This is a genomic window from Ruegeria sp. R13_0, assembly GCF_017743995.1.
GTDB lineage: Bacteria > Pseudomonadota > Alphaproteobacteria > Rhodobacterales > Rhodobacteraceae > Ruegeria.
The window spans coordinates 172,531-230,201 of the sequence record NZ_JAGHRB010000008.1 but is presented as its reverse complement, the minus strand read 5'-3'; the positions used below and the strand labels follow the sequence as shown (position 1 = coordinate 230,201).

General features: G+C 58.0%; 44 protein-coding genes (2 of these 44 only partly in view). 20 read left to right on the top strand and 24 right to left on the bottom strand.

Going from position 1 to position 57,671, the window contains the following annotated elements:
- The 4 genes from J7394_RS12635 to J7394_RS12620 form a co-directional block, all read right to left on the bottom strand.
- Window positions 1–794, bottom strand: partial view of an aromatic ring-hydroxylating dioxygenase subunit alpha gene (locus J7394_RS12635; RefSeq protein ID WP_209253480.1) — the 5' portion only. Its footprint begins 358 nt before the window's first position; 794 of the gene's 1,152 nt are visible here — the first part of the coding sequence; its start codon is at window positions 792–794; its stop codon lies off the left edge, out of view.
- A gap of 9 nt (window positions 795–803) precedes the next feature.
- The gene (locus tag J7394_RS12630) at window positions 804–1,067 is read right to left on the bottom strand and encodes a hypothetical protein (RefSeq protein ID WP_209253479.1); all 264 of its coding nucleotides are present in this window, start codon (window positions 1,065–1,067) and stop codon (window positions 804–806) included.
- The gene (locus J7394_RS12625) at window positions 1,064–1,654 is read right to left on the bottom strand and encodes a TetR/AcrR family transcriptional regulator (RefSeq protein ID WP_209253478.1); all 591 of its coding nucleotides are present in this window, start codon (window positions 1,652–1,654) and stop codon (window positions 1,064–1,066) included. Before J7394_RS12625 ends, J7394_RS12630 begins: the two co-directional genes overlap by 4 nt.
- A 237-nt stretch (window positions 1,655–1,891) precedes the next feature.
- Entirely contained in the window at window positions 1,892–3,940 is a 2,049-nt protein-coding gene (locus J7394_RS12620; RefSeq protein WP_247748195.1) for a dockerin type I domain-containing protein, read from the bottom strand.
- 228 nt (window positions 3,941–4,168) lie between these two features.
- On the opposite strand from J7394_RS12620, the gene J7394_RS12615 reads away from it, so the two are divergent.
- The 4 genes from J7394_RS12615 to J7394_RS12600 all read left to right on the top strand — a co-directional run bounded on the left by J7394_RS12615 (window position 4,169) and on the right by J7394_RS12600 (window position 12,398).
- Window positions 4,169–7,978 (top strand): Ig-like domain-containing protein, encoded by a 3,810-nt coding sequence (locus tag J7394_RS12615; protein WP_247748194.1) that lies wholly within the window; start codon window positions 4,169–4,171, stop codon window positions 7,976–7,978.
- A 38-nt stretch (window positions 7,979–8,016) separates the two neighbouring features.
- On the top strand, window positions 8,017–8,856 hold the full coding sequence (locus tag J7394_RS12610; RefSeq protein ID WP_209253475.1) for a SapC family protein: 840 nt from the start codon (window positions 8,017–8,019) through the stop codon (window positions 8,854–8,856).
- A gap of 100 nt (window positions 8,857–8,956) precedes the next feature.
- The gene (locus tag J7394_RS12605; protein ID WP_209253474.1) at window positions 8,957–11,104 is read left to right on the top strand and encodes a type I secretion system permease/ATPase; all 2,148 of its coding nucleotides are present in this window, start codon (window positions 8,957–8,959) and stop codon (window positions 11,102–11,104) included.
- The gene (locus tag J7394_RS12600) at window positions 11,088–12,398 is read left to right on the top strand and encodes an HlyD family type I secretion periplasmic adaptor subunit (protein ID WP_209253473.1); all 1,311 of its coding nucleotides are present in this window, start codon (window positions 11,088–11,090) and stop codon (window positions 12,396–12,398) included. Before J7394_RS12605 ends, J7394_RS12600 begins: the two co-directional genes overlap by 17 nt.
- Window positions 12,399–12,458: 60 nt before the next feature.
- Here the strand turns inward: J7394_RS12600 and J7394_RS12595 are convergent, their stop codons facing one another.
- The 3 genes from J7394_RS12595 to J7394_RS12585 form a co-directional block, all read right to left on the bottom strand.
- A complete protein-coding gene (locus tag J7394_RS12595) occupies window positions 12,459–14,273 on the bottom strand; it encodes an ABC transporter ATP-binding protein (RefSeq protein ID WP_371812005.1) in 1,815 nt (604 codons plus the stop codon).
- A 133-nt stretch (window positions 14,274–14,406) separates the two neighbouring features.
- Entirely contained in the window at window positions 14,407–15,108 is a 702-nt protein-coding gene (locus J7394_RS12590; RefSeq protein WP_209253471.1) for a response regulator transcription factor, read from the bottom strand.
- On the bottom strand, window positions 15,108–16,973 hold the full coding sequence (locus tag J7394_RS12585) for a PAS-domain containing protein (RefSeq protein WP_209253532.1): 1,866 nt from the start codon (window positions 16,971–16,973) through the stop codon (window positions 15,108–15,110). The genes J7394_RS12590 and J7394_RS12585 overlap by 1 nt, the downstream gene beginning before the upstream one ends.
- Before the next feature lie 252 nt (window positions 16,974–17,225).
- On the opposite strand from J7394_RS12585, the gene J7394_RS12580 reads away from it, so the two are divergent.
- The 4 genes from J7394_RS12580 to J7394_RS12565 are packed head-to-tail and all read left to right on the top strand — an operon-like array spanning window position 17,226 to window position 21,141.
- On the top strand, window positions 17,226–18,350 hold the full coding sequence (locus tag J7394_RS12580) for an MlaE family lipid ABC transporter permease subunit (RefSeq protein WP_209253469.1): 1,125 nt from the start codon (window positions 17,226–17,228) through the stop codon (window positions 18,348–18,350).
- 1 nt (window position 18,351) lies between these two features.
- Window positions 18,352–19,158 (top strand): ABC transporter ATP-binding protein, encoded by an 807-nt coding sequence (locus J7394_RS12575; RefSeq protein WP_209253467.1) that lies wholly within the window; start codon window positions 18,352–18,354, stop codon window positions 19,156–19,158.
- A gap of 13 nt (window positions 19,159–19,171) precedes the next feature.
- Window positions 19,172–20,488, top strand: a complete 1,317-nt coding sequence (locus J7394_RS12570) for an MlaD family protein (RefSeq protein ID WP_209253465.1) — start codon at window positions 19,172–19,174, stop codon at window positions 20,486–20,488.
- Entirely contained in the window at window positions 20,485–21,141 is a 657-nt protein-coding gene (locus J7394_RS12565) for an ABC-type transport auxiliary lipoprotein family protein (protein WP_209253463.1), read from the top strand. The genes J7394_RS12570 and J7394_RS12565 overlap by 4 nt, the downstream gene beginning before the upstream one ends.
- A 3-nt stretch (window positions 21,142–21,144) precedes the next feature.
- On the opposite strand, the gene J7394_RS12560 is transcribed toward J7394_RS12565, so the two are convergent.
- On the bottom strand, window positions 21,145–22,725 hold the full coding sequence (locus tag J7394_RS12560; RefSeq protein WP_209253461.1) for an FMN-binding glutamate synthase family protein: 1,581 nt from the start codon (window positions 22,723–22,725) through the stop codon (window positions 21,145–21,147).
- 222 nt (window positions 22,726–22,947) lie between these two features.
- On the opposite strand from J7394_RS12560, the gene J7394_RS12555 reads away from it, so the two are divergent.
- Together J7394_RS12555 and crcB are read left to right on the top strand one after the other, a co-directional pair.
- Window positions 22,948–23,361, top strand: coding sequence for a CrcB family protein (locus J7394_RS12555; protein ID WP_371812004.1), 414 nt, complete (start codon window positions 22,948–22,950; stop codon window positions 23,359–23,361).
- Window positions 23,358–23,720, top strand: coding sequence for a fluoride efflux transporter CrcB (gene crcB / locus J7394_RS12550; protein WP_170378334.1), 363 nt, complete (start codon window positions 23,358–23,360; stop codon window positions 23,718–23,720). Before J7394_RS12555 ends, crcB begins: the two co-directional genes overlap by 4 nt.
- Window positions 23,721–23,728: 8 nt before the next feature.
- Here crcB and J7394_RS12545 read toward each other — a convergent pair whose 3' ends face one another.
- The 4 genes from J7394_RS12545 to J7394_RS12530 are packed head-to-tail and all read right to left on the bottom strand — an operon-like array spanning window position 23,729 to window position 27,720.
- Window positions 23,729–24,055 carry a cytochrome o ubiquinol/quinol oxidase subunit IV gene (locus J7394_RS12545; RefSeq protein ID WP_247748193.1) on the bottom strand — a complete coding sequence of 109 codons (327 nt, stop codon included), beginning with the start codon at window positions 24,053–24,055 and terminating at the stop codon, window positions 23,729–23,731.
- On the bottom strand, window positions 24,048–24,680 hold the full coding sequence (locus J7394_RS12540; protein ID WP_209253459.1) for a cytochrome c oxidase subunit 3: 633 nt from the start codon (window positions 24,678–24,680) through the stop codon (window positions 24,048–24,050). Before J7394_RS12540 ends, J7394_RS12545 begins: the two co-directional genes overlap by 8 nt.
- Window positions 24,677–26,764 (bottom strand): cbb3-type cytochrome c oxidase subunit I, encoded by a 2,088-nt coding sequence (locus J7394_RS12535; protein ID WP_209253457.1) that lies wholly within the window; start codon window positions 26,762–26,764, stop codon window positions 24,677–24,679. The genes J7394_RS12540 and J7394_RS12535 overlap by 4 nt, the downstream gene beginning before the upstream one ends.
- Window positions 26,761–27,720: a cytochrome ubiquinol oxidase subunit II gene (locus J7394_RS12530; RefSeq protein WP_209253454.1), complete on the bottom strand. Its 960-nt coding sequence runs from the start codon at window positions 27,718–27,720 to the stop codon at window positions 26,761–26,763. The genes J7394_RS12535 and J7394_RS12530 overlap by 4 nt, the downstream gene beginning before the upstream one ends.
- 152 nt (window positions 27,721–27,872) lie before the next feature.
- Between J7394_RS12530 and J7394_RS12525 the strand changes: the two genes are divergently transcribed.
- The 4 genes from J7394_RS12525 to J7394_RS12510 all read left to right on the top strand — a co-directional run bounded on the left by J7394_RS12525 (window position 27,873) and on the right by J7394_RS12510 (window position 33,099).
- Window positions 27,873–29,108 carry a lytic murein transglycosylase gene (locus J7394_RS12525; RefSeq protein WP_209253452.1) on the top strand — a complete coding sequence of 412 codons (1,236 nt, stop codon included), beginning with the start codon at window positions 27,873–27,875 and terminating at the stop codon, window positions 29,106–29,108.
- A 404-nt stretch (window positions 29,109–29,512) separates the two neighbouring features.
- On the top strand, window positions 29,513–30,406 hold the full coding sequence (gene galU / locus J7394_RS12520) for a UTP--glucose-1-phosphate uridylyltransferase GalU (protein WP_170639686.1): 894 nt from the start codon (window positions 29,513–29,515) through the stop codon (window positions 30,404–30,406).
- Window positions 30,407–30,446: 40 nt separating this feature from the next.
- Complete coding sequence (locus J7394_RS12515; RefSeq protein WP_209253450.1) at window positions 30,447–31,877, top strand: mannose-1-phosphate guanylyltransferase/mannose-6-phosphate isomerase; 1,431 nt, start codon at window positions 30,447–30,449, stop codon at window positions 31,875–31,877.
- 151 nt (window positions 31,878–32,028) lie between these two features.
- The gene (locus J7394_RS12510) at window positions 32,029–33,099 is read left to right on the top strand and encodes a DUF2793 domain-containing protein (RefSeq protein ID WP_209253448.1); all 1,071 of its coding nucleotides are present in this window, start codon (window positions 32,029–32,031) and stop codon (window positions 33,097–33,099) included.
- 32 nt (window positions 33,100–33,131) lie between these two features.
- On the opposite strand, the gene J7394_RS12505 is transcribed toward J7394_RS12510, so the two are convergent.
- Both J7394_RS12505 and gmd read right to left on the bottom strand, forming a co-directional pair.
- Entirely contained in the window at window positions 33,132–34,109 is a 978-nt protein-coding gene (locus tag J7394_RS12505) for a GDP-L-fucose synthase (protein ID WP_209253446.1), read from the bottom strand.
- A 10-nt stretch (window positions 34,110–34,119) separates the two neighbouring features.
- Window positions 34,120–35,244 (bottom strand): GDP-mannose 4,6-dehydratase, encoded by a 1,125-nt coding sequence (gene gmd / locus J7394_RS12500; protein WP_209253444.1) that lies wholly within the window; start codon window positions 35,242–35,244, stop codon window positions 34,120–34,122.
- A gap of 159 nt (window positions 35,245–35,403) precedes the next feature.
- On the opposite strand from gmd, the gene J7394_RS12495 reads away from it, so the two are divergent.
- A complete protein-coding gene (locus J7394_RS12495) occupies window positions 35,404–36,708 on the top strand; it encodes a UDP-glucose/GDP-mannose dehydrogenase family protein (RefSeq protein WP_209253442.1) in 1,305 nt (434 codons plus the stop codon).
- A 9-nt stretch (window positions 36,709–36,717) separates the two neighbouring features.
- Here the strand turns inward: J7394_RS12495 and J7394_RS12490 are convergent, their stop codons facing one another.
- A complete protein-coding gene (locus J7394_RS12490; protein WP_209253441.1) occupies window positions 36,718–37,578 on the bottom strand; it encodes a phytanoyl-CoA dioxygenase family protein in 861 nt (286 codons plus the stop codon).
- 103 nt (window positions 37,579–37,681) lie between these two features.
- Here J7394_RS12490 and J7394_RS12485 point away from each other — a divergent pair, with 103 nt between their 5' ends.
- Window positions 37,682–38,572, top strand: coding sequence for a LysR family transcriptional regulator (locus J7394_RS12485; protein WP_209253440.1), 891 nt, complete (start codon window positions 37,682–37,684; stop codon window positions 38,570–38,572).
- Here the strand turns inward: J7394_RS12485 and J7394_RS12480 are convergent.
- Entirely contained in the window at window positions 38,545–39,624 is a 1,080-nt protein-coding gene (locus tag J7394_RS12480) for a helix-turn-helix domain-containing protein (protein WP_209253439.1), read from the bottom strand. The genes J7394_RS12485 and J7394_RS12480 overlap by 28 nt on opposite strands.
- Before the next feature lie 130 nt (window positions 39,625–39,754).
- Window positions 39,755–41,260: a caspase domain-containing protein gene (locus J7394_RS12475; protein WP_247748192.1), complete on the bottom strand. Its 1,506-nt coding sequence runs from the start codon at window positions 41,258–41,260 to the stop codon at window positions 39,755–39,757.
- Window positions 41,261–41,381: 121 nt separating this feature from the next.
- Here J7394_RS12475 and J7394_RS12470 point away from each other — a divergent pair, with 121 nt between their 5' ends.
- Window positions 41,382–42,437 (top strand): OmpA family protein, encoded by a 1,056-nt coding sequence (locus tag J7394_RS12470; protein ID WP_209253438.1) that lies wholly within the window; start codon window positions 41,382–41,384, stop codon window positions 42,435–42,437.
- A gap of 2 nt (window positions 42,438–42,439) precedes the next feature.
- Here the strand turns inward: J7394_RS12470 and J7394_RS12465 are convergent, their stop codons facing one another.
- The 4 genes from J7394_RS12465 to J7394_RS12450 all read right to left on the bottom strand — a co-directional run bounded on the left by J7394_RS12465 (window position 42,440) and on the right by J7394_RS12450 (window position 50,729).
- The gene (locus tag J7394_RS12465; RefSeq protein ID WP_209253437.1) at window positions 42,440–44,371 is read right to left on the bottom strand and encodes a caspase family protein; all 1,932 of its coding nucleotides are present in this window, start codon (window positions 44,369–44,371) and stop codon (window positions 42,440–42,442) included.
- 21 nt (window positions 44,372–44,392) lie between these two features.
- Complete coding sequence (locus J7394_RS12460) at window positions 44,393–48,037, bottom strand: filamentous hemagglutinin N-terminal domain-containing protein (RefSeq protein WP_209253436.1); 3,645 nt, start codon at window positions 48,035–48,037, stop codon at window positions 44,393–44,395.
- Window positions 47,982–49,697 (bottom strand): ShlB/FhaC/HecB family hemolysin secretion/activation protein, encoded by a 1,716-nt coding sequence (locus J7394_RS12455; protein ID WP_209253434.1) that lies wholly within the window; start codon window positions 49,695–49,697, stop codon window positions 47,982–47,984. Before J7394_RS12455 ends, J7394_RS12460 begins: the two co-directional genes overlap by 56 nt.
- Before the next feature lie 192 nt (window positions 49,698–49,889).
- Entirely contained in the window at window positions 49,890–50,729 is an 840-nt protein-coding gene (locus tag J7394_RS12450; RefSeq protein ID WP_209253432.1) for a M15 family metallopeptidase, read from the bottom strand.
- A gap of 168 nt (window positions 50,730–50,897) precedes the next feature.
- Here J7394_RS12450 and J7394_RS12445 point away from each other — a divergent pair, with 168 nt between their 5' ends.
- From J7394_RS12445 to J7394_RS12435, 3 genes are all read left to right on the top strand, one after another.
- Window positions 50,898–51,470 (top strand): OmpA family protein, encoded by a 573-nt coding sequence (locus tag J7394_RS12445; protein ID WP_170549474.1) that lies wholly within the window; start codon window positions 50,898–50,900, stop codon window positions 51,468–51,470.
- Window positions 51,471–51,503: 33 nt separating this feature from the next.
- Window positions 51,504–53,696 carry a serine/threonine-protein kinase gene (locus J7394_RS12440; RefSeq protein ID WP_209253430.1) on the top strand — a complete coding sequence of 731 codons (2,193 nt, stop codon included), beginning with the start codon at window positions 51,504–51,506 and terminating at the stop codon, window positions 53,694–53,696.
- A 107-nt stretch (window positions 53,697–53,803) separates the two neighbouring features.
- Window positions 53,804–54,952, top strand: a complete 1,149-nt coding sequence (locus tag J7394_RS12435) for a hypothetical protein (protein ID WP_209253428.1) — start codon at window positions 53,804–53,806, stop codon at window positions 54,950–54,952.
- Between the two features lie 2 nt (window positions 54,953–54,954).
- Here J7394_RS12435 and J7394_RS12430 read toward each other — a convergent pair whose 3' ends face one another.
- The 3 genes in view from J7394_RS12430 to tssM are tightly spaced (each overlapping or abutting the next) and all read right to left on the bottom strand, a layout consistent with a single transcriptional unit that may run on beyond the window.
- Window positions 54,955–55,677: a PP2C family serine/threonine-protein phosphatase gene (locus tag J7394_RS12430; RefSeq protein WP_209253426.1), complete on the bottom strand. Its 723-nt coding sequence runs from the start codon at window positions 55,675–55,677 to the stop codon at window positions 54,955–54,957.
- The gene (gene tagF / locus J7394_RS12425) at window positions 55,674–56,360 is read right to left on the bottom strand and encodes a type VI secretion system-associated protein TagF (protein ID WP_209253424.1); all 687 of its coding nucleotides are present in this window, start codon (window positions 56,358–56,360) and stop codon (window positions 55,674–55,676) included. Before tagF ends, J7394_RS12430 begins: the two co-directional genes overlap by 4 nt.
- A protein-coding gene (gene tssM / locus J7394_RS12420; RefSeq protein ID WP_209253422.1) for a type VI secretion system membrane subunit TssM crosses the window boundary here: on the bottom strand, window positions 56,360–57,671 show its 3' portion. It continues 2,258 nt past the right edge of the window; 1,312 of the gene's 3,570 nt are visible here — the last part of the coding sequence; its start codon lies off the right edge, out of view; it ends in the stop codon at window positions 56,360–56,362. Before tssM ends, tagF begins: the two co-directional genes overlap by 1 nt.

Sequence of the window (57,671 nt, the reverse complement as noted above, 5' to 3'; positions counted from 1 at the left end):
ATACCAATCCCGGGAAAGAGCATCGGAACCCAGGCGCCGACATGCGGTTTTGGGATCGCGCGCGGCATCGGCAGGTTCCCCTCGTGGTCCTTGGCATACTCCGCTGAAGGGGGCTCCCAAAAGTGATAGTGCGGCCCCTTCCACCCGTATTCTGCCTTGGCATGGTCATACATGTGCAGGGTGTTGGAATGCAGGTGGCTCAGGTGATAGACGTCGATGTAGTTCTCGACAACGATCTTCCAATTTGCCTTGATCTCATAGGTGTTCCGGCCTTCAGCGTACTCTACCAATTCCTCAGGTTTGTGCGGACCAAGGAATGGATCGACCTCGCCAAGCCACTCAGCAAGCGTGAGCGCGTTCGGATCAGGATGGACGAACAACATACCGCGCCAGACGTCTACGCTGGCCGGTTTGAGGCCAAGACAGGATTTATCGATACCACCGGGAAACTCCGACGCCTCATCGGGGACGGAGATCAGATTGCCTTCCAGATCATAGGTCCAGTCATGGTAGGGACATGTCAGCGCCTTTTGCGTCTTTCCGACCGCGCGGATTAGCTGCGTACCGCGATGGCGGCAAATATTGTGAAAGGCCCGCAGCCGGTGATCGCGCCCCATGGCGACAAACAGGTTGTTCAAACCTGCCTGCACCGACAGATAGTGCCCAGGGCCTTCGATATCCTCAACCAGTCCCGCAAAACGCCAGGTGCGTGAGAAGATTTGTTGTTGTTCACGGTCGAACCAATCCTGCGCGGTGTAGGCTTCGACCGGTAGGTGATGATACATTTTGGACATCTTTTTCCCTCAGGTCATCAGATGGGCGTGTTGCGGAAAAAGGCTGGCGGCGAGCATCATCAGTCCCGACAAAGCCCAAAGGCAGACAATGGCCCAGAATAGAACTGGATCGTCGTCTCGGTTGATCTCGAACACCAGAAAGGCCTGACCATTCAGGATGGTCGGAATGGTCCACCACAGGAAGAGCAGCCCCCAGACCCAGTAGTAACCCAGGACAGCAGCAGCCAACAGGACAGGCAGAGCTATATAGTTCGCGGTTCTAGCGTGGCTCATCGCTCGGCCTCCAGCGTAGAGGCCAGCAAAGACGCCGCCAGCTTCAATTCCGCGCGCCAGACTTTGGGCGGCTCGAGTGGCGACAGGGCATCCATGCTGACAAAGATCGCCGAAATACCCTGAGTCACGGCACGAATGCTTGCATCCGGCGCGTCAGGGGCAGCGCGCCTCAGGACATCCTCAACCAAGTCAAAAAAGGCACTTAGGCTGTCCATAAGATCCTGCCGCAATTCCGGGCGCTCCGGAACTACAGTCACCAGCGCCTGATACGCCAACATCAACCGCGGATCAGTTCCGCTGTTTTCGGCAAAAAGAGCGTCCACAAGATCGGTTGGCGTTGCTCTGTCTGGCAGGGCGTGTCGCAGGCCGTCCAGTGACATCGCAAAGCCTTCAAGGGTGTACTCGGCAAGTGCAGCAATCATTTCGTCCTTGTTGCCAAGATAGTGGCGCAGCAGGGGGCGCTTGACGCCAGCTTCCTCTGCAATCCGTTCCTGGGTCGCGCCATCAAGGCCGAACCGCGCCACACATGTGAGGTACGCATCCAGGATTTCCTGAGATCGTTGGTCTTTCAGAGATGGTCTTGGCATTGCGGCCTCATAAATTGTCATGGTTGACAAATAATGATCGAAGATTGTTTGTCAACCATGACAATTTATTTTGGGGCCAGCGAATAAAAAATTTACTTCGGAGTGGCTAAAGCGAGGAGCAAGCCACCATCCTCTGCGTTCGCGAGTGCGACAGTCCGCCCTTCAACTTTTTCAACAGGATCGCAAACCGGTTTGGGAAAGAGTGTTCAGTCCGGGCAAAATGCCCGCAAAACACCGTCAAAACGACTCGATGTTACCCAAAAGAATAGAGGTCATATCCATCGCAAACGAACCATCTTGAACAGTGATATCCAACTGCGTGTCATAGTTCACCGCATCTCGCGTTATCCCCGAGAGGTCGGCTTCCGCGTCCAGAAAAACCCATTTCGCGGGATATGGAGAGGTTTGCCCAACCGCTGCCTGCAAGATGGAGAGCGCGTCCAGTGCGTTGACTGCTCCATCCTGGGTGATATCAGCGGCAATCAGGTTTTCCGGGGCCGCCGGGCCCCATGTCGGATCCAATCCAACTGAGATACGCAGAACCTGCAACGCATCCAAGGCGTTAACTCGTCCGCTCGCTGTTGAATAGGTTTTGACGACCTCCAGCTCTCCGACCAACGTCCCGTTCGGAACGTTCAGATCGAAGCGTCCGGTCTCATCCGTGGTTGCGGTGACGGTGCCGCCTCCGGTCGGAGTGAACTTGATCTCAGCATCTGCAAGGCCCGGATTGTTGGTCTCGGAATCGATGCTTACGCGGCCCTGAATGCCGTCCGAGCTTGAGGGCTCCAACCCGCCGAACGTACCGAAATCCACAGGAATGTGATCCGGCCCGCCAAACCCGGAGCCAAAGACCTCTTCTTTCGTCAACGGCGTGCCGGTTGAGGAAATCACGTGGACGACCTCATTCAGATACTGGATATCGGCCCCTTGGGATGTGGCGGTAAAGGTCAATTGATCGGGGGTGCGCAGCAGAAGATAGTCGAACATGTCCAAGCGGTCGGTGCCGGCTTCGAAATCCGCGACCGTCGTGGGGTCGCTGCCATATTGCATGACGAAAATATCGGCCCCTGCCCCGCCTGTCAGCGTCGTCTCACCGCTACCAGCAATGAGGATGTCATCTCCGTCTCCGCCGGACAGTTGGGCATCAAGCACCCCCGCGCTGAGCATGTCGTCGTGCGCCGTGCCCGTAACCGGCCCGCTACCGTCAAGGACGACACCAAGGTTTGCCAAAGAAACGCTCAGCTGCGTCAGCCCGGGATCCTGCTGTGAGGTTGCAAGCACCTGAAGCTCATCACCGATATGGGCGAGGTTTAGAGTCTGAACGTTCCCCAATCCGCTATCCAACGTGTCCGCAAAGCTGTCCAGATAGACCAGCTTTCCATTCGGGGTCAGCGTGAAAAGGCTGACCCCATCGTCGGACCCACCCGCAACGATGAACACACGGCCATTCACCTCGATCACCGACAGGTCCTGCACGGATTCAAACCGGGTATTCAACGTATCAAGAACATGATCCTTGGGGATCAACCGACCATCGCTGCGCAATCCCATCACGCTGAGGGAATTGCTGCCCGACCCCGCTACGATGACCCAGGATTGCCCATAGGCCTCGACCACCTCAATCGCCGTGGGCGTAGAGATTCCCATCGTTGAAACAGCGGCACTGTTGTCCAGAGCGCTGAGGCTGCCATCGCTTGCGGAAACATCAAACACGGCGATTTCACTATTTGCAGCGTTCGCGGTGATCACGAATTGCTCAGACCCGACCGTCGCAGCACGCATCGAATCGGCTTGGCCAGAGACCAGCGAAACGACGGAAAGCGTGCCGTCTGGGTTGATCTCATAGCTGCCGATCTGATCGGTATCTTCATGCGCAAGGGTCAGATAGCTTTGCCCTCCGACGTCCAGTTGCGCCATCGCCGAGATGTCTCCGCCACCGACGAGCGTTCCGGTTTCCTGCAAGTCGCCAAAGGTGCCGTCCGCATTGAGCGTATATCCAACCAAACCCGTTGCATTGTTGATATCAAGGGCCAGCTGGTCCTCAGCGCCCAAGGTGATCGGCACACCTGTCCGCCCCACCTGATACAGGATCGGACCGCTATGATAGACCGTATCCACCAGCTTCGGCCCAGCCCCTTCAGTGAGGCGCCAGGCGGCAACGCCACCGAACGGACCGGTGACGGAATAGAGATACGTATCCCCGTTAAACGTTTTTAAAGCCGTATCGCCGATACCTGAATCGAGCGCCGGGCTTCCCGTTGCAACCACAGTTTCGAATTGAAGCATCACCTTGATCACCCCCGATGCCACCCCTGGCAATGACCTGAGGATGATCTGATGCCCAGACCGAAACAAAAGCGGGAATGTGGTGAAAACGAGGAGTTCGGCTTCAGTTTAACTCAATTTTTCCAGGTTCGCCCGCGGTGGTAACCGGAAGGCAAGACAGATGAACAAAGCGTCATGTCGGGGACGGCCTTCCCAGGATCGCGGACACCAAATCTGAGGGGCAAGACGATGAAGACACCTGAGCGCAATACTGATACGCCAGCCGATCTTTCAGGGGCAGACCGTGATCGACACAAACGCTCGTGGATCGAACGCAATCTGCGCAAACTATCCGGGCGCGGCATTGCGGGCGGATTGGTGTCGGCCGTGCTGGCCCTACCAGCTTTTGCGCAGGCGACGGTTGAGGAACTCTATGCGTTCCAATTCGCGGATACGATCCCGGGTGTGAAATCCGCCAAGCTGATGGACAATGGGGATGTCCTTCTGAAAATGCTCGATGGGCGCACCATGGTTGTTGCGGCTGAACATGTTCAGGTCCTTGAAAGCGGCTCGATCATGATCGCCGAGGCGATGGTTTCGCAGATCGTCGAATTCAGCGCCGTCGCCGAGGCCGGAGCTGCCTCAGCGGCAGGCGGTCTGGGCGGAATGGGTGCTGCGGCGGCGGGTCTTGGTCTCGCCGGTGCTGCGGCGGCCGGTGGCGGTGGCGGAGGCGGCGGGGACGATCCAGCCCCTGCGCCAAACTTCCCGACGCTGAATTTGGCAGAGCTGCAGGCCACCTCCCTCAACAACACTCTGACCAACGCAACTGCGCCGGACGATGCGACTTCGGTCGAGGTTACGATCGGCTCCGTGACCAAGACCGTGACACCAGATTCCGAAGGGAACTGGACCGTTACCCTCACAGCGCCCGAGGCGAGCGCCCTGGCCCAAGGCCAGTCCACCGTGACCGTTCGTATGCTTGATACCTTGGGGGACGAGATCTCCGTATCGACGGCAACCGTGGTGGTAGACACCATCCCACCAACACTCAGCATTGACAGTTTCTCGGATGGGGCCGTCATGAACGCCGCCGAGCAGGGAACAGATCTTGTCGTAAGTGGCGCGACAGACGCGGAAAACGGGCAGTCGGTGAGCGTCACTTTGAATGGCCAGACTTACACCGGCACGGTGTCCAACGGCCAATGGTCGGCAACCGTTCCAGCCGCCGATCTGGCAGCCTTGTCGGATGCGGCAACCATCAGCGTGACAGCGGATGTTTCGGATCGCGCTGGCAACCCGGCCGTTCAAGCCAGCAACAGCTTCGATACAGACTTCACGGCTCCAACCCTCACGCTCGATCCGGTCGGCGGAGGGTCCATTGACCTTATTGACATAACCGGCGATCTGACCGTGACAGGGGCGACCTCGGCTGAGGACAACCAAACTGTAACGCTTGTATTGGATGGGCAGTCCTTTACCGGCACGACGCTGGGCGGCAGTTGGTCTGTCACTATTCCCAACGCGGATCTTGCCGGGTTGACGACGGGCACCCCGGCAGAGATCAGTGTTTCGCTCGCGGATGCGGCTGGCAACCCGGCAACCACCGTAACGGCTACGGTACCCGTCGACCTCTCTGGTCCATCTATTGCCATTTCGCCCTTGTCCGTAGGTGATGTCCTGAACGCTTCCGAAGCCGGTTCAGATTTGAACATTTCAGGCACAACCGGAAATGTTGGCGACAACCAGCAGGTTTCCGTCATGCTGAACGGCCAGACCTATACGGACCTCGTTTCGAGTGGCACCTGGAGCATAACCGTCCCGACAGCCGATCTAGCATCTCTGTCCGATGGCGGCGATTTTACGATAACGGCCAATGTGTCTGACGCGGACGGGCTGGCAGCGCCTCAAGCAACGGCGCAATTGGCCAAGGATGTCAGCGCGCCGGCGGTGACCATCGACAGCTTCTCGGACGGTGCTGTCATGAATGCGGCAGAGCGCGGAACCGATCTGACCATTTCGGGTTCCACCACAGCTGAAGACGATCAAACCGTGACCGTTGGCATGAATGGGCAAACCTACACCGCCGAGGCTTCGGGCGGGTCGTGGACCGTTACCGTGCCAGCCGCTGATCTGGCACTCTTGGCAGACGGAACAACAATTGCGGTAACAGCAGATGTCTCGGATATCGCCGAAAACCCGGCCGTTCAGGCGACAGGCAGCTTCGATACGGATTTCACTGATCCGACCATCGCGATCACGAGTGTTTCGGACGGCTCAATCATGAACGCCGCCGAGCGGACGACGGACCTTACCATTTCAGGCACTAGCGATGCAGGCGTAGGGGCGGTTGTATCTATCACAATCGCACGCGCCGACGGCACGGTTGACATCAGCGAGACGACGACCGTCACTGGTGGCAATTGGACATTGGTGACAAGTGCGTCTGATCTTTTGGGACTTCAGGATCAGGAAAGCTATACTATCACCGCGACTGTGGCTGATGCAGCTGGGAACACGTCCCAGACCACAATGGGTTTCACAACAGATTTTGCGGCACCCAGCCTTACCCTCGATCCACTGTCCATCGGAGCAGTTCTTGATGTTGTAGAGCGTGGGCAGGACCTGACGGTTTCGGGCACAACAACGGCGGACAACGGAGACACCGTGACCATCACCTTGGACGGGGAGACTTATACAGCCACCGCAATGAACGGAAGTTGGAGTGCGGATATTCCAACCAGCGATCTCGCGGTCTTGGCCGACAGCACAAGCTTTCAGGTCTCGGCATCAGTTGACGACGCTGCTGGCAATACCTCCAACGCGGCAACAGGTTCCTTCTCAACCGATTTCCGGCCCACCCTGAGCCTCGATTCGATTGGAACAAATGGGGCGATCTCTCTTGCCGATGCGCAAAGTTCCGGGATTACAGTCAGCGGCTCTTCGGTCGGCTTGGCTGCTGGGCAAACAGTGGATATCCTGTTGGGCAGTACATCCGTTGGCACCGCAACCGTCGCCGCAAATGGCACATGGTCTGCGCCCATCGCAGCCTCTGCTTTTGCCGCCACGACAGCCGGTACAGATCTGAACTTTTCAGCCGAAGCAACAGTATCAGGAGGGCCTGATCCCCTTCCGGCGAGTGCTGACGCCACGGCTCATACGCCAGCAGCCTATGTCATCTCGGAAGTCGGAAGAAGTGGCTCAACCGTCCAGTTCGCAGTCTATTCGGAAGCGGATCGGGATCTGTCGAGCGGGTTGTTTGTAGACATGCGATTGGAGTTCGACTCCGCTCAGGTCACCTTTGACAACGGCTCCATCATATTCAACGGACAATTGCCTCTTGCCGTAAACGCAGCCAACCCCAGTTTCGTCAATTTTGCCGGAGCAACGCTGAGTTTCTCCGACATTTCGTCGCCTCTGGTGCAGTTTTCCGTCGACATTCAAGACATCAATCAACCCTTTGAGCTGAAGATCGTCACGCCAAACGGAGGCGACTCCGTTTACCAATCAGGGACGACTACGGATGACACCATAGGCGCAAGCAATGTGGACACGATCATCAGGGGTGGTGATGGCGACGACACAATTGACCTAACGGCGGTTGGCCGAGATATCGTTGTGTTCGAAGCGGACCCTGCGGCCAATGGCACGGATATTATTACGGGGTTCAACATCGGAACTGCTATGGAAGTCGCAGATGCCTTGATGTTCCAGGGCCTCGACGTTGCCACGTTGCGCGGCACGGGAACGGACTTGGAATTCCTGAGCCAAGGCGACAATCTGGGAACAAATACAGGCTTCATCGGTCTTACAACCATCCTCGGCGATCTCACGGCCAACACCATAGAGTTGGCATTGGAGAGCTTGGTCGGCGCGCAGTCCGGAGACGAGATATATGCCCTGACGACCGACGGCACCGACGCCAAGCTCGTCAAGGCCAGCTATTCGACATCAGACGACGTCACTGTCGATACGCTTGCAGTGTTTGATGGTCTGAATGATCTGAGCAGCCTGAGCGCAGACAATATCCTGCACACCGATCCCACAGGTGCCACCGCCTGATCCTTTTCGAAGATTAGCCGAGAGTTTGGAAGACGGTCATGTTAAAAACCCACCTCAAACCGCTCACATTCCAAAGATATGGGAATAGGTTCTGGAAACGCTTCACCTCCTTCGACCATACAAGGTACGTGACTGAGTGTTCAATTGTTGAAGCTGAAGCTTTCCCCGTCGCAGCTGCTTTCCCGCTAGTGTTCCGTAAAACGGAGGGCGGGGTAGAACCGGTCGCATTGTTTTCCCTAACAGAAGCGCGCGTAAACCCATTTGTGTCTGAAACGGGTGTGTGGTTGGCGCCCTATTTGCCCTCGGCAATGAGGTGCCCGCCTTTCGATGCCGAACCAATACCAAGAAGTGGGCGGGCCAAGGACACTCAATTCCAGTTGCTGGTCGACGAGACCCTTGGCCTGATCAGTGATGACCCCCGGGATGAGGCTTTTTATCGTGAAACAGGAGCGCTTTCTTCCAATCTTGAAGCCGTGGTGACGTTCTTCCAAGGTCGAATGTCGTCCGCACAAACCACAAAGACCATTTGTGACGTGCTTGCGGATATGGAAATGTTGGAGCCACTCACCCAACACGAAGGCTGCATGATACCAACAGGCTGTTGGGGTATCTCGCCCGATCGGTTGAATAGTTTGACTAGCAAGCAGATGGCCACACTAACAGCTTGTGGCGCTCTGCGGCTAGTCCACGCGCATCAAATCTCGCTGTCTCACATAGCTTGGTTGACCCAAGCACAATCACGAATGACACATAATCCGGGCTCAAAGGATGTTGAGCGGAAGGCCAATGCCGAAGGCTTCTTATCTGCATTGGCCGATGCGCAAACGAGCGAAACCTCTTGGGGCCAGAATTCGGAGAAACACGCTTGTGCCCGATAACCCCTGGTCGCCATGCGACACAACAAAACCGAAAACAGATCCGATCAGCGGACGCATTCCATTTTTTCGCTGCCCTAATTTGCTAGAGAGGAACTGATTCATGACGCGGCACAAAACCCAACCGGACACATCACGTTTGACAGAACTCGAAACGTGTATTCTGCATGTGGGTGAGACACTTGAACGCCCAATAACAAAAGCGTCTCTCTTTGCCGCGCAGTCAGACTTGGAAAATGGCCTCTCGATAAGTGATGCACTGGCGCTTGCACGACAAAGCGGTCTTCACGCAGGGTATGGCACGCGCTTGCTGAGCAAACTGGATGACGACTTGTCACCAGCCATACTGTTCCTGGAGGGGGGGCGATCCGTTGTCTATCATGGGCGCAGCGACAACGGCATGCTGTTGGTGTATGACCCTTGCATCGGGTCAGGAATCGGGACAATTCCCGAGAAACAGTTGGAAAAAGCGTATACCGGCTATGCAATCCTGTTTCGCCGAGACCATCAAGGTATCTTGAAGAATAACGAGACCCAAAGGTCTGGACATTGGTTCTGGTCTGCTTTGGCGGCCAGTCGGTGGTCTTATTTCCAGGTTATTCTCGCAGCAGCGCTCGCCAATCTTCTAGGGCTTTCAACTTCTATCTTCATTATGGTCGTCTATGACCGAGTTCTTCCCAACGAAGCAACAGAGTCTCTGATTGCACTCACCATTGGCGTGGGCCTCGCACTTGGTTTCGATTTCCTACTCAAGATCCTAAGAGCTGGATTCATTGATCAGGCCGGCCAAAAGGCTGATCGGCTGATGGGACGGCGCATTTTTGACAAGTTACTCGATATTCAAATGAAATCTCGCACCGGATCGACCGGCGCGATGGCAAACACAGTTCGCGAGTTCGAGACTTTGCGCGAGTTTTTCACGTCCGCAACACTGGTCGCGATCGTCGATCTACCCTTCATCGCTCTGTTTGTCTTCGTGATCTACCTGGTGGGCGGCCCGCTGGCCATCGTTCCCGCGATGGCGGTACCTATCGTTCTGCTGACCGGCTTGCTCGCCCAACCTATGCTATCGCGGTTGGCCGAAAGGCAATTCAAGGATGGTCAATCCAAACAATCGGTTCTTGTTGAGGCGGTCTCAGGCCTTGAAACCATAAAGACCACCTCTGCTGATCGTCAGATGCGTGCCCGTTGGGAAAGCGCGATAGAGCGACAATCGAACCACGGCGTTCGCAGTCGCGCGATTACACAATTCGCCCTGAACCTGACCGGCCTCACGCAACAGGTGGCGCAGGTCCTGATCGTTTTCTACGGCGTATTCCTCGTCACTGACGGTCAAGCCAGCATGGGCGCCCTGATCGCCGCTGTCATGTTGACGGGTCGTGCCTTGGCTCCATTGGGGCAATTGGCGCAAACTTTGACGCGATACAATCAGGCGCGTAGCGCTTTTCGAAACCTCAACCAGATTATGCGGGCAGACAGTGAGCGACCGGAGGGCAGAACCTGGATCGGTCGTTCACGCTTCAAGGGTGCAATCTCGTTTAGCAACGTTCATTTCACATACCCGGATCAATCCGAAGATATGTTGAAAGGTGTTTCCTTCACTATCAACCCGGGTGAGAAAGTCGCAATCCTTGGCCAAATTGGCTCGGGTAAAAGCACGATAGCGCGACTGTTGCTGGGCCTCTATACGCCTCGGGTAGGGTCGGTAATGCTGGACGGATTGGACATTCGGCAAATTGACCCTGGTGATTTAAGGCGAGGTGTGGGCTCTGTTTTACAGGATGTTTGGCTGTTTTCCGGCTCGATCCGCGAAAACATCGCCAGTGGCACCATCAGACCGAGCGACGAAGACGTGATTGAGGCCGGGCAGATTGCTGGCGTTGAGGATTTTGTAGCGCGCCATCCAGCAGGTTATGATCAACAGCTTGCAGAGAAGGGCGAAGGGCTTTCTGGTGGACAAAGACAAGCGATTGCTTTGGCGCGAGCGTTGATTGGCAAACCATCGGTTTTACTGCTGGACGAGCCCACAAGCGCCATGGATGTGCAAACCGAAGCGCGCGTTCTTTCGCGCCTTAAGCAAGCCACCCCGGACACGACGATGCTGATCGTCACGCACCGTCCTAGCCTCTTGGAACTGGTGGACCGCGTTATCGTCATTGACGACGGTCAAATCGCGAAAGACGGGCCAAAGAGCCTTCTGTCCCAACATGCACGCCAAAACAGGAGGCACCTGAATGTCGCAGCATCATGATCTTGCCTCGTTGGCACGCGCCACGCGCGGAGCGTCGCCTTTGCGAAACTCTCTTCTGCTTGTGGCAATTCTCGCATGCCTCCTCACAGCCGGGCTTTGGGCCTATCTGACCGAGTTGGACGACGTAACCCGCGTAGATGGCCGGATCGTGCCATCTGGAGACATCCAGATCATCGAAGCTACAGAGCCAGGCGTTTTGAAGGCACTCCACGTGCGAGAAGGCCAAGTGGTTCAAGCCGGCACCTTGTTGATGGAATTCGACACGACCCAAATCGACAGTCAGTTAAGTCAGGAACAACAACGTGCTTTTGGCCTGATGGCTCGGATCCAGCGGCTAAAGTCCGAGATCGAGGGGCGTGACCTTCAATTTGACGCTGCACTCGTCACAGGCGCCCCGGATGTCGTTCAATCTGAAAGAGCTTTGTATCAGGGTCGGCAAGCCGAACTGCAGGCTGAAATTGATATCTTGCTGCGACAGCAACAACAACGCCATAGGGAATACGAAGAAGGATTGGTAGATCAGGTCACCGCCGAAGAGACACTGAATGTTCTGGCTGAGGAAAGGGCGATGATGGCGCCTCTGGTCGCCAGCAAAATGGAACCCGCGACCACACTTTTGGCGCTTAGGCGCAGCGAGGCGGAATGGAAGGGTCGCCGGGTCAGAGCCGAGGCTGCAACCAGTCGACTAAAAACCGGTCTGGAAGAGATTGACGACCGAATCCAAGCGGCGCGCAGCAGATTTCGGAGCAATGCTCTAACCGACCTTGCACTTGCGACAGCGGAGCTGTCCGCCCTGAAACCAATGCTGCCAGCTTTGCAGGATCGGGCCTCCCGCGCAAACGTTCAATCTCCGGCGCGCGGCATCGTAAACCGCATCCACCGTACCACGATTGGTGGCCTTGCCCGCACCGGAGAGGAGTTGGTCGAGATCGTTCCACTGGATGACAGTTTACTGGTCGAAGCCTATGTTCGCCCGCAAGATATCGCGTTTCTTCATGCTGGACAGCCCGTCAAAGTTAAAATCACCGCCTATGATTTCGCCCGCTACGGCGGGCTGGACGGGGAAATTGTGCGTATTGGTGCAGACACTATCACCCGGTCTGAACGCAATGATGAAGAGGTCTTTGTCATTGAGATCCGGACGAATGGTACGATGCTCGACGCCTCGGGGCTTGCTGTTGAAATCATTCCCGGCATGGTTGCCGAGGTCGATATTCTGGCTGGGCGAAAAACCGTTCTGGACTATTTGATCCAACCGGTTGTGAAGATTAAGGATCAAGCGCTGCGGGAATAGCGCAGGCTTGATCATTTCATCACTTTCGACTCATTGAAGTCGCGGAAGATCGATATGCGATCAGGAGGTAGGCTTTTTGAATTGCTGATCAAACAGGCGTTTGAATGAACCATTTTCTTCCAACAACCCATTCAAGGTCCCCTGCTCAACGATTTGACCATCCTGAACGACCATGATGTTGTCCGCTTCCAGAACCGTCGATAGCCGGTGGGCGATTACGATTGTCGTGACCCCCTCCGTCAGTTTGTCCAATGCCTCTTTGACCAAAGTTTCAGATTCTGCGTCGAGCGCACTTGTGGCTTCGTCCAGCAGAAGGATTTCCGCTTTGCGCAGAATTGCCCGGGCAATTGCGATCCGCTGTTTCTGACCTCCGGACAGGAAAGCTCCGTTTTCTCCAACCTGAGTGTCATAGCCCTCTGGAAGTTGACTGATGAAATCATGGGCATGTGCCGCGCGTGCTGCAGCAACAATTTCCTCATCGGTCGCGTCAGGCGCGACATAGCGCAAATTGTCCATGACGGTGGTTGAAAACAGGAATGTGTCCTGCCCGACATAGGATATCTTACGGCGCAGCGATGCAAAACTGACCTCGGTCAGATCCTGACCGTCAATCTCAACGTAGCCTTCATTTGGGTCATAAAACCGCATGATCAGGCCAAAAATCGTGGATTTTCCTCCGCCGGATTGGCCCACGAGAGCAGTGGTTTTTCCAGCTTCGAATGTTACATCCATATCTTTGATAACGGGCAGTGTCCCCTGATACCCGAAGGTCACATCCCGCAAGCGGATTTCGCCCGGACCTCTAACCATCTCTTTGGGCTCTGAGTGCTCCTGCATCGTGTCCTCTTCATCCAGAAGCTCGAACATCATACCTATCGGCACCATGCAGGTTTCGATCGACACCCGCATTTTCGACAAGCGTTTGGCGGGTTCATAGGCCATCAGAAGGGCCGTGATAAACGACATCAGCTGACCCGCTGTAGGAGGCTCAGACCCACCGATTCCCAATGTGCTGACAACCAGGATGCCGGCAATTGCCAGACCCGCCAGAAACTCCATCAACGGACTGGCGATGGCCTGCAAAGAGGCAATGTCGTTCGAACGTTTCTCGACGCGTTTGATCGCAATGTTCATCCGATCGGTCATGCGGCCTTCAAGGCTGAACACCTTAATGACTTTGATCCCGTTCGATGTTTCCTGCAGAACCTGGATGATCTCGGAAAGGTATTTCAACTCGGCCTGCATTATTCGCCGTACGTTCTTCAACAGATAGCGCACGCTTATCAAAGCAACCGGACCAACGACAAAAAACAGCACGGAAAGCAGCGGTTGCTGATAGATCATGACAATAATAAGACCCACAAGCGTTAGCGCGTCGCGCACGAAACTGGTTACGATGATATTTACCAGGTTCCGGGCGGCCCCCGCCCCTGCGGTGACCCTCATCAAAAGGTTGGACGATTCAATCTCGGCAAAATACCCAATACCGCGCTGCAGTAGTCGATTGTACAGCCGCTCTTGTTGGACCGCGATAATTCGGTTCCCCGCGCGCGCCAAAAAAATCGACTGAATATAGGAAGCGAATGCCTTAGCGCCGAACAGCCCGACGACAACAAGCGCGATCCAATGTGCTTGTGACCTCATTTCTGGGGTGGTCATGGCATCGACGATGTTTTCCATCATCCACGCCGTACCAGCGGTCGTGGCGGCAACGACTACCATCGCACCCATCGCGATGCCGTACATCCACCCTTGTTTGCGCAGGCTTTCCACGACAAGCCTACCGATATAGCCCGATCGCCATTTTGCCCAGGCCTTGCCGATCATTTCACACTCCAGATCGTCGGTGTCGCCGCCCTTATCGGGCAACCGCACGGTTAAACAGCGGTTTCTTATACCTCTGCCCCTCGGTCGTCGAGGTCGTTTTAGTTAATCAGGACAAGCCCGAGTTTCCAGCCCACCCGTGCAGATATCCTTGAAGCAGGGTCAAATGCGCGCATCGGGACCTTCAGTGCCAGACCACATCGCCCAGGAAAATATAGCCTGCGCCATAGATCGTTTTGATCAAGCGCGGGTTTTTGGGATCTTCACCCAGCTTGGTTCTGAGGCGGGAAATACGCACATCCATCGCACGATCAAAGCTCTCACCAGCTGCGCCGCCCAGCGTTTCCTGCATCTGGGTGCGGCTAATCAGACGTTTGGGACTTTCGAGAAACAGACGCAGTACTTCACCTTCTGCATGGCTGAACGCCGTTTCTGCGCCGCTTTGATCCTCAAGAACATAGCGGTCAAAATGCGCGACCCAACCGTTGAAAGCGGCCGTCTCTGAATGCGCCACCTGCCCTTTCGGCGCCCGCAACCGCGCCCGCACGCGCGCAACGACCTCGGCGGGGTCGAACGGTTTGGTGATATAGTCGTCAGCCCCAAGCTCTAGCCCGGTGACCCGGTCCTGCACCTGCGCGCGGCCTGAAATGATGATGACGGCAGCACCCTGTTCCAAGGCTAGGCGATGCACCAACGCCAATCCATCCGTATCCGGAAGGGACAGATCGACCAGGCAGACATCGGGCGTCACACGGTTCAACGCGGCCTCGAATTCTCGGGCTCGTGAAAAGCTCTGAGTTCGAAAACCTGCATCTTGCAAGGTCTCCGTCAGAATATGGCGGATCTCGGGCTCATCATCGAGAATGGTCACCAACGGTTGGGTCATCACGCAGCCTCGGTTCGGATCAAAGCCGAAAGTTGTTTGGGAGTGAATGGTTTATGCAAGACGGGCACCCGTCCGATTGCGCGTTTAAGCACAGGATCAGTCGATGGCAGCGACGTCATCAAAATACAGGGCAGCCGGGGTTTGAGACGTTCCATCAGGTCCAGCCCGGTTGCCTCCCCTTCCAACCGGATATCGGACAGGACCAGAACAATGTCTTCCAGTTCGCTCACCAGCGTCAATGCTTCGTCAACCGAGGTCGCCTCGATGACCGAAAACCCAAAGTCGATCAGCATGTCGCGAAACTGTAGGCGCAAGTCCTGATTGTCTTCGACCAGAAGAACCAATCCGCCGCGCATGGGGGGCGCAGGGCGGTACGGAAGCCGCAATACAACCGACGCGCCCGAGGGTGTGTTCTTCAGGCTCAGGTCCCCTCCGGCCAGTTTCACCGTGTCATAGACCATTGGCAAACCAAGGCCGGATCCGTCACTGCCCTTGGTGGTGAAAAACGGATTGAGGGCTTTGTCCAGCGCTTCGGGCGAGAACCCCGGTCCGGTATCAGAGACAGTAATCTCAACCCAAATCGCGCCAATAGCATGGGCGCTAATGGTGATCTGACCGTTGTTGCCGCAAGCATCGCGCGCATTCAGCACCAAATTCAGCAAGGCATCCTGCACCATGCCCGGATCCAGCATCAGGGCCTGATCCGGCAGAGTGTTGACCACCGACAGCCCCACGCCCCGTGGCAGAGAAGGTGAGGCGAGAATGCGGAGGTCCTCAAGCAATTGAAGCATATCCGTCGCTTTGGGCTGCGGCGTCCGGTTCCCCGTCATATCCGCGATCCGGTTCAAAAGCTGCCCGCCGCGCTGCGCGGTTTGACGGGTCGCCGCAATTAGCTCATGCGCTTCATCGGGCAGGTTCATCTTATCTAGCCGCCCCTGCATCCCCAGAATGATGGTCAACAAGTTCGAAAAATCATGCGCCAACCCGCTGGTCATCTGCGCGGCCATCTCGCGGCGGCGGGTTTGTTGCAACGCGACGCGGGTTTGGGTTTCCTCGGTGATGTCTACGGACATGATATATACGCCACCTTCCCCATCAGGGGTAAAAGACACGCGAATGCGGCGAGAATCCTGTTCTTCCGTGAACTCGAAAACGGACGTTTCGCCGCCATAGGCTTTTGCCAGATGCGGCTCGACCCGTGAAAAGGCGTGTCGGCCAAGGGCGTCGGAGATATGCAGCCCCAGAATGTCCGACGGGCGACCCGGCAGCACCGAGCTGAGCCGCCGGTTTGAGTAGTCGTAGCGCCCATCGACATCGAGATGCGCGATATGGGCGGGCATCATCTCGGTCGTCATGCGCGTGCGGGCTTCGATCTCGGTCAGTTCGCGCTTGGCCTCTTCCAACGCAGCAATGGTGGCAGCAAGCTTGCGGTTGGTTGCTGAAAGTTCCTCGGTATGGCTGAGCAGCTGGTCCGAAAGCTCCTCGGATCGGGCGCGCAGCAGGTTTTCCGCACGTTTCGTGCCTGTGATATCGGTGTAAACCGCCACCCAACCACCCTGCGGCAGAGGCGATCCCTCAACAGCTACAACCTGCCCGTTTGGGCGGACACGCTCCATATAGTGCGGCTCAAACGCCATGGCTTGCTCGACGCGCTGCTGCACCATTTCATCAACATCGCCCTCGAGCCCGTATTCTCCGCGAGTGACCAGGAAATGGATCGTGTCACGAAACAACGCGCCGGGTTGCACGAGGTCGTCGGGAAGACCGAACATCTCTTGAAAGCGTCGATTGCTTAGAACCAGACGCAGCTTATTATCATAGATCGACAGTGCCTGACCGATCAAATTCAGCCCGGCAGTCGTCATCGCTTTGATGCGCTTTTCACTAACGGTCAAGATCGCCCTCCCTGCGGCCTATCCGTAGCATCAGATTTGGACTTGGTGTAGAGGCGAACGCCCAGCCGGTTATTTTGTCCCACAATCGGCAAGCAGGTCCGCGCCAAACAACCGTGGCGTGCAAGCTGCACGTGTCGCAGCCGCGCAATCCCAGATTTGTAAATCCGCCGACAAAGGCATACAACCATTGCAGATTCAGACTTTTTTGCATCACATACACCTATGAGCAGCCCAACCATTTCCGCCGAACGCGAAAGCGATGGCACCCGGATCCGTATTGCAGGCGAAATGCTGACGCAATCGCTTGCCCCGGTCGAGGGGCCTTTTGCAGGCGTTCAGCCAGAAGGCGGGCATGTTACGCTGGATCTGTCCGATGTCGAAGCATTGGATACAAGCGGCGCGTGGCTGGTTGCGGATCTTGCCAAGCGGTTCACGACGGCTGGCGCTCAGCTGGAATTCCGGGGTGTGCAACCAGCCCATGCCGCACTGATCGAGACCGTGTCGCAGAACATCCCCGACCATCCCGGAAAGCTTGCCCCGCCTCGCAATGCCGTGGATTGGGTTGCCAGCGTGGGTCAGAAAACAGTTGGCGCTTGGAACGACACGCTTTCGATCCTTGGGTTCCTGGGACTGACGCTGCATCGGCTTGGGCGCACGCTGGTGATGCCCTGGCGTTTGCGCCGGGCCGCCCTGTTTACACATATGGAGGAAACCGGGTTCAAGGCCCTGCCCATCGTGGCGTTAATGGGGTTTCTGATCGGCGTCGTTCTGGCCTTTCAGGGGGCGACGCAGCTGAAACAGTTCGGAGCCGAGATTTTCGTGGTCGAGTTGATCTCGATCTCTGTACTGCGAGAGCTTGGTATCCTTCTGACCGCTATCATTGTTGCCGGTCGATCGGGGTCGGCCTTTACTGCCTCAATCGGGTCGATGAAGGTGCAGGAGGAAATAGACGCCATGCGCACGCTGGGTCTGGATCCGATCGAGGTGCTGGTAGTACCGCGTGTTCTGGCCCTTTTGATCATGCTCCCAATCCTGGGCTTTGTCGCCGATATGGCAGGCCTGTTCGGTGGCGGGTTGATGAGCTGGATCGACCTTGGCATCAGCCCCGGCATGTTCGTCACCCGTTTGAACGAAAGCACAAGTGTCTGGCAATTGGCGGTTGGGTTGATCAAAGCGCCCTTCTTCGCGTTGGTCATCGGCGTGATCGCCTGCTGGCAGGCTATGCAGGTCAAAGGCTCGGCCCAGAGCGTGGGTCAGCGCACCACGGCCTCGGTCGTGCAGTCGATTTTCATGGTGATCGCCATCGACGCCCTGTTTTCGATCTTCTTCTCCGAGATTGGGGTCTGACATGGACGGCACGGTGCAACCACAGACCACTCAGGCAGATGCGCAACGCGAGGCGGTGATCCGCGTGCGCGGGCTGCGCAATCAGTTCGGGCCGCAGGTTGTTCATGACAATCTGGATCTTGATGTCTGGCGGGGTGAGGTCCTGGGCATCGTCGGCGGCTCGGGCACCGGTAAATCGGTCCTGCTGCGCACGATTGTGGGGCTAAACGCGCCCGCCGCTGGCAGTATCGAGGTTCTGGGCGTGGACGTTCTGAACGGTCCACAGGAAGACCGTCGCCGCATCGAACGCCATTGGGGCGTGGCGTTTCAGGATGGTGCGCTGTTTTCCTCGCTCACCGTTTTGCAGAATGTCATGGCCCCGCTGCGCGAACATACGGGCCTGAGCGAAAAGCTGATGGAGTCGTTGGGCGCGTTGAAGATCAGCCTTGTAGGTTTACCACAGCTGAGTTGCGGCAAGTTTCCATCCGAACTTTCGGGCGGGATGCGCAAACGGGCCGCGCTGGCGCGGGCCTTGGCGATGGACCCCGAGATCGTGTTTCTAGATGAGCCCACCGCCGGTTTGGACCCAATCGGGGCCGCCGCCTATGATGAGTTGATCCGAGAGCTGCAGCAGGCATTGGGCCTGACGGTTTTCATGGTCACCCATGATCTGGACAGTCTCTATGCGATCTGCGACCGCATCGCGGTACTTGCAGAAAAACGCGTACTGGTTGAAGGTCCGATAGAAGAGATGACCAAGGTCGACCATCCTTGGGTTCAGGAATACTTCACAGGCCCCCGCGCCCGCGCGGCACAGCAGAAGGGGTAAGGCAGGTAAGGCGATGGAAACCCGAGCGAATTACATCCTGATCGGCGCATTCACCCTTGCAGGGTTATTGGGGGCTTTTGGCTTTTTCCTATGGCTCGCCAAGTTCGAGGTAACCCGCCAATACGCCTACTATGACGTGTTGTTCGACAACGTTTCTGGCCTGTCGGCCGCTGGCGGGGTCAGTTTCAACGGCCTTCCTGTGGGTCAGGTGATCTCGTTGAATCTGGACGATGACGACCCCTCGAAAGTACGGGTGAGGATTGAGGTCGATGCAGATATCCCCGTCACCGAAGACACGATCGCCCAATTGCAGTCGCTTGGTGTCACCGGCGTCGGCTATGTCGAACTGACCGGGGGATCGAGCACCGCAACCCGCCTGCCGGAAGACAGCGTGATCAAGAGCAAGCGCAGTACGATTCAGTCTCTGTTCGAGGGCGCGCCGAAGGTGCTGGATGAAGCGATCACCTTGTTGCAGGATCTGAACTCGGTCGTCGATGAAAAGAACCGCAAAGCCGTCTCGGATATTCTCGAAAACCTCGCCTCGGCCACCGGGCGTCTGGACAAGACGATGTCGGATATTGAAACGGTTTCCAGTAATATCGGCGATGCGGCCAAGAATATCGGTGCATTCACCAAGCGTCTCGACCCGCTGATCGCCAAAGCCGAAACCACGCTGGAGACCGGAACCGAGACTTTGAAATCGGTCAAAACGGCGGCGGATTCGGCGAAAGGGGCTTTGGATCAGGCCAATACAACCCTGACGACGGCAAACAGCGTCATTGCCGAAGACATAAAACCGTTTATCCAGCGCGGATCTAACCTGGCTGAAAACCTGATGCAGCTGTCGAATGAGGCCAGTGTTTCGCTGGGCGTGATCACAGAAACTGTTGCGAATGCCAATACCACGCTGGCGTCGATCACCACCGCGATGGACTCGACCAAAGGCGTATTGGCCTCGGCCGAGCGTGCGTTTGACACCGCCAACCGGGTGATAGACGAAGACGTGGCTCCTGTGGCCGAAGACATCCGCAGGGCGGCCAACCAGGTGACCGAGACCGTGTCGAACATCACCAATAAAATCGACCAGATCTCGGACGATGTCCTCAGCGCCTCCAACTCGGCGAAAGAGCTGCTGGGAACTGTCGACAAGATCGTGCAAGACAACAGCCGTCAGGTCTCGAATTTCCTGCGTGTCGGCTTGCCTCAATTTGTTCGCTTCGTGGAGGAATCCCAGCGGCTCGTGATCAGCCTGGACCGGCTGGTCGACAAGGTAGAACGCGACCCGGCACGATTCCTGCTGGGCACCCAAGCATCGGAGTTCCGTCAATGATTAGGATCCTGTTTCTGACCCTGTCTTTGGCGTTGCTGGGGGCCTGTACCGGGTTGGACACTCTGCGACAGGCGTCAAAGCCCAACAACCTTTATCTTCTGACACCCAAAAGCACGTTTTCTTCCTCGCTGCCTCGGGTCCAAAAGCAGATCGTTGTGCAAGAGCCAACGGCGACGGCCGCCGTCAACACCGACCAGATCGCCATTCAGCCTACCCCGCTGCAGGTTCAGTACCTGCCGCAAGCGCGTTGGGTCGATCGCGCGCCGTTGATCGTGCAAGCGCTGATGGTCGAAAGCTTTGAGAACTCGGGTAAGGTTGCTGCGGTGGGTCGATCCACGGTGGGTCTGCGCGCGGATTACGTCATTCAACCGGACCTGCGCGAATTTCAGGGTCTTGTGGTGTCGGAAACCGAGGATTCTACTTCGATCCGCGTCGAAGTGCGGATGAACATCAAGATTATCGACGAGTTCGAAGACAAAATCATCGCCTCAAGCTCATTCCGCGAATATGTCGTCTCGGCCAGCGATCAGACCCCTGACCTGGTTGAGGCCTTCGACATCGCGCTCGGCAAAACCATGCGCGATGCCGTTGAGTGGAGCGTGCGCAAAATCCACACGCACTCGGCCAACAACCCCCGACCGTCTTTGCAATAGACCCTAGAAATGCTGGGCTGACGCGCGGTTCCAATCATCGGCGAATTCCGCGGGAATCTCCGCGGACAGCAGCGCGCCCTCTTCTAGGATCGTGTGCATTTGCGCGTAGGAATGCTCGCGCTCGTCGGCGGTTCGGCGCAGGATGTCTCGGGGATGAAGCTCGGCCACCGTTGATTTACCCATCGCGCCCAGCAGTTCGCGAAAGCTCTCCAAGGTGGCATCGTGGTAGCGATGAACACGCTTACGCTTTTGCGGCACGTTTACCGCTCTCCCCCTGATCGGGTCTTGGGTCGCCACACCAGACGGGCAGCGGTTGGTGTTGCAATGCAGCGCCTGGATACAGCCGACCGCAAACATCATGGCACGCGCGGCATTGCACATATCAGCCCCCAGCGCGAATTTTTCGACCAGATCGTAGCCTGTGGCCACCTTGCCCGAACAGATGATGCGGATTTTGTCACGCAGGCCCACGCCCTTCAGGCAGTTGTTCACAAAGATTAACGCCTCATTCAGCGGCATTCCAAGGCGGTTCGTGAATTCGACCGGAGCAGCCCCCGTGCCCCCTTCGGAACCATCAATGGTGATGAAATCGGGCAGGATCCCAGTCTCCAACATTGCCTTGCAGATTGCCATGAATTCGGATGGGTTGCCGATGCAAAGCTTGAAGCCGACCGGTTTTCCGCCCGACATCTCGCGCAGATGCTGGACGAATTCCAGCAGCTCAGTTGGGCCGTCGAAGGCCGAATGAACCGGAGGGGAAATGACGTCCTGATGCTCCGGCACGCCCCGGATCTCAGCAATCTCTTTGTCGACCTTGGCCGCGGGCAGTACCCCGCCATGCGAGGGTTTAGCCCCCTGAGACAGCTTGATCTCGATCGCTTTGACCACGTCCTTAGTGGCCTTTTCTGCGAACTTGTCTTTGTCGAACCCTCCGTCGGGGGTACGACAACCGAAATAGCCCGTGCCAATCTGCCAGATAATGTCACCGCCTTCGGCCAAATGATGCGGAGACAACCCGCCCTCACCGGTATTATGGGCAAAACCACCATCTTTCGCCCCACCATTCAAAGCCCGAATGGCGTTGGCGCTCAGCGCTCCGAAGCTCATGGCTGAGACATTCAGACGCGACGCGCTGTATGGCTTTTCACATTGTGGCCCGCCCAACATAATACGTTCTTCGCTTTCATCCACGTGTTTGGGGGCCAGCGAGTGATTGGCGCGGTGATAGCCTACGGTCGTGATGTCGTATTGCGTACCAAAGGCCTGCGTATCAACCTGACCCTTGGCACGGGAATAGATCAGGCTGCGCACGATCCGGTTGTAGGGACGACCGCTTTCGTTGGTTTCCACGAAATACTGTCGGATTTCAGGGCTGACGAACTCCAGCATGTACCGGAAATGGCCCAGCACGGGATAGTTGTTCAGCACGTTATGCTTGGTGGTCAGAATATCGTACATTCCGATAACCGCGTAAGGGATTAGAAGAAACAGCAGCCAATGCGCCGGGTGCCAGACAAAGCCCAAAAGCAGAACCAGAGGCAAACAGACAAAGCTGAGGAAATAATAGAGCCTGCGTACAACCATTCCTGATCTCCTTGGGTGGGTCGTTTTTGGAGTGCGGCGTAAAATCCATTCAGATCAAAACCGAAAATGCTAAATCAAAGTGAAACAGCTTGGCTTTTGATTGCAAGCCCTCAGACAGTTTGCAATCAAAGGAGACGCGTTTGTGAAATCGCGTTACGGGTTTGATCGATCTGGTGTTTTTGGGGCGCGACGCCTGACAGATCGGCGAAAAGGACAGGCAGAGTGAGCACGCGGGACACTCAATCAGGTACACAAGTCAGCGTCTTGATGTTTCTAGCCGTCTTTGTCGGCGGTGCATTGGGTTCTGTGGTCCGAGAGTTTTTCTCGATGGAAATCCCGGGCGCGTCCATCCTGACGGCGACGTTCGGGATCAATATTCTCGCCTGTTTCGTTCTTGGCTGGCTGTATTCCATTCGCCATCGGGTTCACGCGCATGTTTTGCACCTCGGAGCCGTCGGATTTTGTGGTGGCCTGTCTACGTTCTCTTCATTCGTGGCCGAACTTGAACGGTTGGCTGCAAACACGCTTGGGGCGGCAGTGACGGCGGCGGGGTTGGAAATTGCAGTTGGCCTGGGTGCCGCAATCGCCGGTGAGGCCCTCGGGCGGCGTTTTCATGCAGGTCGGGGGTCCGCATGACGAATCTGTACCTGCATGCTCTGTTTGGCCTAGGCGGTGGTTTGGGTGCTGTGCTTCGACATTGGGTGGCGCTGCGGATCACGCATGACCTCCCTCTCTCAACCTTGATAGTGAATGTGCTTGGCAGCCTGTTGCTTGGGCTGTGGCTGGGCTATCTGGGAGGCCCCGTCGACATGGGCGAGGAGGAAAAGCGATTGGTATTCGGCTTTTGCGGCGGGTTTACCACTTTTTCCAGCTTCGCCTATCAATCGCTAGAATTGCGGCGCAAGCAAACACTGGCTCTGGCGGCAGGCAATATCGTCGTCAGCCTTGTGATGTGTTGGGGCGCGTTGTGGTTGGGTCTCGTCATAACACGCTGACGTGCCGGCTACATTGCGTGCATGTGCATTCGGACCGCAAGGTTGCCCAAGATCCAGACCGTTCCGAGAATGATAATCAACAGAACAAGGGTCGAAAACAGGATCAGATCCAGATCCTCGCGGCTGCTGCGCCGTCGGTCAATGTGCAGGAAATAGACCAGTTGAAAGATCAGCTGCGCCAGACCCAACAGACCGATGGTCAGATACACGCCGGTCGTTTCAATGCCGAACACCTGTGCAACGCCGAACATCACAAGCGTCAAAAGCAGCGAGCCTCCGTAGCCAATGACATAGCGCCGCTGCTCGCGCCGGTGCATCTCGGAGCGTTTATCCATAGGTCAGACCTCCGAAATAGACGATTGTGATGATGCCGATCCAGATCAGGTCGAGAAAGTGCCAGAACAACGCAAGGCGCACGACGCGTGAGATGACCAGATCGGTCATGCCCATGACGCGCAGTTGAATGCCTAAAACAATCAACCACACACAGCCCGCTGCCACATGCAGCCCGTGCAACGGCACCAGCCCATAGAAAACCGACAGGAAGCCGCTGCGTTGCGGAATACCGCCCTTCTCCACCATCGCCATGAAGTCTCGGATCTCTAAAACAAGGAAGCTGAGGCCCAAGAACAGCGTTACTCCGAACCACAGAATGATCTTTGACCTTGGCAGGTTGTATTTCAGAGCCAGCATGGCCAACCCGACTGTCAGGCTGCTGGTCAACAGAATCATGGTTTGCGCGAAGATACTTTTGAGGTCGAACAGTTCATGCGGGCCGGGACCGCCCGCCTGCGCGTCGATCATCGTGATGTAGATCGCGAACATCAGGCCGAAATAGACCAGATCGCTCATCAGGAAGACCCAGAAGCCGAAGGTGACGACTTCGGACGCTTTATGAGCGCTAGCGTGGCGTTCACCGAGGTTGATGCCGGGATAGCTATGGGTCGGGGCACGTTTCATGTCACCACCTCCATATCGGGCCGGGCAAGGCCTCGGTTTTCCGTCGCCGTCTCGTGGTCTCGATCCACGGCGGTTTCGCGGTGAACCAGTGCAAGCCAGGCCTCGTGTTCCTTGCGGACCTCCTCGGCGGGGATGGTGATTTCGGTGCTGGTGCCGAAAGTCCAGATGATAAAGGCAAGGATCATAGCAACCGTCATAAGCGCTGCCAGCCACCAGATCCACCAGACCAGCGCAAACATCCAGATACCGCTGGTCACGCAGAGGATGAACCCGATCCCGGTATTGCGCGGCATCTCGATATCCTCATAGGCGTCAGGGGTGGGATAGGCCGTGCCGCGCTCTTTGGCGGTGGCGAAGTCATCCCGCGCGGTTACTTGCGGGATGATAGCAAAGTTGTAGGGCGGTGGCGGTGCCGGGATCGACCATTCCAACGAGCGGCCATCCCATGGGTCGCCCACAGGAACGCGGGTTTTGTCGCGGTCGCGGATGCTGACCCAAAGCTGGACCAGAACCGATAGCAGCGCGGCTGTGATGATCAATGCTCCGACCACCGCGACGATCATATAAGGGTGAAAGCTCGGGTCCTCCCAACTGAAGGACCGGCGCGGCATGCCCATCAGGCCGACAAAGTAGAGCGGCAGGAAGGTCAGCATGAACCCAATAGTCCAGAGCGCAACCGTCACCCTGCCCCACCCTTCATGCAGACGAAACCCAAACGCCTTGGGGAACCAGTAGTTATAGGCCGCGAGCAAGCCAAACAGCACGCCGGGCAGCAGAACATTGTGGAAATGCGCCACCAGAAACAGGGTGTTATGGACCTGATAGTCAACGGTTGGATTGGCCAGGATCACTCCGCTCAGGCCGCCGATCACGAACAACATCAGGAAGGCCAGCCCATAGAGCATTGGGACCGAAAACCGGATACGGCCCCGCCAGAGTGTTGCCATCCAGTCATAGACTTTCACTCCGGTGGGAATGGCAATCAGCATGGTCGCGATGCCGAACACAGCGTTGATCAGCGCGCTTTGACCCATGGTGAAGAAGTGGTGCAGCCAAACGGTGAAGGAAAGGACTGCGATGGACATGGTGGCAATCACCAGCGAGGTATAGCCATAGATGCGCTTGGCCGAGAAGGTCGCAAAGACCTCGGAATATATGCCATAGGCGGGCAGGACCAGCAGGTAGACCTCAGGGTGGCCGAACAGCCAGAACAGGTTGGCGTAATTCATCATGTTGCCGCCGAGGTCATTGGTGAAGAAATGAAAATCCAGATAGCGATCAGCTGCCAGCAACAAGGCCGCGACCCCGAGCGGCGGCATCGCAAAGACGATCAGGATTGAGCTGCAGATGATCGTCCAGCAATACATCGGCAGCCGCATGAACGTCATGCCCGGCGCCCGTAACTTGTAGATCGTGACGGCAAAATTGATCCCGGTCAGAGTCGTTCCGATCCCCGACACGACTATGGCCCAGATCCAGTAATCGGGCCCTACACCAGGGTTGAACGCGGCCCCGGTATAGGGCGGATAAGCGGTCCATCCCCCGGTCGAGAACTCTCCGACCACCAGCGACACCATCAGCATCATGCCCGCCGAAACGGTCAGCCCCAGGCTGATCTGGTTCATCACAGGAAAGGCGACGTCCCGCGCGCCGATCATCAGTGGAATGACGTAGTTCGCGATGCCAAAGACAAAGGGCACAGCAACAAAGAAAATCATGATCGTGCCGTGCGTGCTGAAGAGTTCGGCGAAATGCTCGGCCTCAAGGAAACCGTCGCCCGGCCCGGCCGCCTGTTGGGCGCGCATGACAACGCCTTCCAGCACACCGCGGGCCAGCATGACGATGGCAAAGACGATGTACATGATGCCGATTTTCTTGTGGTCGGCGCTAGTCAGCCAGTCGCGCCACAGCGGCCCCCACAGCCGAAACCATGACAGGAGGAAGACAACGGCGGCGGCTCCGACTATGACCACGGCAGCGGCGGCATTGGCGACGATCTCATTTGCGTTGGGGTTCTGGATCAGTCCGGCAATGGGAAACGCGTCCCAACTGAGGCGGCCGAAAAAACCAGTGTCTGACGTCATTGGCCGCCCCCCTGCCCGTATGAGGCTGTTCCCGGTTGCTGATCGTGCGGCAAGGCTTGGCCAGAGTGATAGCGATGCAGAATGGAATGAAACAAATCACCGTCATCCAAACGGAAATACAAGGCGCTTTCAGGCATATCTGAGGTTCCGAGGGCCTGCTGCACCTCATCCCGGTCCGAGCGCATGGCGACAGTCTTATACGTCGCAGCATCCAACACGATACCGTTCTGGCGCACAGTTTCGACCCAAGCGTCAAAATCATCCGCCGACAGGGCAAGCGTTTCGAACTTTTGTTTTGTGAAACCGCGCCCGTTATATTGCGTATTCTCGCCTTGCATCTGTTCGGGTTGATCTGCGACCAAATGCAGCTGAGTGGTCATGCCCGGCATTGCGTAAATCTGCCCGGCCAAGGCAGGGATCATGAAAGACTGCATGACTGTGTCCGTTGTCAGGGTCAGAGCGATCTGTTGTTTGACGGGAATGCCCATCTCACCCACGGTCGCGATCCCGAGATCGGGATAGATGAACAACCATTTCCAATCGAGACCCACGACGTGAACCTGTACTGCAGGTTCATCCCCAAAGGGAGCCGCGTAAGGGTCCAGACGATGGGTCGCTTTCCACAAGTAGATCGACAAAATCGTGACGATCACCACTGGAACGCCCCACATCACCATCTCGAGCCGGGGCGAGAAGTCCCAGTCTGGCCTGTAAGCAGCTGTACCGCCCTTCTGGCGGCGATATCGCAGCGCAATCAGCGGAACCAGAACAAGAACAGGCACAACAGCGATCAAAATCAACCACGTTGCCCGCAAAAGATGTGCCTTCTGCACCGCCGCGATTGGTCCCTGAGGATCCATGAAGCTGTCACTGGCGCCTGCTGTCCCGGTCGATAACACCACCAGAAGGACCATCAGCGTCGTCACCGATATGAGGGCCGTTCTGACCTTGGTCATAGGCGACTGTCCTCTTTCGCATCCGTTTCAGTGCAACTATCGGCAAAGGAAGGACATTTCTCAAGGCTTTTGATTGCCGCGCTCATGCTGGCACCAATGATGCTCTGGTTTCGGTTGACTTGCAGGCATCGTCGGGACACAGCTTGGCTACGATGCGTATTCTCATTTTGATTTTTTGCCTTGCCATCCAGCCCCTGGCAGCCAACGCGCAAGATCGCGCCAAGGTTGAGCGTCAGTTTCAAAACTGGTTGCAGGAAACGGTGTGGCCGCAAGCCCGCGCCAAAGGTGTTTCGCGCCAGACCATGACACGAGCGCTGTCCGGCGTGACATTGAAATGGGATCTTCCCGATCTGGTGCCGCCGGGAAGCCCTCCACAGTCTTCAAAGCCACAATCGCAGGCCGAATTCGGAGCGCCTGCGCGTTATTTCAAAGCCGGCTCTTTGCAGGGCGCGACTGCTCAGGGGCGCAAAATGGCCAAACGGCACGCGGCGGTACTTGCCCGTGTCGAGGCCGAAACTGGCGTTCCGTCCCGTATCATCCTCGCCATCTGGGGACGTGAAAGCGGCTATGGCCAAGTGGCGATCCCACACAACGCGTTCCAGGTCCTCGCGACAAAAGGGTTCATGAGCACCCGCTCGCAGTATTTCACGGCCGAGTTGCTGGCTGCCTTGCAAATCGCAGAAGCAGGGCATTTGAACGGCCGCGAGATGAAAAGCAGTTGGGCCGGAGCGCTGGGGCAGCCGCAGTTCATGCCCTCGAGTTTTCTGACTTACGCCGTGGACGGAGACGGCGATGCCAGCGCAGATATCTGGCAATCCGAAGAGGACACGATCGCCTCGATCGCTAACTACCTGGCTCAACACGGATGGATTTCGGGCCGTGATTGGGGGTTTGAGGTTGTTGTGCCTGATACAGTCAGCTGCGCGCTGGAGGGGCCTGATCAGGGGCGCGCAATCGAGGAATGGGCCTCTATGGGGATCACGCGAACATCGGGCCGCCCGTTTCCAGCCCATGAATTGCCCGCCCAGGGGTTCCTGATGATGCCCGCAGGTCGAACCGGACCTGCGTTTTTGGTGACGCAGAATTTCTATGTCCTGAAAAAATACAACAAGAGCGATCTATACGCCCTGTTCGTGGGTCATGTCGGGGATCGGATTGCATTCGGCGTCGGAGACTTCACGGCGCGCTGGGGTGAAGTTGACCCGCTATACCGATCAGAAATTGCAGCGATGCAAAGAGAGTTGGAACGCCTTGGCCATGATGTCGGCGGTGCAGATGGGCTGCCAGGTTTCAAAACGCGACGCTCAATCGGACGCTGGCAGAAAACGCAAGGTCGGGCCGAGACGTGTTTCCCTGACAATTCGCTTGTCTCTGAACTTGGGCAGTAACCACGCCTAGCCTAAGTCAACAATGTTTGTTTTTCACGACTATCGTTGCTTATTTTGGCCCAATTGGCAGGCTTGCCCAAATTGGCTTGATGCACGGCCTCTCTATTGACCGGAGATGTCGCACAGGCTTGGCGCGGCTGTTTAGAATCAACCCGTTATGGATACATCGCCCAGAACTCGATACTGGAGTGCTTCAACTAAGCGGCCTCCAGGCTTGAGGTAACAGCCCCAGAAACCAGAAACTGGCAACATAACTGTCTTTTGACTTGCTGTTCCCGCCATGGCACGATCTGACCGATTTAAGCTCAGGCCCTTCGGGTAATATTGAATGATCCGGCCCCAAAGCCTAAGAGGAATAACCCGACCGGTTTCGACCATAAGGGGCAACTAGATTGAGAGGCACTATGACACGCAAGGTCACCAAGGCGATTTTCCCCGTAGCAGGACTTGGAACACGCTTTTTGCCCGCGACGAAATCCGTCCCGAAAGAGATCATGACGCTGGTTGACCGCCCTCTGGTCCAGTACGCCATCGACGAAGCCCGCGCTGCTGGGATCACCGAGTTCATATTTGTCACGTCCCGCGGGAAATCCGCGCTTGAGGATTATTTCGACCATAACCTCGTTCTGGAACAAGAGCTGAAAGCCAAAGGCAAAGACAAACTGCTGGATACGCTCAATGCGACAAACATGGAAAGCGGCGCCATCGCTTATATCCGCCAGCACAAGGCGCTTGGGCTTGGCCACGCGGTCTGGTGCGCGCGCCGTCTGATCGGGGATGAGCCTTTCGCCGTCATGCTGCCCGATGACGTCATCGCCGCCGACAAGCCCTGTTTGCAGCAGATGATCGAAGCTTATGAAGAAACCGGCGGCAATATGGTTGCCGCGATGGAGGTTCCGCCAGAAAAAACCAGCTCTTACGGGGTGTTGGATGTGGGTGACAATGTGGGCACGGTCGTGCGTACGCGCGGCATGGTCGAAAAGCCCAAGCCTGAGGATGCGCCCTCAAACCTCGCAGTCATCGGCCGTTATGTGCTTGGGCCGTCAGTTCTGTACAATTTGAACCAAAAGAAGAAAGGCAGCGGTGGAGAGATCCAGCTGACCGACGCCATCGCCGAAGATATCCGCAACGGTGTTCCTGTCTTTGGATACAAATTTGACGGTCAACGCTTCGACTGCGGATCGAAAGCTGGATTCCTGCAGGCGACGGTTGCATTTGCCTTGGCCCGTGATGATCTGCGCGACGACCTGAGCGCGTATCTGCACGACCTTGTCTCGGCTGAGAAAGCTGCCCAGTAAACGGGCGATAAGACACAGAAATGAAAGACGCTGCGCGATCATGACAACCGTATACCCAGTAATTCTATGCGGGGGGTCTGGAACCCGTTTGTGGCCGCTCTCGCGGAAAAGCTATCCCAAGCAGTTTGTGCCTTTGCTGGGCGAAAACAGCCTGTTGCAGGATTGCGCCCTCAGAATGCGTGGGCCAGAAGCTGCGCCTTACGCCAAACCTGTAGTCCTCACGAATGAGGCCTTTCGGTTCGTCGTGCCGGAGCAATTGACCGAGATTGGCATAGACCCCGGCCCGGTTCTGATCGAACCCGAAGGACGCAACACTGCACCCGCCGTTCTGGCCGCAGCCTTGTTCCTGAATGAAATCGACCCGGATGCGGTTATGTTGGTGGCTCCATCTGACCACGTGGTCCCCGATTCCAGCGCCTTTCACGACGCGGTCTCTGAGGGTTTGCGCGCGATTGCCGAGCGTGGTGATCTGCTGACCTTCGGCATCACTCCGGATCGGCCGGAAACCGGCTATGGCTACCTGAAATTGAGCCAAACGCCCGAAACCTGCGCGGTGCCTCTGGATCGGTTCGTTGAAAAGCCCGATCTTGAAACCGCCGAATCCATGCTGGCCGATGGCAGCTATCTGTGGAACTCGGGCATCTTCCTGTTCGCCGTTCGCGACATCATCACCGCATTCGAACAACACGCCCCTGCCCTGATGAGCCCTGTCAAAAACGCTGTCGAAAACGCCAAAAGTGACCTTGGCTTCCTCAGACTGGATGCCGAGGCGTGGTCTGAGGTCGAAGATATCTCGATCGACTATGCAGTGATGGAAAAAGCGAACAACCTGAGCGTTGTGCCCTATGCGGCTGGTTGGTCGGATGTCGGCAGTTGGTCCGCGGTGCAAGAGTTGACCCATCCCGACTCAGATAGCGTCGCGACATCCGGCGAAGTCACGGCGATTGACTGTCAAAACGTGCTAGTCCGCTCGGAATCTCCGGCGCAGGAGGTTGTAGCGCTGGGTTTGCAGGACGTGATCGCCGTCGCCATGCCCGACGCGGTTCTGGTCGCCAGCATGGACAAGGCGCAGGATGTCAAAAAGGCCGTGACCGCGCTGAAGGCCAAAGGTGCGAAACAGGCCGAATCCCTGCCCGTGGATCACCGCCCTTGGGGCTGGTTCGAAAGCCTGGTGATCGGCGACCGGTTTCAGGTCAAGCGCATCCACGTCCATCCCGGCGCGGCGCTTAGCCTGCAGTCGCATCACCATCGGTCCGAACACTGGATCGTGGTGGAGGGCACCGCCAAGGTCACAATCGACGAGGAAGAGCGTCTGGTTTCCGAAAATCAGTCTGTCTACATTCCTTTGGGTGCGGTCCATCGGATGGAAAACCCCGGCAAGGTGCCCATGGTGCTGATCGAGGTCCAGACAGGCACGTATCTGGGTGAGGATGACATCATCCGCTATGAAGACATTTACTCACGCAGTTAAACTGTTTGAATTCAGCTTCTTGCACGAGATTCAGGTGAAAAGGTAAACAGAAACACCTCCGGGCGTTCGCTTCGGTCAGACAGAATTCACGCGTCCTGCGGCAGGGTGGCGCGCAACGAAATGTCGGACCGACAGCCTAAGGAGGACGCCCGTGTCTCAGACCTCACCCCGATTGAACCTGCCGTTTCTGCAGCCGTCTCAGGCTCAGAAACATGTCACCCATAACGAGGCCCTGCGCCAGTTGGACCTCGTGGTGCAGCTGAGCGTTGTGTCGACCAGCAGCACAAATCCACCCACCACACCGGAACAGGGTGAGATTCATGGGCTGGGCGCGAACCCGATCGGGGATTGGGACGGTCATGCGGGTGAATTGGCTGCCTGGATTGATACCGCTTGGCATTTCCTGACCCCGCAGACAGGCTGGCGCGCCTGGGATCAGGCCGACGGACATATGAAACTGTGGGATGGCAGCGGGTGGGTCAACCCTCCGGTTGAGACGTCGAACTTGCCCGGTTTAGGCGTTGCCACAGGCTATGACAGCACCAACCGCCTATCCGTTCGTGGCCCTGCAACCTTGCTGAGCCATGAGGGTGGAGGCCACCAGCTGAAGATCAACAAGTCCGGCTCTGGCGAAACTGCGTCGCTGCTGTTTCAATCCAACTGGACGGGTCACGCCGAGATGGGCCTTTCCGGCAGCACCGGGTTCTCGATCAAAGTGTCACCGGATGGTGGCAGTTGGACAGACGCCCTGCGGCTTGATCCCGCCACGGGTATCGCCAGCGGCGCCGCCGTTCAAAACAGCCCGACGGATACCACGGCTGGGCGCTTGATGCGGGCCGACTATGGGTACGGACCCGGCAATCTGCTGGGGTCGGTGTCGGAAAACGCGGGCGCTCCGACGGGTGCAGTGATCGAACGCGGCAGCACCGCAACGGGCGACTATGTCCGCTTCGCAGACGGCACTCAGATTTGTACCGCAACCCTGACCGCCACAGGTTGTACCATTGCTGAAGGCGCGCTTTTCGCTAGCAACACGGAGACGTGGACCTTCCCGGTCGTTTTCGCGGCGACCCCGTCTGTCAGCGGCAGCGGTGGCAGCGCGGGCCGGTTCGTTGGGGCCGACGAACCTTCGACCAGTCAGGTCGTTTGCAAGGTTCTTTCCACCACATCAGATGCCACAGCCCGCGCGCCGTCTCTGACCGCGATTGGACGTTGGTTCTGAGGGAATTGGCCCGGACCTTGGGGTTCGGGCCTCTATTTCGCGCGAAGATCGCCCTGAGACTGTTCAAGAAACCAAGCGTAGGTTTCGCGAATACCGTCCTCAAGCCCGATCGAGGCCGTCCATCCCATATCCGCCAGACGTGACACATCCATCAACTTGCGAAGGGTCCCGTCGGGCTTTGAGGTATCCTGCGTGATCCGCCCCTTGAAGCCCGTGACCTGCGCCACCAGCGCCGCAAGTTCGCCAATCGAGATGTCAGACCCGCACCCGACGTTGATATGGCTGAGCATCGGCTGCGTGTTAGCCTCGTAGACGTCACGCGGAAGGTCCAGCACGAACAGAGACGCCTCGGCCATGTCATCCACGTGCAGGAATTCACGGCGGGGTTTGCCGGTACCCCAGATCACCACCTCATCCAAACCGTCCCGCTGCGCTTCGTGGAAACGGCGGATCAGGGCGGGCAGCACATGGCTGTTTTCGGGGTGGAAATTGTCGCCCGGCCCATAGAGATTGGTCGGCATGACCGAGCGATAATCCACCCCGTGCTGCCGGTTGTAGCTTTCGCACAACTTGATCCCAGCGATCTTGGCCACCGCGTAGGGTTCGTTGGTGGGTTCCAGAATACCCGTCAGCAGGGCGTCTTCGCGCATCGGCTGTGCCGCCTCACGCGGGTAGATGCAAGAGCTGCCAAGCTGGAGTAGGTGTTTGACTCCGGCCTCAAATGCCTGATGGATCACGTTGCATTCGATCATCAGGTTTTTGTAAATAAAATCAGCTGGGTAGGTATTGTTGGCATGAATACCACCCACCTTGGCCGCAGCCAGCACAACCACATCGGGTTTCTCAGCCTGCATGAAGGCGCGTACCGCAGCTTGATCGGTCAAATCCAGTTCGGAATGCGTGCGGGTGATCAGGGTCAGGGCCTCTCCAGCCGCCTGCCGATCCTGCAATTTGCGCAGGATGGCTCCGCCAACCATGCCACGGTGCCCTGCTACGTAGATTTTGCGCATGGTTGAGTCCTCAGCCGTTTTCCAAGCTCACGGGCATCTCATATCCGTGTTGCTTCAACAGAGCGTGGCGCTGGGCTGTCTTGAGGTCTTCGCGCACCATCTCTTCGCACATGTCCTGTACCGTCAACTCGGGCACCCAGCCCAGTTTCTGCTTGGCTTTGGACGGATCACCCAACAGAGTCTCCACCTCAGCCGGACGGAAGTAGCGGGGGTTGATCCGCATCACGACATCCCCAGGCTTCAGCGCCGGAGCCTTGTCGCCCTCTACAGCTTTGACGGTTGCAATTTCATCAACGCCTTCGCCGGTGAATTCCAGCGTCACGCCCAGCTCGGCGGCGGACCATTCGATGAACTGACGCACGGAATATTGCACCCCGGTCGCGATCACGAAATCCTCGGGCGTGTCCTGCTGCAGCATCAGCCACTGCATGCGGACATAGTCCTTTGCATGGCCCCAGTCCCGCAGGCTGTCGATATTGCCCATATGCAAGCAATCTTCGAGACCCTGCGCAATATTCGCCAGGCCGCGCGTGATTTTACGGGTCACGAAGGTCTCACCCCGGCGCGGGCTTTCGTGGTTGAACAGGATGCCGTTGCAGGCATACATCCCGTAGGCCTCACGATAATTCACGGTAATCCAGTAGGAATAAAGCTTGGCCACAGCATAGGGCGAGCGCGGGTGGAACGGCGTGGTCTCGCGTTGAGGTGTTTCCTGCACCAGCCCATAAAGCTCGGAAGTGGAGGCCTGATAGAAGCGGCACTTCTCCTCCAGTCCCAGAAACCGGATCGCTTCGAGAAGACGCAGCGTCCCAATCGCATCCACGTCAGCCGTGTACTCGGGGGACTCGAAGCTGACCGCCACATGCGATTGGGCCCCGAGGTTGTAGACCTCATCAGGCTGCACCTGCTGGATGATCCGTGTCAGGTTGGACGTGTCGCTCAGATCGCCATAGTGCAGATGCAGTTTGGGGTTCGGCTCGTGCGGGTCCTGATAGATATGGTCGATCCGCTGCGTGTTGAACGAGGAAGCACGCCGCTTGATCCCATGCACCTCATAACCTTTTTCAAGCAGAAACTCGGCCAGATACGATCCGTCCTGACCGGTAATGCCGGTGATCAATGCCGTTTTGGTCATAACTGTGCCTCGTTTCCACAAATGCGTCTGTTTGACGTCTCAAAAACAGCAAGAGCGTATGGAATGCAACCCAAGGCGACAATCTGGCATTGCACCTGACCACGTTTTCTTTGATTGTGCAGGCGCATTTCGGCCGAGACAAAAAAAAGGAATTCGAGCTTGCGTATTGCGATGATCGGCACCGGCTATGTGGGTTTGGTGTCAGGGGTGTGTTTTTCGGATTTCGGCCATGATGTCATCTGTGTCGACAAGTCCGAGCAGAAAATCCAGATGCTGCAAGCCGGTGAGGTTCCGATTTATGAGCCGGGGCTGGACACCCTCATGGCCAAGAATGTGGCCGCCGGGCGGCTTAGTTTTACGACCAACCTGCAAGACGCCGTTGACGAAGCGGATGCGGTTTTCATCGCCGTCGGCACACCGACGCGACGCGGTGACGGTCACGCCGATCTAACCTATGTGATGGCTGCAGCTGAAGAGATCGCCAATGCGCTGACCGACTATGCTGTGATTGTGACAAAATCCACCGTGCCCGTCGGCACCAACCGGAAGGTGCAGCAGGTCGTCTCCGCCGCCAACCCGAATGCGCAGTTCGATGTTGCCTCGAACCCGGAATTCCTGCGCGAAGGGGCTGCGATCGACGACTTCATGCGTCCTGACCGGGTTGTGGTCGGCGTGGAAAACGACCGCGCTGCCGAGGTCATGGCCGAGATCTATCGCCCGCTCTATCTGAGAGATTTCCCGATTCTGACCACCGATCTGGAAAGCGCCGAGATGATCAAATACGCCGCCAACGCCTTCCTCGCGACGAAGATCACCTTCATCAACGAGATCGCTGGCCTGTGCGAGAAGGTGGGCGCCGACGTCAAAGAGGTGTCGCGCGGAATCGGGCTGGATGGTCGGATCGGCAATAAATTCCTGCATGCGGGGCCCGGCTATGGCGGATCGTGTTTTCCGAAAGATACCGCCGCTCTGGCCCGGATCGGACAGGAACACGCTCATCCGATGCAGATCACCGAGGCCGTGATCCGCGTTAATGACGCCGTGAAAAAGCGAATGATCGACAAGATCCGCGACGCTTGCGACGACAGTTTCAACCGCAAGACCGTGACGGTGCTGGGGGTGACGTTCAAACCCAACACCGACGATATGCGCGATGCCCCGTCCCTGACCATCATTCCGGCCTTGATCGGCGGCGGGGCCAAAGTGCGCGTGGTCGACCCGCAAGGCCGTGCCGAGGGCGAGGCGCTGCTGCCCGGCGTGGATTGGTGTGATGACCCATACGCGGCGGCCAAAGATGCCGACGTCGTTGTTCTTCTGACCGAATGGAACGAGTTCCGCGCCTTGAACCTAAGCGAACTTGGCGGAGCGATGAAGACGCCGCGCATGGTGGATCTGCGCAACGTCTATTCTCAGGACAGTGTCGAAAAAGCGGGTTTTGAAACATATGTGGGGGTCGGGCGTTAACCGCCCACCTCAACCTGCATAGAGCGGAACCGACGCGTCTGCCCCTTCGGCCAGTGCTTTGCTCTGATCCCGCCGTACTTGCTCATACGTTGTTAATGCATCGGATGAGAACAATTCTGTAGGTGCTTGAACCGGCACGAAATTGCTGTGTTTGTCCGAGCCTCTCGCCAGCAGCGCATAGTCCCGGTCCGCCACCAGCTGTTGTGCTCCGGGACTGAGATAGCGGATAGCCAACCCAATCCGCCGGTCCTCGGACTGGTTCGGCCCTGACCCGTGGATCGTCAGCCCGTGATGCAGCGACATCTGGCCGGGCGCGAGTTCGATATGGGTCTTGTCGATCTCGGCGACTTCGACGGCCACCTCTTGCCCGCGGGACAACAGGTTCGTTTCCGAATATGTATCGGTATGCGGCAAGATCGGGTTCTTGTGGCTGGCGCGCACGAAATCCATACACCCGCTACTTACCGTCGCCGGGGACAGAGCAATCCAGGCCGTGACCTGATCCGGCGTTTCCCCCATGCCCCAATAGGTCAGGTCTTGATGCATACCTACCGTTTGCACGGTGTTGGCTTCCTTGATGAAAAACTCGGCCGACCAGATCATGATATCAGGGCCCAGAACGCCCTCGACCACATCCAGAACACGAGGATCCTGCGCGATGCGCGCTGCCAACGGCATGACCAGATGCGCATTGACCCGCTTATAGGTGTTCAAAGGCAAGGGCAGATCAGCCTCCAGCCAGTCACTCTCAATCTGTTCCAGCTCGGTTCGGAAACCGGTGGCCTCGGCTTCGGAAAAGACGGAGAGAGGAAAGAGATAGCCATCCTCCCAATACTGGTCGGATTGTTGCTGCGTTAGAGTCGTCGCCATGGGGTCACCTATTCGCTGTATGTGCAAAGGGTATCCGCGAGTGGGCACGGGTCAAAACCAAACCTCTTGCCTGTCAGGGTAAGTCTAACTTAGCCTGTGCTACATGTTGCCTCGCATCCCATCCCTCAACTGGCTACGCGTGTTCGAAGCAGCCGCCCGTACAGAGAGCTTTTCCCGCGCAGCATCGCAGCTGAACATGTCGCCCGCTGCTGTCAGCCAACAGGTCAAGGCGCTTGAGACCCGTTTGGGCACGCCGCTATTTCACCGCCATGCCCATGCAGTCACGCTGACGGAAGCCGGACGTGCCTATCTGCCCTCGGTCCAGCAATCGCTACTGATGCTGGAAACGGCCACCACCGGGCTGTTCGGTGAGACCCGGGAACAGAGGTTATACGTTCAGTCAGTTCTGTTGTTTGCCTATGGTGTCCTGGCCAAAGGCCTTCCCGCGTTTCAGGCCACGCACCCTCAGATCAACCTTTCGCTGACCACTGGCAATGCGAATTCGGATTTCTCCAACCAGTTCACCGATCTACAAATCGTGTTTGGCAATCCCGCGCTGTTTGGCACAGAAGGAGATGAGTTGCTGCGCGAGGTTCTGTTTCCCGTCGCCTCGCCCGAGACTGCCTCCCAGATCCACACCCCGCAGGACCTGCTGCAATTCACCCTGATCGAAGTATCGACCCACCGCGCCAGCTGGCTCTATTGGTTCGAAGCGCTGCGTTTGCCGACAGGGCAGTCCCGGTTCTTCTTTGCCGACAACTCGATCATGGCGGCTGAGTTATCCGCCAGCGGGCTTGGGATCGCATTGGCCCGCGCGCCCGCATCTGACCGTATCATGGAGGGCTCAGGACTGGTGCCTTGCCTGCCCGACCTTCAGGTCAGCGGGCAAGAGGCCTATCACCTGATCTATCCCTCTCGTACAGACTTGCGCCGGCCGGCCCGCCTGTTTCGCGACTGGCTGCTGGACTACAGCGCCGCCGTCCAAACGCGGTAACGCCCCTGACCGGTGACTTCGCGGACCAAACCGCGGCGGGTAAAACGGTCGATGTTACGCTGTACTGCAGCCCGCGAGGCCTGAGTCAACTCTTCGGCCAGAGGAGCCGACACCATGGGCCAGGCCCGTAAGGCGTCGATTAGCAAAGGTGGCGTCCGACCGCTGAGGTCGGCTGTTGCCTCCTTCGCCCGCGCCTCCCACGCATTGATCCGGTCCAGATGCAACAAGGCTGCGAGCGCCGCCTGTCCGGCCCCGCGAATCCAGGCGGACAGTTTTTCCTCAGGCGATCCGACTCCACGCAGCGCGCCCGGCCCGGACAGGGCCAGCGGCATGAAAAGCGCCCCGCCCCGCCCCATCGAGGCCGCATGCCGCGCGGCAATGACGGCCGCTTCCGTATCCTGACCGGGGCCTTGAGAGACTGCGCGCCATGCATGAAAGGCGATCGCGGCCTGAGTGACGGGGTGCAGCGCCTCGACACTGCGCATCACGTCCGACAGGTCTGCAATGGCCTCCGGCACCTCTTCGATCCCTTGCGCCATCCGGTCAAGGAAGGCGGTTAGCCCGGCCTCCCACCCGTCATGAGAAGGGGCCGCGCCGGACGACAGGCGGCGCACCGCCCACCCTGCCCGGAACAAGGCTTGCACATCATCACCCGTTGCTCCGATCCGCAGACTTGTCCAGAGCGCCAGACGTTCGACACTGATCCGGTCACCCGTCCACCAACCCAGGTCGGAGACATCCATCAAGGCCAGACGGTGGGTCCACCCTTCGGGCCCCGCCCGCAGCCGCTCATCCAGCGCGCCAAAGGTCACCGCCAGATCGGCAAGCTCAGACGATAGCTCGGATTGCGCGGCTTGCCACTCTCTGGGATCGAACAATTGCCGCTGATCTGCCCGAGGGCCAGGGGTCAGGAAGTCATCCTGTGGCGCGTCTTCCTCGGGCGGGAGAAACCAAAGATCATCCTCATCCTCGGGATCACCATCATAGATGCTGCGCGGCCCGAGGTCTTCGGCCTCATCATCGGGGTCGGATGTGACAGGTTTGGGCTTCATACCCGCATTCTTCGGCTATTTCCGACCACTCACAAGGGGCTTTCCATTTGGATGTCTAGGTTTCATCGGAAAATTCGCCCAAATGGCCGCTCTACCAAGCCCGGTCGCTGATCTAAACCTTAAGGCAGACTTATCCCTGACAGCCGCCCATCGCCCACCGGCGTAGGTTGACCTTCAAACCACCGCCAAACGGGTGCTGCTTGGCCACATTGCCTGCCGCTGGACGTTTGACATAGGTCTGAGCCTGATCGCACAGGGCCTCATGCGTCCACTGGTGGCAACTCGAACAATTCTGATCTTTCCACAACTCATCCGGCAACCCGTCAATCGGCGGGAACTGAGGCGAGCCTGCGACCAGTTCCTCGATCGACTTGCCCCGGACATGGGTGTTGCCGAAGGTCAGGATAGATTTCATGGTGACCGCTGCCCCTGCGTCGATGCTGCCCGAATTCTGCGCCTCGGGTGCTTCGACATTGGGTTCCGCCTTGCGAGTCACGGTCTCGCTTTCCAACTGCAGGGCCGCCAGTCGTTCGACCGCCTGATCCGCAAAGGCGCCGCTTGGGAAGCTGTGCAGATAGACTTCGTAGGAATGGATCGAATCGTCGACCTGCGCCAGTTCATACATCAAACGGTCCGTCTCGGTCGCTTCCGGAGCCTCTTGCGATGGCGTTGGCGTGGGCAGAGTTCCAAAGGACTCGGTCAAAATCGTCTGCAGCAGATCATTGGCCTGCGATGCATGAATACTGTCTGGATAGGCCCGCTGAAACAGCATGATCTTCACCGGATCACGACTGTTCACAGCTTCCTGCCACTGTTCTTCTTCGGTTTGTTCCGGTTTCGCGATCAGTGTTTCATTCGCACGTGCAAAGGCGAAATCCTGCGTCAATGACGAGGTATCCCAAGGCGTTTGCAGCCCCCGCGTTTCGCTGAGAACATCAACGCGCACCTTCTTGAACAATTGCTCAATCGCCATGCCGGGCGTGTCGATATGTTGCGCAAGGCTCAGCGTGAACGGGCTGTTGCCGGTTTCGCCATCCAACGCAACGCCGCCGGGATCGGTGGCATAGGCGAGAAAAGTGCCGGTCGGGGCTTTCATCTCGGCCAGACCGTTGTCATCCATGTCTGCCAGATCCTCGAACGGGTTGTTCCGGCAGGCATCCAGAATGACGATATTCGTTTTGTTGTTGGCCGAGGCCATCTGATGCAGGACCGAACGCGCCTCAACCGCCATCAGGTCCAGATCGGCCGGATCGGACAGCGACACATCCACGGGCAACAGATAGTTCGAACCGAAAGACTGCACCCCGTGACCCGCATAATAAAACAGGCCCACGGCGGTTTCGCCGCCCTTGCGTAGATCACGCCCAAACTGGGCAATGGCGCGCTTCATTTCGATCTGGGTGCTGTCGGACAGGTGCCGCACCTCGAACCCGAGCGCGGTCAGCTTCTCCGCCATCAGCCGCGCGTCGTTGATCGGATTGTCCAGGGCCGAAACCGAACCATAGTCGGAGTTTCCAACCACCAGCGCGATTCGCGGCTCGGCCCAGGCCGAACCGGTCCAGAGCAGTGCGGTCATCGCAAAAAGGGTTCTGAGTACGCGTTGCACCTTTGGTTCTTTGCCTTTTTCTGGTCTCATGGTCCGTGACCCCTTGGGCACCACTCAGCCCGGAAACACTCTGATACTGTTTTTTGGCTTTCTTATGGCCGTGGCCTGAAATATCCCAATTATAGTATCAAGACTAGGAAGAGGTTCACACATGCCGCGTTTAAACTTGGTGCGAAATGCTTTTGCTATAACGGCACTTGTATTTGCAAACACGGCGTGGGGTCAAAGCGCCGATCCGTTCGAACATGGATGGAAATTGGACGCCGAGGCCTCAGAACTGCAGTTTCTGTCGGTCAAAAAGAACTCGATTGCCGAAAATAGTGGTTTTGCAACTCTGACGGGCGTTATCAGCCCCGAAGGCGGTGCTGATATCCGGGTTCAGATGGACAGCGTAGATACCAAGATTGACCTGCGCAACGTGCGCATGCGGTTCCTGTTTTTCGAGACCTTTAACTTCCCCGAGGCTGTGATCACCGCCCAATTGCCGCCCGAACAGCTGGTGGATCTGCACCAGACCCGGCACAAGATCATCGACCTGCCCTATAGCCTATCCCTGCATGGGGTGAAAAAAGACAGCGTGGCGCAGGTGGCTATCACTCTGGTCGACAATGACCGGGTGGCTGTGGCCAATACGACACCGATTGCGATTGCCCTACCCGACTTTAACCTTGAGGGAGGACGCGGCAAGCTCGAAGAGGCTGCCGGTGTAGATATCCTGCCCTTCGGCTTTGTCAGCTTCGGGTTCGTATTCGACCGTGCCCAACCCGGCACGCCGCCTCAGCTTGAGGTCGCCTCGGCCACGCCGGGGGCTGCTGCGCTGGAGACCAAGGGTGATCTGGATCGTGAGGCCTGTGAAGGTCGGATGGAGATCCTGTCGCGCACCGGCAATATCTACTTCAACTCGGGCAGTGCGCGGCTGACCAATGACTCGATTCCACTGCTGAGCAATCTGCATGACATTGTCGACCGTTGCCCGGACCTGAAGATCGAGATCGGCGGGCACACGGACAGCGATGGCTCGGATGAGGCCAACCGTGTTCTCAGCGAACGTCGTGCACAGGCGGTCAACACCTATCTGGTCGATCAGGGGATCGCTCCGGAACGTCTATTAACGGTTGGTTATGGCGAAAGCCGCCCGGTTGTGTCGAATGACACCGCAGACGGCAAGCGCCGCAATCGGCGGATTGAGTTTGTGCCCGTCAACTAGACTCAGTTCTCGGCCAGAATGATCGGGTCGAACCCACCGCTGCGCCATTGCCGCAGGGCCGAAATGAAATTCGGCCCCGGCACGCCGTCGATGGAGCTGTTGTAGTAGCCCGCCTTTTGCAGCAGCCGTTGAACCTCCATCAGGGTGTCGCGCGACCATTGGTCTGAGGCGAGGGATAGCTGATCGAGGATCGCTCCGTTATCCTCAGCGGTTCCGCGCAGAAGCATCCGCGCGGCCTCAAGCGGATCGCGCGGCACACCGCGCCCTTCGTCCAGAAGGATCGCTGCCGCCAGATAGCCCTGATATTCACCATCACGCGCTGCTTTCTGGAAGTAGCCCAATGCCTGCTCGGGTTCGCCGGCAGCACCATCTTGCGCCAGCACGCCAAGATTGAACGTCGCCTTGGCCGATCCCCCGTCAGCGGCTTGCTGTAAAAGCGCGACGGCGCGTGCGTCATCTTTGGGAACGATCTGACCTTCAAACAGGGTAACGGCGAGGTTGATCATGGCATCGGCGCTGCCCCCTTCCGCCGCGCGCTCATACAAGTCCAGCGCTGTGCCCATGTCCTGAGGGACGCCGGTGCCGCTTTCATGCAGTTGCGCCAAGGATACCATCGCCCGCAAGTCCCCTTCGGCAGCAGCCTGTTTGTAGAGGGTCACGGCTCGTTCCACATCCCCCGCTGCAATCGTCGCTCGCGCTAACAGTGCCACATAGTGCGACAGCTCTGGCGACTGGGCCGCCGCCGCGCTGCAGGCCTGAATGGCGGTCAGCGCGTTTTCCTGCAACCGGCTGAAAGGAACGCCGGTAATACTGGCCGTCCGGTCGCGAGGATGGGTCGCGAGCCGCTCACAAATGCCGCCCGGCGTGCTGTCCTCGGGCCTTGGGATTGATGCGATCAGCCGCTGCGCCTGCGCGGCGTGGCTGCCATCGGGGTATTGCTCTAGGTAAAACTCCAGCAGAGGCCGCATCCGGCTGCGTTGAGCCAGTTTCCAAAGACGCTCGGCCTGTTCGTCCTGGTCTTCGACGCTCAGCGCACGGGTCTGGGTGCCGCCCTGCCCGGCCTCATCCAGAAACGCAACAACCTCAGTGGCATGCGCGCCCTGTGGGTAGCGGTCAATATAGAGCTGCATCAGAGAGGCATCCTGCGCATTGGCCGCCACCTGCCACAGCAAGGTCTCTTCTGATGCTGTCACCGGGCTGTTGTCGAACCGGAATTGCCGCGTCAGCGAGGAATTGTCCCACGGGATCTGCCGCCCGCCAGTCGCCGCCAGAACATCCTTGCGGACCGAGATCAGCAGGTCCGAGATATCCTGTCCCGGCGTGTAAATATGGCTCAGCAGCGCTTCGGTAAAAAAACTGTTCCGCCCGGTACCGTCGAAGGCCACGTTGTCGGGCTGTGTGGCGTAGGCGAATAGGAAATCGGCGGCGCTGCCGACACGGGCCAGACCTTCGTCGACGCTCAGCACACCATCTTCGAACGGGTTGTCGCGGCAGGCGTCCAGAAACACCAATCGAATGCCGTCGGACCGTTCCATCCGCGAAACGAACTCCTCCATAGCTACGGTCTGTTCAGGAATATCCGCAGCACTGGTCAGGTTGGCATCGACCGGAACCAGATAATTGCGCCCGTCGACCTGAAAGCCGTGGCCTGCATAAAACAGCAAAGAGACATCAGAATCCGCAGCGGTCGCGCCATAGGATTCAGCCAGAGACAGCATCTCATACCTGTTCAAATCGGTGCCGAGAAAAACGTCGAACCCCAGCCCCTCAAGCGCGATGGCCAGATCCGAGGCATCGTTGATCGGATTGTCGAGCGCCCCGACGGTCTGGTAATCCGAGTTCCCGATGATCAGCGCCACGCGTTTGTCTGCCAACGCCGCGAGGGCGCTGAACAGGGTCAAAAGCATGGCCGCGCAAAGACGGATCAGGAACATGGGCGCAGAGCCTCCATGGGGTTAAAGACCGATGGCGCGCGACAGGCCAATCTCGGCCTGACCAACAGCAGCCACGATTGTATCTACCTGCTGGTTCTGGATGCTGACAAGCTCCGGGTCGGTTGCTCGTATCAATGTGATCGCCTTGCGAATTTCACGCTGCGCCTGACGGATCTGACGGCGCGCTTCCTGCACGGCCTCGCGGCGGATCGTCTCCCGCTCCTCAGCGGTGGTGGCAAGTGCCAGACGACGGTTGGCATCTTCACCCGCCGCGCGAATACCGGCACTTGCGCCACGGATGATATCGCCAACCGATTCCAGACCCGGCGGCAGCCCCTGCACGATCGCATCGAGGTCCGAGGCGTATTCGTCCATCGCATCGGCGATACAGGCCAGATAGGCGCTGACATTATTGCCCTGTTCCGCACAGGAAGAGATCACCTCGTCAAAGTCCTGCGACGCATTCTCGACCGTACCAAGCGCCGCTTCTGCTTCGGTTGTTGTTGTGGTCGTAGTACCACCGCCGCCACCTCCGCCGCCGCCGGTGATGGTCGTATCCACGGTCGGGGTGATTTCAATAGTTGGGGTCGGTGGGGTCGGAATGACCGTGTTCCCGATGATGGCCGTGCCAGGCAGCGCAGAAACGGTATAGAACACCTCCGAGATACTCAGGAGTGAGCTTGTATCCACGGTGTAGGTCGTAGTCCCGTTCTCGGTACTGGCGAACGTCAAAGTCTCAAAGATCGGGGACGTGTCCAGAGAGTCACCCGACGGCCCGAACCGAAAGACAGACGGGCCACCAGAAATTGTACCCGTGCCTGTCGTCGTTTCAGCCTCACCTTCGGGGATGAGAAGCGTGTCAGGCACGACAAACAGGACCGGTGAGGTCGTGTAGTGCAACGGGTTTGACCCGCCGTCCGGGTCGCTCGTTCCCGGTGCCCACGTGTTGGTAAAGTCCCACCCTTGAGCCGACGCAAGGTTAAAGAACCCAACGGTATCCTGAAGCTGCGCTGTGGTGATTGCTGTGCCCCCGGCGCTAGTGGCCAGACCAGAGGTATCGGTGTTCCAGAAGGACCCTGACACAGATCCAGAGTTTGAACCGACTAACCCACCGAGTGTTGGCGTGTTGGGACCTGAAAAACTGGCACCGCCCGTTGAATAGCTTCGGGCAACTGTGCCGCCATTGTTGAAGCCTACGAGGCCTCCAAGCGTCGCCGAGTCTCCGGGCGCTGAACTCTGGTTGGAGCCTGAGACACTTCCGGTTGCATAGGAATCCTGGACGAGGCCGTTGTTGTCACCCACCAAGCCGCCAACGGAAAAATCACCCGCCGTAGAACCACTGACGGTTCCTGTAGCGTGAGACCGAGTGATGGTTCCGTTGTTTTCGCCGACCAAACCGCCCGCGACAACCAAGTTGGCCTCGGTCGTGGCGACGGTCACACTGGCTGTCGAGAAACTGTCAATGATTGTGCCATCGTTGAAACCAACAAGACCACCGGCCTGTTCGTCACTGCTGGAAAAGCTACCGGATACCGAAACGCCGGAGATCGTGCCTCCGTTTGTTCCCGCCAAGATACCGCCTCCACCTGAGGAAACGCTGGCCCCGTTGATGCGCAGGTTTTGAACGTTGCCGTCTAGATTGTTGAACAGGCCGCCGAACGAACTGGTCGAAATGGTGAGGCCGTTTATCGAAAAGCCGTTGCCTTCAAGTGTACCACCCGCAAAGTCGATTGGATCGAACGAACTGAGTGGCGCGGCACTGATAGAATTGGCCAGGGCGTAGCTGTTGCCGTCCGAAATGCCTTGAAGGCCAAACACGTCCGTCAGCAGAAATGGCGACCCGGCAGCACCCGTGCCACCGAGCGCACGGGTGAATGTTGCGCCGGACGCAATATCAAGCGTTGCCGCCGAGAAACTTGGGAGCGTGGAACTTACCTGTGACCAGGCGCCATTCGTAAGCGTAAAGGTATCGACGTTGATTGTTCCACCTGCGCCGGTGCCAATCGTTGTGGCGGCGTTCAGTTCCAACTCGCCGCTTGTCGCGGTGATCGCAGCGTTGATCGTGATCGAATCATTGGCAAGCAGCGTTAACCGAGAGCCGTTGCCCCACGTGATCGGATCGTCGACGGTGATTGTGCCAACCTGGGAATCGTCGCCCCCAAGGTCGATCGGGTCTCCGTTCGGTTGGAGAGTGCCGCTTCCCGCGGTCGTCAGAGTGACGTTACCGAAACCAAGGTTCGATTCAATTGTACCCGGAGTGACTGAACCCGGACCTGTCGCTGTATCAGAAACGGTGATGTTCGTGGGGTCTAGCAGCAGCGTGCCATATGCACCAAACGGTGCCCGCGTATCGGTCAGACCCTCATAGTTGAGCGCCAGCTTACCCGACACTTCGACAAAACCACCATCCCCGGCCAGATCGCCCCCACGGGCCGAGTTGAAGCCCGAGAACGATGTGTAGTCATCCGACCAAACGATGATCAGACCGCCATTACCCTGATCTCCGCCATTGGCGCTGATTACCGTTGCGCTGTCGACCAGCGTGGTACTGGCCCGTTGCAGATCGCCGCCCCCTTGCAGGTCACCGCCAACGCGGATCTTTCCACCATGTCCTGTGCCCGCACCGTCTGCGCTCAGAGCCGCACCGGCCAGTTCGATTGCTTCACCGGTAATCGTGATCGACCCACCGTTCTGATCGCGGGCCACCGGACGCGGAGACGCTTCGACCAGTGTCACCCGCGCCGAGGTATCAATGCGGCCCGACACCTGCACGGCCCCGCCGCTGCCGCCCAGAACAACTGCTCCGGACACACCGCCGACCGAGCGCGCCTCGATCACGCCAGACATGTTCACGACCCGGCGCGCTGCATCGCGGGCACTGGCGGCCTTGAGGTGAACGACTCCGCCATCCGCCTCGATGCGGCCCGAATTGGTGACCAGAGCCTCCATCGCGGCGTCATCACTGTTTGAAGGAACCGCAACCTGTAGAAACCCATCACCGGACACGTCGAGCGTGACTTGCTCTCCCGCGCCCAATCCCACCTTGCCCATTGGCACGCGGATCACACCCGAGTTTGACACCTTGCCGCCGATCAAGGCTGCATAACCGCCGGGAACAACGTGAATCGTGCCCGCGTTCTCGACCCCTGCCGAGGCCCCGTTGCCGTTATAGTGATAGCGGCCGCTCAGAAAGTCATCGTCCGAGATATTCAGGCTCGAGGCCACAAAGCCCCCAGTATTCACATGGCCATTCGGACCGATGAAAATGCCGTTCGGGTTGACGAGGTGCACCTGCCCGTTGGCGTTCAGCTGTCCATGGATCTGACTGGTTGTATTCCCGGTAACCCGGTTCAGGATCACGCTTTGCGCGCCCGGCTGATTGATATTCACGGTCGAGCCGGAGCCAATCGAAAACCCGTTCCAATTCACGATGGCCGCATTCGACCCCTGCGTGATGTTCAACTGATTGCCGTTGGGTTGGCTGATCGCGACATCACCCGCAGCTACCGTCCCACCGGTCGGCAGGGATTGTGCCAGCGCGGTCGTGCCCCATAGCACGGTCGAGGCCGACAGCAGAATGCGGCGTGAGACTGTCATGGCTGCGCTACCATCAGAAGCGGCGGCTGGCAGTGATGCTGAACCGGTTTCCATCTTCCCCGAGGTCATCACGTTCCCCCCTCCCATATTCCACTCGTAATGACCCGGACCGATAGGTCGAGTCCTCAATCGTAAACACATCAAAGCCCAAACCGTAGGCATATGCCCGGGTTGTGCCTTGTTCCAGAACAGTGGGTTGTTCCAAACCTAACACGCCGTAGGCCCCAAAAACATAGGGTTTGAAAAGGATTGGAAAGCCGGCCACTTGCGTCTGCTGTGACCGGCCAAGCTCGGCCCGTGCGACCCAGCCGTCATCTCCGCGCAGATCGCCTGCGTCGAAGGTCGATAGCTCGCTGGAGCTGGCAACACTGAACTGTTCCGACGTGACCAGCGGATCGCCAAAGCTGGATTGAATTCGGCCATTCACGTTCACGGACCAATTGGCGTTCAACGGGCGCTGATACTGCGCCGACAGCACAAGCTTGGTGAATTGCGCGCTGGCACCTTGCCGTGACAAAGGGGGATCCCCCGCCCCGACCGAGGTACTGGCACCGAATGCATCCAGCCCGCGCGACAAAACAGCCCCGGCAGACAGAAACGCGCCATTGTCGTAGGTCCAGCTTGCATCCAGCGTGGCCCGCAAGACACTGAGATCGTCGTCATAAACCGGTAGTGACCCTGAGCTGGCAATCAGATCCTGCGAGTCGCTGATCCGGTCCAGGATCAGTTGCGACGACAGATTGTGACGCCGCGTACGCACCCAAGGATAGTAAAGCCGCAGGGAAAAGCGTTCGAATTTACTGGTGTTTGGCACCAGCTCTGCATCCGGCTGCGCCTCGCTGAGCGTGTATTCGGCGTTGAACGTCATCCCGTCGTATCCGATCGGAAAGACCGCCCCCGCCGCCGCAATTCGGTACTGCGCATCGCTTGAGAAGAACCGTTTGGGTGAACCGCCGACGCGGAAATAGAAGGTCTCTCCCATCTCCAGCGCGCCGTTGACCTCAAGACCGAGGTTCAGGTTGCCCGGGCCAAGCTCATCCGACAGCGTATTGTCAAAGCCGTAAGAGCCGGTGATCTCTTTGAACTCGCCATCCAGCGTCAGAATGGTACCGCCCCGCGCATCGCCCGCCGACAGGGTCGAGGCCAATCGCACGCCAAACGTGTCCCCAGCCAGCAAAAGCGCACGTTCGATCTGTTGCAGCTTGACGCCCCGTTTGCCGATCAGAGGTTTGGTGATCATCACCACCCGTTCTCGGGCTTGCTGAGGCACTTTTTCGGCATCAATGCGTTCGATGAACCCGTCGATCACGACGATGCGCAGCGTGCCCCCATCGCGAAGGGTCTGCTGCGGCAGGACCACCCGGCTGAGGACAAAACCAGCGTTAGTATAGGCGCTTTCCAATCTGTTGGTGGCCGCAAAAATCTCGGACACAGCCACGCGCTTTCCAGTCAGGCGCTCAATGAAGGCTGCATTGGCTGCCTCCATCTGGGGCAAACCGTCTTCGATCCGCACCTGACCCACGGTCACAAACAGCCTGTCTGCACCTTCGGGCACCGGCGCACCCGGATCGCGCGCTACGGTTACTGGCCCAGTGCTGCGTTGGTTCTGCGGCTGAAAGGTGGATGGGGCAAGGTTCGACGCGCTTTGCGCCTGCGCCATTTTGGAGAAAACAGTCGACGCGATCACGACGCAGGAAGCCAAAACCAGAAAACGACAGATCCGCGTCATGTCAGACAAACACCCCTTACCCACACCGGCCCCAACCAATGAGCCAGAAACGTCTCAAGGAAATCCCATCGAAGGGACCATGGCAAGGTCGTTCTGATCATTCCGCAGCCCCCTTTGGAATAGATAACGCTTTATTTACCTTGTTGCGCATCACGTCTGTGACAGACTTCACAAACCGCATGAGAAGCGCGGTCAGAGCAGCCCGGCCTCAAGCCACTCTTCGATCTTGTTGCGGCTGACCTCGAAATGCATCGAGTCCTCACGGCCCCAGGCAGCACCCCAGACCCAGCCTTCCTCGCGGAAGAAATCGGCCAGAATGGTCAGACCCAACTGGGTTTTTCCGTCGCCCAGCGTATCCAGAACGCCGTCGATATTCAGGTCGACCGCAAGACCGTAAGCATGGGCCGAAGCCGAAGACGTCGCCCCGCGAATACGGCGCACACACAACGACCCGGCCGTATTGATACGCGCATAAAGGTCGGGGTCGGTGCGTTGAATATTCTCGAATACAGCCCGCAGTGAATCAACCGCAGGTTTCAACATCCGCACCCGAACCGGCCCGACCTCTTCCAGCACCAATAGTTCCTCAAGCCGTGGATTGGTCATCGACTGGCATTCATCTGTCAAATCCTCACGCGGTAGCCCGAATGTTTCGCGCAAGAAGGACGAACCGGCCAAGTCCAGTTCCCGGTTTACCTTGTTGCGGTTGGCGATCAGGACGACCTGCGCATAAGCGTCAATGATCTCATTGGGCGACGAGCGGTCAAACCCATAGTCATCCGCCGCCGAATTGTCTTGCGGCACGATCCCGGCACCATTCTGGGTGCGTGACACCTCGAGCGAAAGCCGTTCAACCTGCTCGCGCATATCATCCAGCTGTTGGCTGAGCATCTCAATCTCGATCCGAGCGCCTGAGTCGATGGCGGGACCTTCGAAATTCTCGTCAAGTGGGACGACCAAAGGAAAGACGTACCAGATGATCGGAGCCAGAATGATGGCCACTCCCAGAATGATCGCCGGAACGATGCGCATTTGCCTGATGTTTCCTGTATTCTGCCACCTTATAACATGAACTTAAAAGGCTGGGCGCATGATGTCACGCTATTGACCTAAAAATGTCCAGCGCTTGTGTGACATTCTTCATTGTCGGTCGTCGGGTGGGGGGCTAGTCTTTCCCTCAAACACGGAAAGGTTAGGGTTATGTCCGCATTTGCATCATGGAAGTTTATCGGGGCCTCGGCATTTGCCGTCCTGTGTACCGCTCAGTTTGCTCTGGCGCAGTCAGGCGAGTTGACGGCAGACGAAATCACCGACGCGTTCAACAAGCAAAAGACGCGCGGCCTTGTCATCGTGCCGTCGAATTCCGGCGAAACGGCTGAGGCCGAAGCTGAAACCACCGTCGCCGCCGCACCGACCGAATACCAGCCGGTCGCAAGCGAGGATCAGGTCAATATCCAGATCCGTTTCGATTTCGCGTCGGCCGCGCTGCGCGAGGATGAAAAGCCCAAGCTTTCGTCGCTGTGTCAGGCGATGAAGAACGTGGATGTGAACGTCTTCCAGATCATCGGTCATACCGACAGTGCAGGCTCGGCTGAATACAACCAGAACCTGTCGCTGCTGCGCGCCAAAGAGGTCAAGCGCTTCCTCGTCGGCGATTGCGGTATCTCGGAACAGCGGCTCGAAGTACTGGGCGTTGGCGAGGCTGAACCTCTAAACAAGGACAATCCGCGCGCCGACGAAAACCGTCGCGTTGAATTCCAGGCCCTCGGCTGATTACACCACCACTCTAACTAAACCGAGGACAGCATGACGGACTCCCGCGCAGGCGACCTGTTTCAGCCGGGCGATCTGGTGAACAATACCTATCGGATCGAAGCGATACTTGGGCGGGGCGGTACTTCTGACGTCTATCGAGCCCGCTCCGAGATTTCGGGGCGGCTTGCCGCTTTGAAGGTTCTGAAAGCGGAGTTTTCCAGCAATGATGACTATCTGGTCCTGCTGACCCGCGAAGAAGAAATCCGCGACATCCGCCACGACGCGGTTGTCCGCTATTCTGAAAACAACCGAACCGCCGACGGGCATGTCTATCTGGTGATGGATTATGTGGACGGACCGGGCCTCGACCAGAAGCTCAAGGCTGGCCCCATGTCGGCGGGCGACGTGCTGACCGTGTGCAAACGGGTTTGCGAGGGGCTTGAGGCCGCCCATGCCCGCAACATCGTTCACCGCGATCTGAGCCCCGACAATATCATCCTGCGCGATGGCGATCCGGGGCAGGCCGTGATCATTGATTTCGGCATCGCCAAGGATACAAACCCGGGTGCCGAAACCATTGTGGGCGGTGAGTTTGCCGGGAAATACGCCTATGCCGCGCCCGAGCAACTTTCAGGTAAAACCGACCAGCGCACCGATATTTATTCTCTGGGCGCCTTGCTGCTGGCCAATTTCCGGGGGCAAAAAGCTGATGCCGGGCGCAACCTGCTGGAAGTGGTCGAAAACAAGAAAGAGCCGCTGAATACTCAGGACGTACCGGAGCCGCTAAAGTCGATCCTCGACAAGATGACGGCTCCGAACCCGGATGATCGGTACCAGAGCGCCGGAGATGTTCTACGCGCCCTGGCGGCGGCCCGGAACGGATCGGCCGCGCTTCAAGACGATCTGGACGATGCAACCGTGATCGCGCCGCGCGCGGCCCCTGCCGCTGCGCCATCCGTTGCCCCGGTTACGCAACCGGAACCGAAATCCAAGGCCAGCCCGACCAAAGCTGAACCTGCCAAGTCCTCGCGTGGAGGCGTGGTGGCTGCAGTCGGCGCGCTTGCGGTTGTTGGCATTGGTGCCGGTGGCTATTTCGGCGGACTGTTTGACGGCTTCCTTGCACCGCAATACCCAACCGTCTCACCCTATACTCTGGTGGCTGATAAACGACCCGGTCAGGCCCCTCGTGCCGTAGGCTTTGTTCCGTCCGAGACTGTGCGGGACGCCATGACAGGCGAGATCACATCCGAAGGGGGCGATGTTGATCTCACATTGGCCTCGGGCGACATTTCCGACACCTGGGGAACAGCGGTGACCGGTGTCATCGACGCGGCAATGGATCTGGACGAGTGGCGTTTCGTGGTCGAAGGCAATGAGGCCCGACTGACCGGACAAACCACCGATCAGGCCCTACATGCCGAGCTAGAGCAGCTCTACTCCGCCGGTCTGCCCGCCGGGCTACAAGGCACCGCAGATATCGAGTTGGAGTCGCTGTTCCTGTCCGCGGATGAGGTCCGACCCATCCTGTCCGGTCTGGCCGATTGCGGCGCGTTGAAACTGATCGACGCACCCAGCACGGGCTACGGCCCCGAAACACCGATCAAGGTCGGCGGAACGCTGGCCTCAAGGGACAGTTTGGTCGGGTTGGACACCGCGCTGACAGCCCTCGCAGGTTCACGCCCTATCGATCTTGAGCAGGTGACGCTACTGAACCCGACCCTGTGCCTGATCGAGAACTTCCTGCCCTCGGCACCTACCAGCGATATCTCGATCGCGTTCTTCAACGGAGAGCAAGGCAACGCGCCCAACCCGACCGGAGACTTCATTGTCGGGCAAAACCCGGTCATCGATGTCGACCTGCCCGATGATGTTCAGGATGGGTATCTGTCCGTCTCGGTCCTGGATGTGTCAGGCAACGTGTTCCACCTGCTGCCCAACGTCACCCGCCAAGACAACGATATCGCCTCTCTGCGCGACGGAGAGTCCGGGCCGATTTCGGTCCGCGTGGCCTATTCGATTGATGAAAGCCAGGACAATGGCGGCATCGCCTTTCAGGTCGATGACACCGCGCTAGGGAAAAGCAAGGTGATCGTTCTGCATACTGACAACCAGCTGTTCAGCACCATACGCCCAACGGCGGAATCCGCGGCAGGTTATGCCGAGGCGCTGCGCGAGCAGGACAGAAACGTCGAGACACAAATCCTGTCACTGGACAGTCGTATTCTGACGACCTTGGAACAATAGAGTAAGGGTGACGTAAAACCATGCCCTGTTTCTGCCAAGCCAATGTTGCAACGTTACCCAGTCTTCCGACGACTGCGAACCTGTCAGTTCACGCCGTACCACCACAGATGATGAAGCTATTGACGCTTCTGGGATTGCAGGGAACGGCCAGCGGCCAAGCAAGGGCTGATCTAAAACTGAACGCGATGCTTCCGGCGATGACGCCGGATATGTACCTCAACGCGACGATGAACGCGAAGGCCCCGAATATCGCCTTGCCCGCGATTCTGCCCAGTGATGGGGGCGGAGCGATTTCGATGATGATGAGTCTGGCGGCGTCCGGATTTCCGCTGGCTGATCCCCGCGCATTGCTGGCTGAGATTCAGCAAGCTGTCCTCAGCCTCGCCGCAACGGTTCTGCCGCAAGCGCAAGCTATGCCGAAGATGAGCAGCCCACAGTTTCAAAACATCGTACTCGCGGCCAGAATGACCTTGGCCCTGCGTGCTCAGGGCGTCTGCCCAATGGCTTTGGCCGGGTTGGATTATTCCTATGAGGCCGAGATGCAGGTGGGTGAAGCAGGAGGTTCACGCGGGACCTGCTCAGCGGCTTTGAATTTCGCTGCGTCGCTGCCGAGGATCACAATGCCGCCTTTCGCATTGCCCTTGCCCAAGATCGATTTGGCAAAGCAGTTGGCGCTGCTTGCGCCCGCTGCGTCAGCCCCGGAAACGCTCGGGTTGCCTCCAATATCCGACCCCAACATGATTTCGGCCCTTATGAACCAGTTGGCGGGTCTTGCGACGGTGCCCGTGCCCAACCTTCCCGTCTCGCTGGACGAGTTACAGGAACTGGCCGACCAGCTGCAAGACCTTGCCACAATTGAGGAAGCATTCGGTTCTGACGCCCTGACACCAAGCGGAATTGCGCGGATCGACGCCATGCTCAACTATATGGCGCAGTTGAACGTGCCTGTTCCGCTAGAGATGCAGGCGCTGCAAATGCAATTGGATGCGCTGCCCGAAATCGAAGATATTACCCAAGGTGCCCAAGCGGCCCAAAGCGGAGCTGTAAATCTAGCCATGTCCATGAGCGTTCAGCCGCCAACGGTACCCGTTTTGCCAACGCTACAGTCCTTGGCGAAACTTGGAAAATCGTTGCCGGGCCTACCGTTTGGCCCCTGCGATACCTGTAATTTCGACATCGCGTCAATTCGTGACAGTCTTTCAGGCATGCAACTACCCGCACCGCCACCTGTGCCGACCCTACCTTCGGTATTCTAAAGTTACAGAATATCGACCACCACAACGGTGATATTGTCGGCCCCGCCGCCATCCAGCGCGACCTGTATCAACTGATCCGAAACCGTCTCGATCGGCATATCCGACAGCGCTTTCTCTAACATCGGGAAGGTTGCGTATTTACTGAGACCGTCTGAGCAGATCAGAAAACGGTCGCCCGGCTGAACCTCGCCACGGACCTTGTCTAGTTCGAGAACATCCCCAACACCCACGGCCCGTGTGATCGCATTGGATTGAGGGTGCTGCTCGGCCTCGTCCCAACTCATCTGTCCAGCGAGAACCAGATCCGCCACGACCGAGTGATCGGTGCTGAGCATCTGGATCTTGCCCTCGCGCAACAGATAAATTCGGCTGTCCCCGGCCCAAAGCCCGACGAAATGCCCGTTGGCCAGCATCATGCAAGCAACCGTCGTACCAATCGTGCCGCCACCTCGGGCAGCGGCCTCTTCCCGGATCACGGCATGGGCGCGCTGGATCGCGTCTCGCAATGCGGTCAACCGATCAGCAGGGGCCAAACCGGGCGGGATTGCTGCAACCATATCCGCGACCAATCGGCTGGCATAGTCACCCGCGTCATGCCCGCCCATCCCATCCGCCACCAACCAGAGGCTTTCCTCAGGCAGCGCCAGCACCGCGTCTTCGTTGACCTTCCGCCTGAGGCCCACATGGCTGCGTGCGCTGTACCGAACGCGGTGACTTGAATTCATATTGGTCGTGCCTCGGTCCACAATGCGGCGTGTAGGTTGAACAAGCCTTGCATGTTTGCCCCATCCGGTAAACCTTCGCAGATCATCATTCGGGGGACGCCGCCGATTTCGGTGCTCCAAACGCTTGGGGTGCGATATCTTTGCGCCATCAACCCCGCCGCCAGATCAGGCAACAAGCTGTCGGAGACTTCCCCGCGGGTCAGCACCATCGTGTTCCCATGCGCGCGCACAGGCGCAGTCGGCTGCTGCGTTGGGGCTGGCAAAGCGGCCAAACCCTCGGCCAGCTTGTCGCGGGTCATGTCATCCTCGAGCGCGGCAAGCGCCAAATCTTCAAGCTGTCGGTAGACCTCGGCCGCCCGGAAATGCGCCAGCGCGGCAGACCCTTCGTTCGACACACCAGCGACCAGGGTCAAAGGAAACCGCCGTCCGACCCGATCCACCGAAGGCATCAGAACCCCCAGCATTTTCTGCGGCCCGGCCAGCCCCGGCGACAGGCAAAACCGCCAGATCGGAGCGGACATGTAGTGGGAATCCCACGCCTCTGCCAAGGTTTCTGACGCAGCCAACATGCTGCGCTGTATCCACTCATCCCACGGCTGCACAAACGCCTGTGACACCCCGAGGCGGAAGAAATCTCCGACCGAGGGCATCTTGCCGAATGCACCAAACCCGCCTGTTTGCATCAGAACGACTTGGGGCAGCTGAATTTCTGCAGCGCTGGCAAGGCGAAGGGGTTGATGACCGACCCGGACTGCAACTGGAAGATCGCGATGCGACCACCGACATTGAAGATCACCTTCTTGCGGTCTGACACATTGGTGCGCCGTACCTCGGCCGCGTCCAGCAGGCGGAACCAGGCCCAGGGGCCGTCCTTGGACAGAACGCTTTCGATATTGCGCTTTTCCGGCTCAAAACTGACGCGCGCCAGCCCAACTGAACCCGGCCATGTCACAGCAAGGGGTGAGGGCAGCCCACCGCGGTGTTTGAACTCCAGCACTTGGCCGTCAATCTCAAGCTTGACGCCTTTGGCCTTTGGGTCCAGCGCCTCGGGCATAATCTGGAACTGGATTTGCGGCTGCGGGCCTGCCGCAAAGAACGCCTCCTTGATCTCGGCGGCATTTTGAAACTGGGTCAGAACCGCCTGGCTGATGCCCAGATCGGTCGCATTCACCCCGGACTTCCACGACCATGGACGCGTGCGCATATCCACATGTTTGGCGAGGTTTTCATTGAAGAACGAGTCGATCAGACCTTGCGGACCGAACAACTTGCCAAAGTCACCCATCGCGACATCCGCGCCCGAGCGGCGGTTGAACGGGTAGCGATCCCCGACGACCTGCTCGCAGAACGGCAGAACCGTCGATTGCCACCGCGCGTTAATGGAGGACCGGGTGCTATCCGAAGTGATCCCGGACGAGCCGTCGATGATTTGCAGGGCCCAGCGTTCCATCGGGCCGGGAATACGCGCGGCCTCTTGCTGGAACTGCTGCAGAGCCTGCCCGGTTTCACCGCCCGAGACACCGCTGAACGACATCTTGTTCAGCTCCTGATACACGCCCGTCAGCGACCCCATCAGCATGTCCAGCTGCGAAGGTTGCCCCTCTTGCCGTTCAACCAGCTGATGCAACCAATCGAAGCGGTCCTCGACATATTGTCCCGGTGCCTGCACCGGCTCACCGGAGTTGACACCGCTGGTTTTGGCCAGTGCCTCCAACAGGATCTGTGTCTGGGCTGAGGTCGCGGATTGCAATTCAATCGCGGCGGCTCCGGAAACACCTTCGCTGATCGCATCGTTGCCCGAGAGAATTGACCGGTTTTCGGTCAGTTTCGTCTCATCCGAGATCGAATTCAGGACATTCACAATAGGCGAGGTCGGGCCTGACAGCACATTGGTGACCTCAACCGCGTGGCTGAGGCTTTCCATCGGCACGATGTCGATATCGCCCAGCATCGCATCATAGCGCGCGATGTAGTCGTTGTAATAAAGGTCCAGA

Coding starts and splice junctions, on each gene's coding strand:
- J7394_RS12630 (WP_209253479.1), bottom strand. CDS start 1,067: ATGAGCCACGCTAGAACCGCGAACTATATAGCTCTGCCTGTCCTGTTG.
- J7394_RS12625 (WP_209253478.1), bottom strand. CDS start 1,654: ATGCCAAGACCATCTCTGAAAGACCAACGATCTCAGGAAATCCTGGAT.
- J7394_RS12620 (WP_247748195.1), bottom strand. CDS start 3,940: ATGCTTCAATTCGAAACTGTGGTTGCAACGGGAAGCCCGGCGCTCGAT.
- J7394_RS12615 (WP_247748194.1), top strand. CDS start 4,169: ATGAAGACACCTGAGCGCAATACTGATACGCCAGCCGATCTTTCAGGG.
- J7394_RS12610 (WP_209253475.1), top strand. CDS start 8,017: ATGTTAAAAACCCACCTCAAACCGCTCACATTCCAAAGATATGGGAAT.
- J7394_RS12605 (WP_209253474.1), top strand. CDS start 8,957: ATGACGCGGCACAAAACCCAACCGGACACATCACGTTTGACAGAACTC.
- J7394_RS12600 (WP_209253473.1), top strand. CDS start 11,088: ATGTCGCAGCATCATGATCTTGCCTCGTTGGCACGCGCCACGCGCGGA.
- J7394_RS12590 (WP_209253471.1), bottom strand. CDS start 15,108: ATGACCCAACCGTTGGTGACCATTCTCGATGATGAGCCCGAGATCCGC.
- J7394_RS12585 (WP_209253532.1), bottom strand. CDS start 16,973: ATGACGACTGCCGGGCTGAATTTGATCGGTCAGGCACTGTCGATCTAT.
- J7394_RS12580 (WP_209253469.1), top strand. CDS start 17,226: ATGAGCAGCCCAACCATTTCCGCCGAACGCGAAAGCGATGGCACCCGG.
- J7394_RS12575 (WP_209253467.1), top strand. CDS start 18,352: ATGGACGGCACGGTGCAACCACAGACCACTCAGGCAGATGCGCAACGC.
- J7394_RS12570 (WP_209253465.1), top strand. CDS start 19,172: ATGGAAACCCGAGCGAATTACATCCTGATCGGCGCATTCACCCTTGCA.
- J7394_RS12565 (WP_209253463.1), top strand. CDS start 20,485: ATGATTAGGATCCTGTTTCTGACCCTGTCTTTGGCGTTGCTGGGGGCC.
- J7394_RS12560 (WP_209253461.1), bottom strand. CDS start 22,725: ATGGTTGTACGCAGGCTCTATTATTTCCTCAGCTTTGTCTGTTTGCCT.
- crcB (WP_170378334.1), top strand. CDS start 23,358: ATGACGAATCTGTACCTGCATGCTCTGTTTGGCCTAGGCGGTGGTTTG.
- J7394_RS12545 (WP_247748193.1), bottom strand. CDS start 24,055: ATGGATAAACGCTCCGAGATGCACCGGCGCGAGCAGCGGCGCTATGTC.
- J7394_RS12540 (WP_209253459.1), bottom strand. CDS start 24,680: ATGAAACGTGCCCCGACCCATAGCTATCCCGGCATCAACCTCGGTGAA.
- J7394_RS12535 (WP_209253457.1), bottom strand. CDS start 26,764: ATGACGTCAGACACTGGTTTTTTCGGCCGCCTCAGTTGGGACGCGTTT.
- J7394_RS12530 (WP_209253454.1), bottom strand. CDS start 27,720: ATGACCAAGGTCAGAACGGCCCTCATATCGGTGACGACGCTGATGGTC.
- J7394_RS12525 (WP_209253452.1), top strand. CDS start 27,873: ATGCGTATTCTCATTTTGATTTTTTGCCTTGCCATCCAGCCCCTGGCA.
- galU (WP_170639686.1), top strand. CDS start 29,513: ATGACACGCAAGGTCACCAAGGCGATTTTCCCCGTAGCAGGACTTGGA.
- J7394_RS12515 (WP_209253450.1), top strand. CDS start 30,447: ATGACAACCGTATACCCAGTAATTCTATGCGGGGGGTCTGGAACCCGT.
- J7394_RS12505 (WP_209253446.1), bottom strand. CDS start 34,109: ATGCGCAAAATCTACGTAGCAGGGCACCGTGGCATGGTTGGCGGAGCC.
- gmd (WP_209253444.1), bottom strand. CDS start 35,244: ATGACCAAAACGGCATTGATCACCGGCATTACCGGTCAGGACGGATCG.
- J7394_RS12490 (WP_209253441.1), bottom strand. CDS start 37,578: ATGGCGACGACTCTAACGCAGCAACAATCCGACCAGTATTGGGAGGAT.
- J7394_RS12485 (WP_209253440.1), top strand. CDS start 37,682: ATGTTGCCTCGCATCCCATCCCTCAACTGGCTACGCGTGTTCGAAGCA.
- J7394_RS12480 (WP_209253439.1), bottom strand. CDS start 39,624: ATGAAGCCCAAACCTGTCACATCCGACCCCGATGATGAGGCCGAAGAC.
- J7394_RS12475 (WP_247748192.1), bottom strand. CDS start 41,260: ATGAGACCAGAAAAAGGCAAAGAACCAAAGGTGCAACGCGTACTCAGA.
- J7394_RS12470 (WP_209253438.1), top strand. CDS start 41,382: ATGCCGCGTTTAAACTTGGTGCGAAATGCTTTTGCTATAACGGCACTT.
- J7394_RS12465 (WP_209253437.1), bottom strand. CDS start 44,371: ATGTTCCTGATCCGTCTTTGCGCGGCCATGCTTTTGACCCTGTTCAGC.
- J7394_RS12460 (WP_209253436.1), bottom strand. CDS start 48,037: ATGACCTCGGGGAAGATGGAAACCGGTTCAGCATCACTGCCAGCCGCC.
- J7394_RS12455 (WP_209253434.1), bottom strand. CDS start 49,697: ATGACGCGGATCTGTCGTTTTCTGGTTTTGGCTTCCTGCGTCGTGATC.
- J7394_RS12450 (WP_209253432.1), bottom strand. CDS start 50,729: ATGCGCATCGTTCCGGCGATCATTCTGGGAGTGGCCATCATTCTGGCT.
- J7394_RS12445 (WP_170549474.1), top strand. CDS start 50,898: ATGTCCGCATTTGCATCATGGAAGTTTATCGGGGCCTCGGCATTTGCC.
- J7394_RS12440 (WP_209253430.1), top strand. CDS start 51,504: ATGACGGACTCCCGCGCAGGCGACCTGTTTCAGCCGGGCGATCTGGTG.
- J7394_RS12435 (WP_209253428.1), top strand. CDS start 53,804: ATGATGAAGCTATTGACGCTTCTGGGATTGCAGGGAACGGCCAGCGGC.
- J7394_RS12430 (WP_209253426.1), bottom strand. CDS start 55,677: ATGAATTCAAGTCACCGCGTTCGGTACAGCGCACGCAGCCATGTGGGC.
- tagF (WP_209253424.1), bottom strand. CDS start 56,360: ATGCAAACAGGCGGGTTTGGTGCATTCGGCAAGATGCCCTCGGTCGGA.